A 57,671-nucleotide genomic window follows, 5' to 3' on the forward strand; every position below is an offset into this window, starting at 1 on the left:
CGATCAGCCTCGCCTACAATCCCGGCATCGCCCTGGCCGAGAGCCACCGCCTGGGACTGGTCGCCGAGAACCTGATCAAGGACGTGCCGGAGGTGATCTCCGTCGGGCGCCGCACGGGCCGGGCCGAGCTCGACGAGCACGCGGAGGGCGTGCACTCGTCCGAGATCGACGTCGATCTGAAGCGGTCGGAGCGCTCGAAGGAGGATGTTATGGGCGACATCCGCGCCCGTCTGGCCGTCCTGCCGGCGACGCTCAACGTGGGGCAGCCGATCTCGCACCGCCTCGACCACATGCTCTCGGGCGTGCGGGCCGAGATCGCGCTCAAGATCTACGGCGAGGACATCGACACCCTGCGCACCCTGGCGGAAGGTCTGCGCGAGCGGCTCTCGGGCGTGGAAGGCCTCGTCGACCTCCAGGTCGAGAAGCAGGTGCGCATCCCGCAACTGCGCATCGACGTCGACTACGAAAGGGCGGCTCTTTACGGCCTCACGCCGGCGACGGTCACCCAGGCCCTGGAAACGATGTCGAATGGCAGTACCGTCTCCCAGATTGTGGAGGGCAGTCGCCGCTACGACGTGGTGATCCGCCTGTCGGACCAGGACCGCTCGACCACGGGCTTGGGCGATCTTCTGATCGCCACGCCGACCGGGCCTGTCCCGCTGCGCATGATCGCGACCGTCGAGGAGACGGACGGGCCGAACCAGGTCCTGCGCGAGAACGGCCAGCGACGCATCGCGGTGCTCGGCAACACGGACGGCAAGCGCGACATGGCGGCGATTATCGCCGACATCCGCCGCATCACCGGGGAGACGCCATGGCCGCAGGGCTACGTCACCCGCCTGGAGGGCACCTTCCAGGCGCAGGAGGAGGCGACGCTCCGGATCGGGGCGCTCTCTCTCCTGTCGCTCGCGATGGTGTTCGTGGTGCTCTACAGCCGCTACCAGTCGCCGGCCCTGGCGCTGATCATCATGGGCAACATCCCGCTGGCGCTGATTGGCAGCGTGATCGCGCTCAACGTCGCCGGCCAGCCGCTCTCGGTCGCGTCGATGATCGGCTTCATCACGCTCGCCGGCATCTCGGCCCGCAACGGCATCCTGAAGGTCTCGCACTATATTAACCTCGCGCTCTACGAGGGCGAGCAGTTCGGCAAGGACCTGGTGATCCGCGGCAGCTTGGAGCGGCTGACCCCGGTGCTGATGACGGCGCTGTCGGCCGGCCTCGCCCTTATCCCGCTGCTGTTCGGGGCGGACGAGCCCGGACGCGAGATCCTGCACCCGGTGGCGGTCACGATCTTCGGCGGCCTCGTCAGTGCGACCCTGCTCGACACCTTCCTCACCCCGGTCCTGTTCCTGACCTTCGGCAGGAAACCGCTGGAACGCATCCAGGCGGGCCGGTCCACGGCGTCCGGAACCCTCACCCCGGCGGAAGCCTTCTGATCCCCCACACAAGGAGAAACACCATGAAGCATCTCATCCTCACCCTCGCCATCGTAGCCGCCCCCCTGGGGGCAACGGCCCACGAGGCCGCCAAGGGCCCGAACGGCGGCCCCGTCGCCGACAGCGCCGGCCACCACGTCGAGATGGTCGCCACGGGCACCGAGCTCACCCTTTACCTGACGGAGGGTGCCGACAAGCCGCTGGCCTCCGCGGGCGCCAGGAACGCCCGCGCCATCGTGCAGGACGGTGGCAGGACGGCCACCGTCCCGCTCCAGCCGGCCGAGCCCAACCGGCTCGTCGGTGCCTTGGCCCAGCCTCTCGGGGCAGGCGCCCGCGTTGTCGTGTCGGCAACGATGGCGGACGGCCACACCGTCCAAGCCCGCTTCGCCACCAACTGATCCCACCGGCTTCAACAAGGAGAACCTGCCATGAAGATGTCAATTTTTGCCCTCGCCCTGACCGCCCTTGCCGGCCCGGCGCTGGCCCAGGCACCAGCCATGAGCCCACAGCACCGCTCGGGCGGAGGGGCCGCTTCCCAGGCCCAAGGCCACGCCCAGACGCCGGCCGGCCCGGCGCAGCCGCAGGGCCAGATGCCCATGGGGCAGATGATGCACGGTGGGGGCATGACACAGGGCCAGGGAATGCAGGCAGCCGCATCCCAATCGGATGCGACGAAGGCCTACGCCGCGGCCGTGGACAAGATGCATGCCCCGATGGCGCAAGCCATCCAGAGCCCCGACCCGGACACCGCCTTTGTGAAGGGCATGATCCCGCATCACCAGAGCGCCATCGACATGGCCAAGGTCGTCCTGCAGTACGGCAAGGACGAGCAGGCGAAGAAGTGGGCGAACGACGTGATCCGCGAGCAGGAGCGCGAGATCGCGGAGATGCGGGCCTGGCTCAAGGCCAAGGGGGTCGAGTGAGGCCACAGCCCGGTGAGCCCCGCCGAACCGCCCCTTGAATGCGTCCCCTGGGCGATCTGAGACAGCCTGCATCCGGTATCTGGACCCGCGCGTTTGCCAGGACGCCCCAGCATCGGATGCAGGCGCTCCCCCGGTCTGGTGCCTCGTGTTCCCGGACGTTTCCCAATAAGAGATCAGCCTGATGAACCGTTTTCTCCCCACCCGTCGCACGATCCTTACGGGCTTGGCGGTGTTTGCTGTCGCCCATCCCCGCGGCGCACGGGCGCAGGCCCTGCCGAAGGTCACCGTGACCAAGGATCCGTCATGCGGGTGCTGCACCGCCTGGGCCGAGCACATCCGGGCAGCCGGCTTCCCTGTCGAGATCAAGGAGACGCCGGAGGTGAACCGCCTGAAGGTCAGGCTCGGCGTTCTCCAGGCGCTCGCCTCCTGCCACACCGCCGAGGTGGGAGGATATGTGATCGAGGGCCACGTCCCGGCGGACGCCATCAAGCGCCTCCTTGCCGAGAAGCCTCAGGCACGGGGGCTGGCGGTGCCTGGCATGCCCGTCGGGTCGCCCGGCATGGAGGTGGAGGGCGCCGCGCCGGACACCTACGACGTCGTCCTGTTCGGTCCGCGCGGCCACACAACCTTTGCACGCTATCATGGCCTGCGGGCGCTTTGACGCCACGCCCTGGGCGCCTCAGGCCTTCGGCCCCGCGTCTTGGCGGAGCCAGGCCGCGAGGCAGGCGTTCCGCGGCGGCTCGGTCATCGGCTGGAGCGCTGAAACCATCTTCCTGTATCTAGGAATGAAGAGGTCCCGAGTGTTTTACGTTTCTTTGTGGCGCGCCTTCCTGGCCGTGCTCGTTGTCACCGGTGCCGGGGCGGCGCTGACCTTCTCTTCGAGCCGCAATGTGGCGGCCCCCTACATCTTCGAACTCGTGGAGCGCGAAGTGAAGCAGGGTTTCGGTACGACCGTCCTGGTCCGGCTGGTTGATGAGCGGACCGGAAAAACAGTGCCGGACGCGACCTTGTTCATCAGTCGCCTCGACATGTCGCCGCACGGCATGGGCGCAATGGAGGCCCCGCTTGAGCCGTTGCCCGACACGCTGCCCGGCTACTACCGCTTCGAGACCGATCTTTCGATGGGCGGCGGATGGGCGCTCACGCTGGCCGCCAAGCTGCCGGGGGTCCCGGACCCGGTCCAGCGCAGGCTCGTTCTGCAGGCGATCCGGTGACACGCCAATGAACTCGACTTGCTGACAGTTTGGCGCATTGGGAAGGAGCATCGTCCGTTGCCAGCGACGCCGCTTCGCGCAGGTAGCCGGTTCAAGTAACGCGCTCCCGGATCTCATTCCACGGAGTCCCTCGCTGATCCGGACATGGTGTCAGGCGCTGACCTGCGTGCGGCGCCACGCTGCGGCCTCTCACACGCCGCGGTACTTCATGGCCCGCGGGTCGGCTGCAGCTCATAATTCGCGCATCTGAGAGCGCTTGCCCGCTGGCAGCCTCTGCCGACCGTCTGATGACAGCGCCTGCAGCCTCCATTCGACCCGCCTGCATTTCTGCCGTTCCGATGATGCCGCGCGGCAGGGATCCGAATGGCGACAACGAGGGTCCCGGCAACGGGCGCAGTTCCATTCAGCCCTTGGGTCTCCCGCTCTCGGGCACTCTGGAGGAAAAGCCACTCACTTGGCGTCCGCGCAACAGAGCGAAGATCAATTCACCTGTCGCGGACAGCAAGTCATGTCTTCGTCTTGATCCGGATCAAGGCAGCGCCTCCGTGGTCTGCTATGCTTATGAGCGTTGCAAGACAACCTGCCTCTGCCGCACGTCATCGTTGCTGATGCAGGGCAGACGCGACTGGCCCGGTGCTGTGGCCGAGTGGAGGTGAAGATGATTTGGAGATCGAAACTCAAGTTCGCGCTTTCGCTCGGGGCAGGTCTTGTCATCTTCCCCGGTCTTGGCGTGGCCGCGATGACCGGCGTCGAGTGGCTCAGCCGCATGGAGCAAGTCGAACTCAGCCGAGGAACCATGGCCGATCATGTCCATGCCCAAGGAACGGTCCGGGCGCTGGACCGTGCTTCCGGCACGGTCACCATCCTGCACCCGGAGATCGGTAGCGCCGACAAAAGCATCTGGATGCCATCCATGGTGATGGTGTTCCATGTCAGCCGGTCGGAGGTGCTGCGTGGCGTCAAGGCGGGAGATGCCGTGCGGTTCGAAGCCGCGCGCCGCAGGGGGGCCGTGATGGTGACCCGCATTACCAAGATTGGCGGAAGCACCCCATAACGTGCTCAGCCACTCCCCATCTCGTGAAGGTGGGATGAGCGTTATCACGCCCGGGCGTCTGAACAGATTACGGTCGTTCGCATTGGATTTGCACGTGCTCAGACGGAGAGACGCGCCTGCGCAAGACACTGCTTCTGATCATTCACCCTGATCTTTGCAGGCGCCAACCGCGCCACCGCAAGGCCGGCTTTTGTTGGCGCACCGGCCAGAGCGTGACTCAAGGGGCGGTCAGCCTTGTGACACCCATCGCCAGTGACACCCGCATGGCCCGAAGCCCGCCTCCGCTTCGGGACCGCACAAATCCGGGGACCTGGCCCCCGCGTGCCTTGCCGGCAACGTTGCTCCGGTTTCAGCCGCCGTGACGTTCGGCCATGATGCCGTTGGCCTGCTGAACCTCTCGGATGTAGCGAACGATGGCCTGAAGCTCTGGGTCGCCGACCTGGGGCTGCGCAGGCATGTTGCCAAAGCGCCAGTGGTGCTGCCGAACCCCTGACTTCGCCGCCACATGGAAGGCCGCATCCGCATGATGGCCTGGGTGATAGATGACATGAACGAGAGGCGGACCCCGATCCGTGCCGGCCCCGGTCTGCCCATGGCAGCCGGCGCAGTTGGCCTCGTACGCCACCTTGCCAGCGACCGCGGCCGGTGAGAGGGTCGCCGGCTCCACGATCCGGATCGGCTCCTGAGGCTCCGGTGCCAGAAGGCTCCATGCAACGGCAAGGCTGCCCAGCAGCGCGCCCCCCACGGCCAGCCAGGACCAACGCTTCACGCTCCGTCTCCTCTCGTCCAACAGGTCGTCGCTGCTGCTCGCAGCGGTGGTTCCCCAACCCTCCAACAAACGCGGTGCATGACAGGTCCACGCCACCTCCCAGCCGAGCAGGTCGTTGGATGACGCCCGCTCCGACCGTTCAACACATCCGCCTCAATGGTGCTTGTACCAGCCTGCACCTTTGATGTCGTTCCACGCATTCGTCTGATGGCATTGATAGCACTGGAGCACCCCGGCATGCTCCTGCCCGGCGATCCTTTGCGACACCATGCTGAAGTGTTCCATGTAGTGGCTCGGCGGCGCCTGGTGACACTGCGCACACTCCTTCGAGGTCGGTGACGGGTGCAGGAACGATGCGATCCGCCATGTCGATGTTGCGTGGCAATCAGCGCACCCGCTGCCAAGGAGCTTCTGATGAGGATCCTGGTTGCTGTGGCAGCTGGTGCAGTTGAGGGCTTCCTTCTCGGCCGGTGCCGAGACCAGGATGCCGAGGTAGCTGGCGAGATCGTCGATCATTTGGCGGGACAGAGTGGGATGGCCCTGCACGGCTCCTGTCGTGTGCCAGCCGATCCGCAACAGGGCACTGTGGTCCATCCGGGTCGGGCGCGAGCCGCCCTGGTGTTCGACGTGGCAGCCGCGGCAATCCTGAACATTGGCATGGAACGCTGTCGGCTGCTTGGCCAGGTCCGCTGCGGCGGATGAATGGCAGGTGATGCAGGTGGCCGCCGCGACACCTTTGGTGGGGGTGTGGCATGTCTCGCACTGATCGTTGAGGAATGCGTGCTTGCCTGACAGAGGACCAGGCTGGAAGAAGCTCCGCCAGCCCGGAACAGCGGCCGACCCTGCATAGTACAGTGCCGCGATGGCAGCGAGGCCGATCAGCACCGATGCCGTGATGAGAACCGTATAGAACACGCCGAGCTTCTTCACGACAGCCACCGCAATCCGTAGTAGATCTGGCCCGCGACATGGAGCGCCAGCAGCAGGTACATCACAATCGCACTGACGACATGGACCACGATCCATCGCATGAAGATCGCCTTGAGTGCATCACGGGAGCCGATGGCATGTTCGAGATCCGCAATGCCGTCGACGAGTTGGATGATCGGCACTCCCGGGAGAGCCTCCGCGCCCGAGCGCGGAGCCCCTTCTGACGTGGCCTGCTGGCCTGCGAGGGCCCCGACCGTTTGGTCGAAGGCCGAACGGAGTGTGGCCAGCCGGGATTGCTGCTCCCGCAGCTCGGCCGACACGGTCGGCAGATAGTAGCGGCCGACAAAGCCCGTGACCACAACGACCAGCATCGCAACCACGAGCGCAATGCCGAGCGGGCTCTGGTACTTGTGCCCGGTGTGCAGGTTCCCAAGCAGCGCACCCAGCACCCCTGCATAGACGTGGAAGGTCAACAGCGAGCGCACCGACACCACCGTCGTGATGAGGGGCTTGAGAGAGGTGCTGTACTTGGCAAGGGGATAGAGCAGCAGCAGCACCATCAGGATGGCGGCTGCGATGCCAAGGATGCTGCCGGTGAGACTGCCCGGAAACCGGGGCGACGTGTGAAGGACGAATGCCGGCGTCAGGAACAGGAGCAATGTGAGGCCGGCCCCGACGGTGAGCCGTTCGGTCTCGTTCATGTCAGGCGTCCACCACCAGGTTGCCGATGGATTTGGCCTGACACGCCAGAATGATGTTCTGCGCCTTGTCCTCGGAGGTGAGCGCCTCCTCGACGTCCATGGTCACCTGCCCCTCCAGGAGCTTGGTCTTGCAGATCCCGCAGGTTCCGACCCGGCAGGAGTAATCGATGGGCACGCCGGCGCTCTCTGCGACCTCCAGCACGCTCTGGTCCGGCGGCAGCGGCACGACTTTGCTCGACCGGGCGAAGCGGACCGACGCGGTGGCCGGGCCAATCGCTGCGGTCGTCGCCACTGCGGAAGGGCCCGCTCCCCCGTCTGTTTGTGGCTCGATGGGCTTGGTCACCGTAACCCCGGGCGGGGGCACGGCGCCTTTGGCGGGACCGAAAGCCTCGGTCTTGATCTGGTCCCCGGGCACCCCGAGTTCCGCCAGAAGCTTCTTCATGGCTTCCATCATGCCAGGCGGGCCGCACAGATGAACCCGCCGCTTGGCGATCTCGGGCACCGCTTGCGCCAGCAGCTCCCTGGTGATCGGCCCCTCCGGCCCCATCCAGGAGGTCCCGGCGGCGCGCGCCATCGTGGCGATCACGTGCAGATTGGCGTGCCGCCGCTGAAGGTGCTCAAGCTCGTCCCGGTAGATGAAGTCGACCGTGGAGCGCGCGCCATACACCAGGAAGATCTCACCCGGCCAGGCGATGTCATTGAGGTAGCGGATCGCCGCCATGAGCGGCGTGATGCCCACCCCTCCGCCGATCAGCACGACGCTCTCGGCTTCCGTCCCGCTGAAGGTGAACACGCCTGATGGCCCCATCACCTCGACCAGGTCACCCACGGCGACGTTGTCGTGCAGGTGCCGCGAGAGGAGACCTTGCTCCTCGCGCTTGATGGTGGTTTCGACATAGGCCGTCTGGGCGGCCGAGGACGCGATGGTGTAGGAGCGCCTCACGAGCTTGCCGTCGATCTGCGCCGAGTAGGTGAGGAAATGGCCCGGGGCGAAGGTGAAGGGAAGGGGCCCGCCCTGAGGGTTCCTGAGCCGGAACGTCTTGACGTTCGGGGTCTCGTCGAAGATGGCCGCCACCCGCAGCTGCCCCTTCCAGGGGCCGGTGCGTGCCGGCGGGCCCATGGGCGCCGGTGCCGCTGTGATCAAAGGACCGGAGGGCGTGGCCCCCGGCGGTGTGGTTCCTGCGGCTGGCGCTGCTTCGTAAGGTGACGGCTGCGGCGCGGTGATGGCCACAGGCGCCGCTTGGAGGAGCGGGGCCGGGATGGCACTCGACAGGCGGTCGACGAGGGTGTTCGCCCGGCGCATGCGCGTGAAATAGATCGCCGGCATGGCGACGGCGAAGGCCGATCCCAGCGCCATGCTCACCACGTGGAACCAGGACAGGCCGAAGGGTCCCTCGGAACCATGGATAGGAGTTGCGGTGGGGAGGTTGAGCTGCCCTTTGAACCAGTCCTGGGCAACCTGGGGCGGGGTCGTCCCCTCCGCCAGCGCCCGGAGCGCCGCCGTCCCGCTGCTCACCAGATCAAGGCCGTCCCGCAGGCGCCGGGCGGCTTGCTCCGCACCGGCTGCGTCGCCCGAGGCATTGGCATGGCGTAGGGCGTTCTGGGCGATGGCGATCTCGTCCGTGCCTGTGCTGATCCGGGCATGCGCCTGCGCCTCGACGCCTTGCCGCTGCCCCGGGGCCAGGGTGGGCAGATCCATGAGGGCGGGGTAGAACTCCTTCCGCGGTTGCCCGCCCATCATCTCGCCCATGCCACTCATCATGCCGCCCATGCCACCGCCTTGGGACGGCATTCCAGGCATGGGGGAGGGGCTGCCTGGAGCAACCGGGGGTGGATGGCCCGGCGGGGCAGCGGGGCTTGGCGGGGCGGCCGGGCTTGGCGGAGCGGCCGGGCTTGGCGGAGCGGCCATGCCAGGGACCGCGGCGTCAGGGTGGTGGCCGGCATGACCGTCCGCCGACTGGCCGAACGCCTGAAGGGCGGACAGGCCCACGACGGCGACGGCCGCTATGACCGGGATGGGAAGTGCAGCGAGAGGACGCTTGGGCATGTGGGGAGTGGAGGAACTCAGTGCCATGAAGTCACTGCCCGCTCATCTTGCTGGTCTCCAGCTTTCGTGGGCTCGTCCCCGCTGTAAGCGGGGCCAACGCGGAACCGGCCCTGGCGGGCAACCGGGTCGGGCGCAGGACCGGCAGCGCCGCCGGGGCGCAGTCGGGTCGCCGCAGCCGCTGCAGTCCCCCGATCCAAGTCGGGGAACCAAGGCCTGGACCCACGGACCGCTCAGAAGGTGGCCAGAAACGGCACGACCAGCTCTTCCGCCACGTGCTTCTGGTGCTCGTCAAGTGCGGCATGGAGCTGGGCAAAGGAGCTCCGCGCCGCCTTGATCGCCTCCAGCCGGGCGCCCAAATGGCGCTCGTACTGCTCCAGCCGCGCAGTCGCGCTCGCATCGGCGGCCGGGGCCGCCAGCAGCTGCCGGGCCTCGATCAGGTGCTGCCGGCTGGAGCGCAGGGCCTCGGCGAACTGGTTCCAGGCCGGGGTCTGCGCATCGGTGATCGTCAGCTCCGCCTTCAGAAAGGCAATCCGCCCCTCGATGCGATCCGTCATGTCGGCGCCGCCTGCGGTCATGCCTGGCATCGTGCCGCCCGTGGGCGCCTGCGGCATGCGCATCGCGTCATTGTTCATCGTGCCCATCCCGCCCTGCTGGTTGGGCTGCATGCGGGGCATGTTGTCCATCATCATGCCGCCCTGACCCATGGGGGCCATGCCGGTCTGGCCTTGCTGCATGCGCATCATGTTGTCATCCATCATGCCTGCGCTGCCACCTTGCCCCGATCCGCCCTGGGGCATGCCGCCCATCTGACCCTGCGGCATGGATCGCATGTTGTCGTTCATCATGCCGGAACCGCCCATCTGGCCAGCCTGCCCTGACGGCATCGCGCCGGACCCGGCCTGCCCGCTGGGTGCCATGGTGGCCTGCCCTGATCCGCCCTGTGGCATGCCGCCCATGCCGCAGCACATGCCCATGCTCCCAGAGCTTTGGCCGGCCGGCATGCCGCCTGCCGCCGGGGCCTGCTGCATGCTGCCCATGTTGTCCATGGCCACGACGATGCGGTCCTGGGGGGCTGCGCCCGCCTCGGCTGCACGCGCAGCCTGCTGGACGGTCACCAAGCCCAGCACCGACACGGCGGCCATGAGGACGAAGGAAGTGCGCATGATCGGTTCTCCTGTGGAAATGGCCGCGTCGTGGCGTCGAAGGCTTTTTGTCATGGCCGCACCATCGCAGCTGAGCCGTACGGCGTCATTGATCGTGATCAATTGCCGGGTCCCGCGGCGTCCGGCTCCTGCGAAAGGTGCATGCCGCACCGGGAAGGCGGTGCCCGCCGGCTGGCGGCCGGGACCGCTTGATCCGGATCAATGCATTCATGATAGCTTCGGATCATGCATGGGGATCTGGCCATTTTCGGCCATTCCGCTGTCCCGGGCCGTCGCCATGAGCCTCCAACTGAACTCCACCGCCCTGGCCGAACCGGTCGGGTGCCTGTGCCGGGATCCCAAGGCTTGGCGCCTGGAGGATCTCCCCTGCACCTTGGAGACCGAGGAGCAAACCAGATCGTTCCTCGGCAGGCAGGCGGGCCGACGTGCGGTCGGACCAAATGAGGTCATCTTCCAGGGCGGTCCGACCGAGAGCCGCTGCTTCCGGGTCCTCGAAGGCGTGGTGCGGCTTGTCACGTTCTTCCCCGACGGGACCCGCCAGATTGTGCGGTTCGCTTTTCCAGGAGCCTATTTTGGCCTCACCCATGCCGAACGGGTCCTGACGGCCGAGGCGGTTACGCCTGTGGTCCTGCTCGAATTCGATGCCGGCAAGCTGCAGGGTCTGGGTGAATGCAATCCGCTCCTCGGGCGCCAGTTGGCGAATGTCCTGCGGGCCGGCGCGAGCGAGGCGCTTGACCACGTCGGCCTTCTGGGGCGCAAGGACGCCCGGAGGCGCCTGGCCTTGTTCCTGCGGTTCCTGCACCAGAACCTCGGGCTGGGCGACATCGTGACTGTGCCCATGTCCCGGTCCGACATCGCCGACTTCGTGAGCCTCAAGATCGAGACCGTGAGCCGGGCGTTCGGGTACCTGCGTCGGCGCCACCTGATCGAGGATGTCGGCCGGGGTGTGCTGCGCCTGGACCTCGCCGGGCTTGACCGGCTGATCGAGGGCGAGGGCTGATCAGGTCGGCGATCCCCCAGCGCCGGGGCGCCAAGCCAGCCCGCTTCCGAGCGGTCGCACAGCGCACGGGTGGAGGGAATTCGGGTTTCGGTCCGTCCACCCGTTCCTGGCGTGATCCTGTTCAAGACGCTTGCGGTGGCCACCGGGAGCCTTATGCTGCCGATTGCCGGCAGTTGATGGTCGGCCATAGGAGCAAATCACTGGACCCTGTGTGGACCCACTTACGCCGTCTTGTCGCAAGCCTCATGCTTGCGGCCGTGACCGCGTTCGTGCTGCACGGCGTGGTCATGGCAGGCCTGAACGCCCCTGGCGCCGTCTCCGTTGAGAGCTGGGAGGCCGCCGCCCACATCAATGGGTCGTCCCAGCCGGATGACGGAGACGGCCACGGCGCGCCCGGCGTCAGAGCGTCGGACATTTGCGCCTGCGCGCTCGGTGAGGCCGGTCATGACGGGGCCGGCCCTAACCATGCCCCTCATTGCGGCACCGTCTGCGGCATGGCCCTGCCGTCCTTTGGTCCTGGCGTCGCGACGCTTCTGGCCACGGCCACCAGGCTGGCGATGGTGAGCCAACAGGGCTCCGGCGCCGATCCGGACGGCCTGAAGCGCCCACCCCGAACCCTCGGCATCGTCTGATCGAGCGACCGGTTCGGGCCGTGTTGCTCCCGACGACGTGCTCGTGATTCGGGTTCACGCCCAACCCCTGCCCATTCCGTCAGCGCGCTGTCCGGCCCCGGGGCCGTTCCGGCTCGCCTGAGCCGGGCTGACCCGCTGTCGCCGCCCGTCCTCGACGGCACCTGTGCCGGTGAATGCAGGAGCGCGGGCCCCTGTGGGCCCAGTCACGAGCATTGTCCCTCGCCCATGGATCCGTGCCTGTTCTCCGGAGCACCGCATTGCCGGACAAGACCGATGACCGCCGCACAGACAAGCCGGCAGCCTCCCGCGCTCGCGCCAAGACAGGGGCTGGCGTTGATGGACGTGACAAGTCCCGGTTGGCCAGGCCCCCTGGGCGACCCCGCATGCACGACAAGCCAAGGCGTCCAACCGCGGCCCAGGCCTACATCTACTTCGAGTGCCGCTTTGCGCGCGGACTGTTCTGTGCGATTCCGAAGAGCGGCGCGATCCCGGACTTCCTCATTGGTGCAGGCTGGAAGTTCCGCGGCACGCCGGGCAAGCACGGGGACTGCCCGGGCGGCTTCAACGCGACAGCCGCGCGGTTCGCCGTCCAGCGCGAGGGCTGCTACTTCTTCGTGGCTTCCGCGGAAGAGGCCTGACGCCAGTGCCGTCGGCACGGCAGGAGTGGTGATCCACACCGTCTTGTAAAACCCGACGGACCATCACAGATGCACTGCACGGAAGGCCGCGTGCGGTGTGGTGTCGGTGCTCCCGACCGCCCTTGGACGGTGCGGCACCTGCTCCCCGCGAAGGATGAGGGTGCCTTGGCGTTGCCGTCTTGCCCGTGCATGGCCTGCCGTGGTCAGCATGACCATCTCGTACAACCCCGCCGGAGGATGCCGTGGGTCGTCTGCCACACATTGCCGCCTGCCTTGCCGCCGTGGTGGTGGCCGCCGCACAGCCTGCCTTCGCTTCGCTCCACCGCAGCGACGCGCGGGCCGAGGACGACCGCATCTCGAAGATCATTCTCTCGCTGCCCAAACCGCCCGTGGTGGAGACCCTGGTGGGCCTGCCGCCCGCCCACCCGAGAGGGCGTGGCCATTATCTGCCGCTGGTCGCCCGGGAGGCCGAGCGCCGCGGGTTGCCCATGGCCGTCGCGGATGCCGTCGTGATGGTCGAGAGCGCCTACGATCCATCCGTCACCGGCACGGTCGGCGAGTTGGGGCTGATGCAGGTCCGCCCCGGGACGGCGGCGATGCTCGGTTTCGTCGGCTCCAGGGAAGCCCTCGCCGACCCGGCGACCAACATCCGCTACGGCGTCGAGTACCTGGCACAGGCCTGGCGGCTTGCCGGCGGTGACCTGTGCCGCACGCTGATGAAGTATCGGGCGGGCCATGGCGAGGACCGGATGACCCCGCGCTCGGTCGAATACTGCCGGAGGGCGCGGCTCCACCTCGCCGCCATCGGGTCGCCGCTGGCCCAGGACGGGACCGCGGTGGCCACAGGGCCTTCGGCGCCGGTGCAGATCGCATCGGCCCGGCCGGACCAACTGACGCGCATTCCGCAGGTGACCGCGGAGGATCGGCGCCGGGCGGCGCTCCAGCGTGAGCTCGCCCGACGTTTCGTCCTCGCGGTCACCAGGGTAGGCTCGCAGGCGAGGGGCGAGCTGCTCCGGCCGGAGCCGTCCACAGGGAGACGCTGATCCGGGGTGAAGGGACAACCGCGTCCTGGCGAAAGGATGATGGCCCCGGCGTAACAGGGCTGTTCATTGCTACCGGCTGGCGCCTGCCCCGGGTTGCGTGAACGGTCACCCGGCGAACCGGGAGGAGCACCGGAGGCTCGGATTTCGGGCGGCGCGCACGTGGATACCACCGACGTGCACTACGCCCTCTCGTTCGACGACGTCAGCGGGCGCCTGGAGGTCACCGCCGCGACATTGCGCGCGGGGCACGGCTGACGGAGTCGTCGGAATGAAGTCTGCCGCGACCTGTTAACTCTCGTTTAACTTTTGCCTTGAGCGCTTCCGGCCCACCGTGTCAGGTTTGATGAACAAAACCTTAACGGCGTGGCGGGGGCAATGCGGCAACCTCTCTTCGGGCTTCTGAACGTTCGGCCTTTGTCCCGGAGCACGTTCCGTTTCGCCGCCGTCTCCCTCGCCCTGACCCTCACCGCAGCAGCGCAGGCGCAAACCCAGACCGGGACCATCCTGCCGGGCGTCTCCCAGCCCGTTGCCAGGGTCGGCGCCGCCAAGCCGATCATGGGCTGGATCCGCTTCTGCCAGGAGAACCCGGCGGAGTGCACGGTCGACCTGTCCGAGCCCGCCACCATCGAGCTCACGGCGAAGGACTGGCAGACCCTCAACCGGGTCAACCAGCAGGTGAATGCCGCGATCAAGGCCAATACCGACAAGGATCACTGGGGCGTCGAGGACATCTGGGACTTCGCCGAGGACGGCTACGGCGACTGCGAGGACTACCAGCTCCTCAAGCGCAGGCACCTGGTCGAGGCGGGCTTCCCGCGCCGGGCCCTGCGGATGAGCGTGGTCATCGACGAGGAAGGCGCGGGCCACGCCGTGATGATGGTGCGCACGAGCCGCGGCGATCTCATCCTCGACAACAAGCGCAACGCCATCCTGCCGTGGCACAAGACGGGCGACGTCTACATCAAGCGCGAGGGCGACGAGGGTTCGGCCTGGGCCTCGCTCGGCAGTCGGACCTCGCCTACCATGACGGCGAACCAATAGCCCCAGTCGTGAGCTGGGTGAGTTCCCGTATCCTGCCCGCAGCAGGAGGCGGATCGGACATGCCTGGCAAATTGCGGCCTCCAAGGGTTCCCTTCGCCCTCCACGCTTCCTCTTCCTTGCAACGCTTCTCGCCTAAGAGGCGGTCGGCTGAATTCCGGGATGTTCCAGTGGGACATATCCGATCACCCGACGTTACCTATCTGTCCCCTCTGGCGTTCCGAAGCAGCGTATCGAGCAGTTCACCGGTCTTTGACGAGAAAGCGGGGGCAAAGCATGCCCCAGACCTCCCAACGCCTGCCTAGCGTCCTCGACCTTGCGCGGTGGCTGGCTGGACCAGCCCGCACCGCACTCGCACCAGCTGAGATCGTCACAGAATACTGCGAACGGCTGCTGGCCGCAGGCGTGCCACTCTGGCGCGTTCGGGTCGGGCAGCGCCTCGCCAATCCTCTTATTGGCGTCTGGGGTGTCAAATGGATGCGCGGAGCCGGGGCCGAAGCGTACACCGTGCCCCACAGGATCCTGGCGACACGCTCATACACCGGCAGCCCCTTCGAGCATGTCAATAAGACACGGGCCAGCTTCCGCCGCTCCCTTCGGCACCTGGATCCGGCACTCGACCATCACGTGCTCTTGGAAGTGGCTTCTGAGGGCGGCACAGACTACCTAGCTATCCCTATCATGTACGGTGATGGTTCGGTTCAGGGCGCCTCCTTCACGACCGACGGCCTACGGGATTTCAGCCCGGAGGAGGTGGGCCTCATCGAGGAGCTCGGACCGTTCCTGGCCGCGGCCCTGGAACCGGCCGCGATGCGGCGCTCCAGTGAGAGCCTTCTGCAAACCTATCTTGGCCAGGGGCCTGCCAAACGTGTTGCGGCGGGGGCCATTCGACGAGGCGACTGCTTCGAGATTGAAGCGGCCGTGCTGCTGACGGATCTGCGCGGTTACACGGCTCTGTCGCAGCAATTGCCACCCGATGAAGTGCTGGAGCACCTCGACCGCTATCTGGAAGTGGTTGTCGGAGCCGTGCGTGCCGAGGGTGGTGACGTGCTGAAGTTCATCGGTGATGGCATCCTGTCGATCTTCTCTGTTGAAGAGAGTGGACCAGCAGAGGCCACCCGGCAGGCTTGCCGGGCCTTGGACGCCGCCTTGGCGAGAGCCCATGAGGAGGGTGATCTGCAGTTTGTCGCATGCCTGCACATCGGCCCTGTCACCTACGGCAATATCGGCAGCCCCGACCGCCTCGACTTCACCGTGGTTGGGCCGACGGTCAATCTGGTCAGTCGGCTCGAAGCGTTTGCCAAGAGTACAGGCAACGTGGCGGTGTGCTCGCGGGAGGTCGCCGCACTCCTTCCATCAGGGGCGACGCAGGCTCTGGGCACGTTTGCTCTGAAGAGTCTTCCAGACGAGCAGATGATTTTCTCGTTGCACGGATCCGGCGAACACCCCTAGCTCCTTCACCTATTCCGGTCCTTGTTTGCGAAATGCGGGGTTCGAAAAGGATTATTGCGCCCGGATCGGGGTAACCCAGCAAATCCCCTGCCTTTCCGGAACGCCCGGGCTCCACCTTGTTGCGCGGCTCAGTTCAGCCGCCGAACAGTCCCCGAAAGCGCTCAAGCACCGAGCGACCGTCACCTCCTGCCGCCTGGGTCGTAGGCTGAGGCGCTGACGCCGCTGCCGGAGCGGGCTGCCGGATGGGTTCGCCAGCGGCCACCTGGCCTGCCTGTGGCCTCTGCGAGGTGTAGGCGAGCGTCGATGACGGTCCCTGCCTCGGCTTCCCGTTCGCGGCAAGGATGACCTCCTGCGGCCCCGCGGCCAAGGCTTCGGGCCGGCTCACGTCGCCAAGCCGGTTACGGGCGCTGGCATCGACGGCAAGCGAGCCGTCCTCCCCGGCCAGCGCCTGTCGGAAGCTCGGGTGCTGCCCGCCGTCGCCGTATACAAGTTTGATCGGCTGCACGCCTCTGGCCGCCAGTGTGGCGACCTGCTGGTCATCCTTCTGCCGCTTCTGCGCGACGGACGCCATGACCGAGGCGTCCCCGCTGAACGCATACTGCCCGCTGGCCACGGACACCTGTGGCTCCTGCTTCGCAAGCTCGAAGTAGTCAGAGCCTTCCTTCAGGTTCCGCCAGAAGGCGATGTTCGGGTCGAGGCGGTGCTTGGCCAGGTTCTCGGCCGTCATCCGGAACGGATACGACTGGAACTGGAAGCCGCGCTGGCCGCTGGCAAAGGACTCGCGGGCCAGGGCATATACCTCGGAGATCGCATCGTCGGTCATGGCAAAGCAGCCGCTCGACGAGCACGAGCCGTGCACCATGAGGTGCGCGCCCGTCCGGCCATGGGCGCGGTCGTACGCATTCGGATACCCGAGGTCGAACGACAGGTGGAAGCTGGAATTCGGGTTCATCTGCGAGGGCGTGACCGTGTAGAAGCCCTCCGGCGCCTGGCGGTCACCTTCCCGAGTCTTGGGCCCGAGCTGGCCCGACCAGCGGCACATCGGGTAGGTCTTGAGCAGCGCGTACCTGCCGTCGGGGCCTCGCTTCCAGACCTCGATCTCGGACTCCTTTTTGTAGGCCCGCATGAGGATCGGGTCGTTTGGCGACATGCCCTTGCTAGCCATCATTGCCATGGTGGCCGACGGGATCGGCACCAGATGGCGTGTGGACCGGGTGTCACCCTGGCAGGCGGCGAGCGCGAGCACGAGGCCCGCAGCCAATGCGATACGCTTCATCGTGGGGATCCCCGCTTCCGATCCGCCCAGGCGTAAGTGCCAGGCGTTTCCCCGATTTCCCTTGGTTGCCGGCTTCAGGTCCGCTTGCCGCAGGCCCGGCCGATCCGAAGTAGGAGTTGCCGCCAAGTCCGGCAGGATTGAGGCATGCGGCCGCCGTATACTCAGGATCCACAATGGCAGGTGGGCCGGATCGTGCCGCCGGTGCCAAGGCGGTTCGGCCGGCACCCGGCACGGCCGGCATGCGTCGCCTGCGGGTTGTCCCCAGAAAGCCGGGGTCGTGTTCACATTTCGTTCTTACGCGCCTGCAGTCGCCGTCGTATGATCCTGCACCCAGGAGGCAAGTGCATGACAGCAGACGAGTACCTTCACGGCATCCTGAAACGCGAGGCCGTGGACACGGGCCCGTTCGCGCCTGTTCGCGGATGCCAGACGCTGCTGCTGCCGCACCTGCGGGAGTGGGCGGGCGGCCAGCTCGTGAGCGTCAGCCCCAGCGGCTCCTTCGCGAAAGGGACCGCCAATGCGAGCGGAACCGACATCGACCTGTTCATCTCCCTCAAGGAAGACACCCGCAACCCCCTGGGCGAGATCTACGACAGTCTGTTCGAGAAGCTGCGCGCGAAGCAGCTCTCTCCCCGCAGGCAGAATGTGTCCATCGGCGTGAGGATCAGGGGGTTCGATGTGGATCTGGTCCCGGCCAGGCGCCAAGGTCCCGTCGGGGAGGACCACAGCCTGTACCGCAACCGGGCGGATACCTGGACGAAGACCAACGTGGCGAGGCACATCGCCTTGGTGGCCAGCTCGGGGCGGCGCAACGAGATCCGCGTCCTGAAGCTGTGGCGGAACCAGAAGAACCTCGACTTCCCTTCCTTCTATCTGGAGCTCACGGCCATCGAGGCGCTGAAGGGGGGTGCCACGGGCAGCCTGTCAACCAACATCCTCCAGGTGTTCGAGTACCTGCGCGACCGCTTCGAGACGGCGCGCGTCATTGACCCGGCCAACACAAACAACGTGCTCTCGGACGAGCTGACCCAAGCCGCCAAAGCAGCCATCAGGCAGGCCGCCACCGATGCGATCCGCGCCGCCTATTGGGAGGAGATCGTGCAATGACGTGGTCGCTTGAGGTTCTGCTGTCCGAGCTGCACGACGACATTCAGCAGCGCCTGGCCCGCGCCCGGGCATCGTTCGCGCACCCAGGCACCAAGGGCGACGCGAGCGAGAGCGTCTGGCTTGAGATGCTCCAAACCTATCTCCCGCAACGCTACCGCGCCGACACGGCGTTCGTCGTCGACAGCGAGGGCGCCTTCAGCGACCAGATCGACGTGGTCGTCTACGACCGCCAATACTCGCCGTTCATCTTCAACTTCCAGGGCCAGAAGGTTGTCCCGGCCGAGAGCGTCTACGCCGTCTTCGAGGCCAAGCAGTCGATCAATGCGCGGATGGTCGGTTACGCGCGGGACAAGGCGGCCAGCGTGCGCTGGTTGCACCGGACCAGCCTGCCCATCCCCCATGCGGGCGGCGTCTACCCGCCGAAGCCGCTGACTCCCATCATGGCAGGGCTTCTGACGCTGGAAAGCGACTGGAGCCCGGCGTTCGGCCAGCCCCTGGCGGATGCGCTCAATAATGGCGACGCCGCCGGCCGCCTCGATCTGGGCTGCGTTGCCGCCCATGGGCATTTCACCTTCGATGCGGCATCGGGGTACGGCCTGACGACCGAGGGCCGGCCCGCGACGGCCTTCCTGTTCGAGCTGATCGCGCGGCTTCAGAGCAGCGCCACCGTGCCGATGATCGACATCCGCGCCTATGCCCGCTGGCTCACGGGCCCGCCCGGCGGTTCATCCGCCACCACGTGACCAACAAGAGGCGGTGAGCCGCGGCTACATGTAGAAGCGGTAGCGCGGGTCGGGCAGAACGCCTTCGGGAACGTGTCGCAGGATCTCCCCGACCTGCCGCGCCGCCCGCATGGTGATCGGCAGGGCGCCGTCGAACTGGCTGTTATTCCAGTTCATCTTGGTGAGCGCGAGCGTCTCCTTGAGCAGGGTGTCCCACCCGGCGCCGTCGCGGCGCTGCCCCTTCAGCAGCAGCGGGTTGGGCACGTACATCCCCGGGTAGGTTCGGAAGAAGTCGACGCTGCCGCGGGTGTACAGGATCGAGGTGTCGTCATCCAGCCGCAGAGCCGTGCCCCGCAGCGGCGGGTAGTCGCCGTTCCGGAACAGGCGCACCGGCGACCTGCGCGGGAGCCAGAGGAAGTCGGCGAAATCGATCCCGACCTCCTCCAGGGCCTTTCCAAGGCCCTCAAGTTCCTCACGATGGTATTTCGAGCTCTTGTGGACCACAAGCCGGGCGGGATAGTTGCCGTGCTCCTTTTTATAGGCGGCCAGGGAGTTCCTGGTCAGCGCATAGGCGTCCTCGCCGGACAGGTACGGGTGGCGGTCGACCTTGTCTTCGAGCGCCTTGCCGCCCCTCAGGATGAGGCCTTCACCCCGCTCGTCGAACAGCTGCGCGGAACTCGTGCGCAGGGACGACCGCTTCAGGTCCTCGAAGAAGCTGATTCCGAGGAAGGTCGTCGCGTAGTCACGCTGGTCGCGGATCATCCGCCAGGGCGTCCCGCCGGCCTTGTAGTAGAGGGCGCCGAACAGGTTCCAGGCGCGCGTGGCCTCATCCTGGACCCGGCGTTGGGACAACTCGGCGAGCTTGCGCCTGACATGCGCGTTGTTGTCGTAGGTGGTCGGCCAGACGATCTGGATCGGCACCCGGAACGGCAGGGTCGCCGCCTTCAGCGCACCGCGGAAATCCGCGTACAGCGTGTCCTCGTCATCGGGCTTGGCCTCGCCGTCGGGCTTGGGAGCATCGTCGCCGGCCGTCTCCCCGTCGCCGACCCGCAGGTTCTTCACGCGTTCGATGATCTCGACCGGAAGCGCGCAGATGATGACGTGCGGCGGCCGGTCGCGCTCGGCCAAAGCCTGGACCTCGCCGGCGAAGAGCTCGACGGCCAACCTCAGCGCGACCTCGTCGCGGGGCTCCCCCGTGATCCTTGCGACCTGGCCCTGCGGGATGGTGCGCTCGTCCTGTCCGTCGACCTCGAAGTAGCACCGGAACGGTCCGCCGATGCCGCTGCCGGGGAACTCCGGGAACAGGTTGGGTTGGTTGCTGCGCTTGGCGGGAATGCCACCCTCGCAGTGCTGGAGCCACGCCCGCAGGCCGTCAACCGTCCGGGCCGATCCGACGATGCCGAGGCGCACGGTCCGGGTCCGCTCCGTGGAGAAGTCGACGGGGCCATGGTCCATCAGGCCGAAGCGCACGTCCTGGTGCCGGCCTCCGCCGCCGAACTCCAGCAGCGGCTCGGCGATGTGCACCAGGCTAAAGAAGGAGCTCACGCTGGCCCTCCTCGCGTGTCTTGCGCTCCTCGGGATCCTCGCGCTCCGTCCACAGGCCGTCCGGCACCCCGAAGGAATGCCTCAGGCTGGGAACGGCGTCCAGGGTCAGGTAGGGATAATCGTCCCGGAAAAGGTCCCCGCCGTCGGTTAACACCGCCCGCCACATGCCGATGTGCCCACGCACGTTCGCATTCGTCTCGAACCTCTTGATGGTGGCGAGCCGCTCGGAGGCGTACGCGTACTCCTCGACACCGTCGCGCGTGAAGTGATAGGTCGGCTCGATGGCCAGGTACCACTCGTCCTGGATCTCCAGGAAACGCGGGACGAAGGCGGCGTGCCGGTAGTAGGACGGCCCGCTTCCGCTTTGCGCCTTGCCGTGCGCCGAGACGACCTTGCGCTTCGCCTGGCGGGCGAAGGACTGATACCGGATGGTCCGTTCGATGCCGTTCCTGCGGTCGGGCTTGAAGAAGTGGTACTTCCCGGCACGGCTGTAACGGAGGCGGTCGCGGATCCGCTCGGTGAGGCACCGCTGGAGCAGGTAGACGAATTGGCGCTTGGTGACGTCGCCGTCCGCCTCGAACCAATCCCGCGTGTCGATCTGATCGATGCTGCCGAGGTCGCAGGCATCCTCGAACAGCGGATCATCGAGGTCGCGGAAGGTGATGAGGCGGCCGCCATGCACGATCCAGTCCATGGGCGGGTACTCGTGCCGGCGCAGGAGCGCCTGGCGGACCTCCTTGGCGTCCAGGTCGGTGACGGCCAGGTTGACGCGGAAGGGATGGTCGACCCTGAGCAGGTTGGTCTCCAGCTCCTCCTCGGTGCGCAGCGAGGGGGTCACGATGCCCGGACGGGCGAAGCCGGCGACGAGTTCGGCGAAGCTGGCCACGGTGTCGTCCCGCAGTTCGTCGTCCTTGCGGTGGAAGACGACTTTGCGCGACCGCTTGCGCTCCGGGTCGGCGAAATAGCCCTGGATCGACTTCCACCAGACCAGTTCGCTGTCGAGATGCACCACCACCAGGATCACGGGGGTGTTCGCGTTGAACCAGTACTCGATGTCGCGCTCGGTGGCCCGGTAGGCGAAGATTTCGCCGTTGTCCTCGGGCAGCGTCCGCATGGTCTTGAGCTGGGCGGCGATGTACTGGGCGCGGACCTCGCCGGTGTGCGGATCGCGCAGCTCGATGAACCCGTCCACGCCGGTGTCGAGGGCGCCGGAGGGGGTGTGGAAGCTCAGCCCCGCCGCCAGGATCCGGTTGGAGAAGATGTGGACGCCGCGTTCGCCGGTGATCTGGTTGAGGTGGAGCTTCTTCAAGGATCGGCCTGGGCTGAAGGATGGCTGGGTGGGTTGCCGGGGCTGACCGCCACCAGCGCCGCACCCCCGAGCCTTAGCGGATTTCCGCTCGCTTTGCAGCCTCCGGGGCGGCCCAATCCATGGCGCCGTTTGCCGCGAGGCCGCCGGCCGGCCAGGAACGGCGCCTCTCGAAAGCTCGCCCAGCCTTCAGTGCTCGGTGTCGCGCGGCGGGTTGGGATCGCGACCAGGGGCAATGGTGTCCTTGCTGCGGATCCTGCCATCCCGCCCCTTGGTGGTCAGGTCGCCGCCACCCTGATTCGTCAGGTTCGTCCTTGCGGCCTGGACCGCGTCCCGCTGCGTCCCGTGCACGCTGGAGGCCCGTGAGGCGCCGTTGCGCTCGTTGGCCCAGCGGCCATCCGCCCGTTGGTAGACCATTCGATCCCGTCCCTTGCTCACGGCGCTCTCCTCAGTGCTATTGCCACGCTTAAAGTCAGACTTGCCGGCCCTGCTTTCAAGGTGGGCGGATGGCCGCTCAGCGATGTGGCTCGGATGTGGTCCCAACGAGGCCACAACTGCCGCACAGCGATGCAGATAGGTTCACGGAGTCCGTGTGCGGCCGCAAACGAGGCGTCCAGGTGTGGCTCGTCAGGCGGCTGCGCCCGTGGATGAGACCTTTGCCTCCGCCGGTCACGGAAGGATCGGCCGCCTACCCTCGGGAGAACCTCTGTCCCTCCTGGATGAGCCACGCCAGGGCTCCCGGACGCGCATCCAGAGACACTCCCTGATCCTCGGCCAGTGCCGCGATCTCCGCCCAGTCTTCCCGGCCGAGGGCCCGGCGCCCCTCGATGCCGGCCCGCAATGCGTTCATGCTGGTGGCCAGGTCATGGTGCTGGACGAAGGCTTCACGGGCCGCGATCCAAGGTTCGTTCGTCTGAGCACGGGCCGCAGCCTCGCCCAGGACGATCTCCAGCTTCTCGTTGGGTCGGACCTCGCCAAGGCATGCCCTCAAGTCCTCCAGGCCAAGATGGAACGGGATCAGATCCGGACGGCTGCGCTGCAATTCCGATGCGACATCCCCGCAATCCGAGCAGACCTTGGCCACCGCGTACTCCCGGATGACGAGTTCAGGCGGGTGCCAAGGGTACAGCACCTGCCGGAATTCGAGATTTCGCGGGTCATGTTCCAGAGGAAAGACCTGATGGTCGCGGATCTGGGCGAACCACCTGCCCTGACCCGACAGCCGCAGGATCTCGCGCTTGCCGCGGCCGCAGCAGGGGCAGGTCCAATCGGCCGGGGCCCGCTTCCAGCCGAGTTGCGCCCTCTGGTCGAAGGCGGCGAACTCCTCGTCGGTCGGCCCACGCCCGCCTCTGGCCGGTCGTGTTCGCGCGGACCGGCCGGCGCCGTCCCGCATCGTCGAGCGATCCGCGAGATCGAAGGAAAGCCGGCCATGCCAGCGGGTGAAGGCTTGCGCGGACGGATCGGCAATTCCCATCCGGGCCAGGATCCTGTCAGCGGCCTGTTGCGGCGATGATCCTTCCGCGGCTCGATTGCGCTCGACGCCGTGCCGCCCGTCCGCCAGCCGCTCAACCATGAGGTCCATGAACGCGATCCGGTCCGCGAAGTCCTCGCGGGCGCCGCGCCAGATCGCGCGGGCGCAGTCGACATCGATCTCGTGGTGCCGATTGGGGTGCGGCATGATGAATTGCGAGATCTCGCCAGGCGTGAAGGTGAAGTCCGGATGCACCTCCGCCTTCAGGGCGTCCTTCGCCTTCCCGTCGGCCCGGTTGCAGGCGTCGCAGATCAGGGCATCCCGGAAGCGCCAGAGCAAGGCCTTGATAGGCCCGTCGGCGAGCCGGCAGACCTCGGGAACACCTTGGGTCCAAGGCATCCCGAAGCGGTCGTTGAGCCGGCGACCGAACAGATCGGTGATGTGGTCGTGGTGCCACTCCAGATGGGCCACGAGGACGCCATTGTCCGCCTTGCGGACGATCTCGGGCTTGGTTCGGCGGCAACAGACGCACTGCCAGCCTGGCGGCACCTCTGCCCAGTTCCGGTTGAGGTCGAGGCCGGTGGCCCCGAACTGGCTGATCAAAGCCTTGGTCTGCGCGGTCCACCGTCCGTCGTGGTTCGGAAACCACTGTGCGAGCTGCTCATCGGAGAGCCGCGCCACGTCCGGCAGCGCCAGTGAGACCCAGAGCTCTCCAGGAGGAGGCGTGGGCCCGAACAGCGCTTCGTTGGGTGGACCGTCCTCATCATCCAACATTGCGCACGATCCCGGCAGTTGTGGTCATTCCATCCTCTCAGACCCTTATGACTTCGCATGCAAGGGCCATTGTACGCCATGAAGCTCATGCTCGTGGCTGTCAGGCTCCCGGTGCAACTGTCCACCCCAAAACGTGGCAGCTGCGCCGGCGTCGTGTCGGGGGGAAGTGAAACAGGCCGAACAGACGCATGTTCCAAGCTCTCGAGCCCGCTGGCGGCGACGTCGGAGCCGATTGGGCAGGTCGGCTCCAAGCTGGACACGCGACGGCCGGTGTCGATAGGAACAGCGTCGTTTCTTCCTGGTTTGGCGGACACCGTCGGCAACCCCAGGCGTGTCACGAGGAATTCATGAAGGTCTTCCTGCTCGGAGCGGGCGCATCCAAGAGCTACGGCGGCTCCCCGACCGGCCAGCGCATGCCGATTGCGCATGACTTCTTCCAAACCTTCGACCGCCTCGACATCAGCGCCAACCCCTGGGTTCTGCAGGAGGGGCTGCTCGGCTACCTTCTGGAAAAAGGGGTTCCCGATCCGGGCGAGCACCTGCGCTCTGGGCTCGACATCGAGGCCCTGCACTCGGAGATTGAAGCCGCCCGGGACGAAGCCATGCGGACCGGCGATCCGATGGCTTGGTACTATTCCTACCGGGCCTACAACGAGCTCGTGTTCCTCTTCGCCTCGGTGATCAACGAGATCCAGAACGGTCCCGTCTCCGAGCCGCACCGCGGCATCGCACGGCTCCTGGGTCCGGACGACGCGGTGCTGACGTTCAACTGGGACACCTTGATGGACCGTGCCCTGGCCACGGAAACCTCGTGGCGCGTCGATTGGGGCTATGGTGTCACGCCGCATGGGATCTTCGGCGATGGCTGGCGGCTGGCTGGGGACAGACCATCCGGCAGCCAGTCCCCAAGTCTGATCAAGCTGCATGGGTCGACGAACTGGCTGACGGCCTACCCGACGCCCGACGAGTCCGGCCGGATCGTGCTCACCCACGAACTCGATCCGGGAACGCTGCATGTGTTCGAAACCGCGACCGAACCCTATGCGTGCTACGCCGGTCGCCACATGCCCGGCTATGAGCCGTTCGCGTATGGCTACTATCCCCCGAACCTTCTGGACGTGCCTGGACGGGCCGCAGGGGAGGGCCGTGTGTTCGTCCGCACCCGGATGCAGGTGCCGTGGAAGCCGGAAGGCACGGCGCCGCGGGATGGCCTCGTCTCGATGCCACTGATCATCCCGCCGGTGCGGCACAAGACCTATGGCATGTTCGGCGGCCTCTTCGCTGACCTATGGCGGGAGGCGGAGGACCGTCTCGCCGCGGCCGACACCATCGTCGTGATCGGCTACTCGTTTCCACGCACCGACCTGCAGAGCAACGACCTGTTCCTGCGGGCGCTGATGCGCCGCTCCTCTATGCCGCGCGTCATCATCCTGGACCCGGCGCCCGAGCGCGTGGCCGAGAAGTTCCGTCTAGATTTCGGGATTTCCGGCGACCGGCTGACGGTCATCAGGGATTACTTCTCCGAGCGCTTCGACCTGGCCGCGCTTCTTCGCCCGTGACGGGGCCTCACTGTTGCCGTAGACAGGCCTCAGGAGACCCCGGCAAACGACAGACCGCTCCGGAGCCGCCTCCGCGCGGCGGCTCGGACCTCCGCTCCGGGACGTCGCGCAGGGTGAGCCGTGTCAAAGGGGCATGAGCGGTTCGCCGCTGGACGGGGCCGCATGTTGCCGGTCGGACCCGCGCAGTCCCGAGCCGGCTGTCGTCGTCACCGCGCCTGCGGCCCTGGTGGGACCGGCTCGGCATCGGCCCGAGGCGCCTGGGCCTCGTCGCGACGCAGCCGCCGGGGCGGCGGTGGCTCCAAGGCCACGCAGTCGGCGACGAGGCCGGCGAACGGCTTGATGTCGCCCCGGCCGCTCGCGGCCTCCAGCGCGCTCAGGTAATCCTCGCGCCGGTCCACGGGGATGATGGTCCAGGGATAGCCCCCGGATGCGAGCATGAGGTTCAAGAGGAAGCGCCCGCACCGGCCGTTCCCGTCGGGAAAGGGATGGATGAACGTGAACACGTAGTGCCCCAGCAGGGCGCGTACGCGGGGGTCGTCCTCGCCCTCCAGGCACTCGAAGAACGCGTCCATCGCGTCCGGCACCGACGTCCAGGCCACCGGCACGTGCCCCGAGTCGCGCAGGAACACGAGGTGGGAGCGGTAGCCGGCGAGGTTCTCGGGCTTGAGAAGGCCAGCGGCCACGGACGGCTGGAACAGGGCGCGGTACCAGTTCTGGTGCTCATCGGCGGCCAGCCGGGCCGCATCCTCCCCGTCGAGGACGCGCGCGACCGCCCCGCGCACCTCCTGGAAAGCCAGCCAGTAGCCCTTCGCGGCCATGGCGTCCTTCTGCTGGCGGTCGCCGTCCACCCGGTCCGGGTCGTAGTCGCCGCGGCGGACCCGCTCGATCAGCTCCTCGGTCACGTGGTAGCCCTCGATGGAGAGGGAGTGGTACGCGTCGGCGACGTAGTTCTCATCCACGGACGACAGGTATCCATCCCGGTCGTTGATGAGGCGCGGCTCGCTCGGGAAGGCCGCGATGACGTCATCGCGCATCTCGGCCCACATCAGCCGGATGCGCGTCATGACAGGGGGCACGGGCCTGCCACTGCCAAGCTGCATAGGGACTGGCCCCTTGAACGGGTTGGCCTCCTCACGGACCAGATGCCCAGCCTGCTTCATCGTCCGCACGATCTCGTCCGCGACGGCGGGGCGCCCGAGGAGCCGATAGGCGCCCGCGATCCGGCCCGCCGCGGCGACGTGGCCGCCGTCCAGAAGGGGCCGCAGCAGCGGCCCCGCGCTCCTGATCGATCCCAGAACCGCGATGATGTCGGACCTGTGGGCCACCCAGGCGTTCGGCGTGGCGGCGCAGAGCGCCTCCGGCGCCGGGTAGATCCTCATGCCATGCGCCTCGTGCGGGTCGACCGACGGAAGCGGCGCCCGATAGGCAAAGATGGAGGTACCGTGCGGGAGGGAAACCGCCGTGTTGCTCGCGGAGGGGGACTGGACCACGACCTGCCGTGGCACGTTGAGGTTCCCGGCCAGCAGCGCCAACGACGTTTCGGCGCCCAGGATCCATCCGGCCTTGAACCGGTCGTCAAGATAGGCGCGGCAAAACTCCCAGAAGGACGCATACCAGGACGTGCTCTCCCCGGGTCTCTCGTCCGGGCGGGTCAACATCACCCAGCCCTTCATGACCTCGCGCAGGAAGCCATGCTGGATCAACCGTTCCCGGTCGGTGCGCCCGAATTCGTCGGTGCCGAAGACGCGCCTATCGCCTTGGCTGCGATCCCGGAGGACCTGAAGCGATGCGGCAAGCTTTTCGTTGAGGGAAGGCATGGGATCTCTGCTGGTATTCTATTGGTTGTTGCTGCGTATTTTCTATCACTTTTTGTTGCGTAATTTCAATTGATTCATGTCGTGAAGTTTCAATCACTTTCTGCGGAGCGAAAAACATTGGTTCTGGTATGGCACTCCCCAGACGTATTGTCAGCTGCGGACGCGGCAGCCGGTGGAATAGGCGTTGTTCCTTGCCAGCCGCAGGGGGACGATGAGGGTTCATCCCAGGAGGCCCTCCGGTGACGTCGTCAGAGCGCAAACGTCAGGATCGCGAACGCAAGCGGCAAGAGCGTCAGGCCCTAAAGGCCGCAGGGGCGCCGACGCCCGGCGTGCTCGACCGAGCCCTCTGCGACGCCCTGAGGGACGTCGTTTGCATCGCCTTGGGGCACCCAGACCTCCGGCCGCGGAACGTCCTCACGGCGGCAGTCAGCATCCGCGAGGTCTTGAAATTCGCCCGTAGGGAGCTGTCTGAGCGCGGTCTCGACAAGAGGGCCTGCGATGCCGCTCTGGTGGCCCGCCTTGCGCCCCTGAACGGCGCTCCCAGCCGCTCTGAGGCCAAGCCCGTCTCTAAGGCTATCGTGGAGCCCGAGGCCTATCTAGAGCCTGATCCAGAGCACCTGACACCGGGTATGCAGGCCCTCCTCGACGATCTGGAATGGGCGCTTCAGCCCATGGAGCCTGAGGACGTCTGATCCCCGATCTCCGATCTGCGAGGCGGGATAGTTGCCCCGGACGTGTCGGCGCAGAAAGCCCAGGGATAAGTTACCCCTGGCCCAAGTAATTGATTGCAGCTGTGAATCTCCTGTGGCAGCCTCCTGCCAAGTCAGTCGAGGAGGACCTCATGCAAGGTGCAGCCCCAGTCGCGTTCGCAGTTGCTGGCGCCATTCACACGGCTATCGAGACGACCCGGGCAGAGCGCCAGGCGCAGCGCGAAGCGGTCCTCCAGGGCCTCTCCGAGCAGAAAGCGGCGCAGGCTGTGGTCCGCCTCGGCCGTGAGTTGGCCTTGTCTCACCGCCGCGAGGGCGACTTGCGCGAAGAGCTCTCCGCCATGCGTCTTCGCGCCCTCCGTGCTGAGGGGCAGCTCGCCCGCCTTGTTCGCCAGTACTGAGGCCAGGGATCCCCCAAATGAAACGGCCCGCCAGTGAGCGGGCCGATTGTCGTTTCAGAGGAGGTCAGGTGAAGCCGGAGGCGCCAGGATAGATCGGCTCGACGAGCTCCATCGCCTCGACCTCAGCCTCGGCGACGTTGTGGTGGAGCATCGCGATAGCCCGTTCGAACTTCGCCCCAAAGGCCGGCACGCCGGGGAGGACCCTGGTGGTGTTGAGGTGGGCTTCGATCTGATCGGGAGCGAACCGGGACAGAGCCGACTTCTCGGCAGGCGTCAGAGCGAGTACCCATGCAGCGACTTCATCCGGTACATCAACGAGATGCTCCTCGTAACCGCGTACAGTCATCGCCAAGGCGTAGCCTAAGGGAAAGCGGTGGGTGCAGTTTGCATGTGCGCGCTTGCGCTCCTTGGCCTTGTCGTGGGCCTCCGTGAAAGCCTCGGCAATGGCTTCAGCCTGCGAGACGGGGATCTCCTCCTCAGTAACCTGTGGGGGCTGCGGAACCACCAAAGATCGGACCAGCTTCCAAGCTCCATCGACGAGCTGCCACGTCATAGTGGCCAAGGCGGTGAGGATGGCAGTAATGAACTTTGCGATGTTGCGCATTGGGTGTCTCCTTTCACAGGACCAGGGTGCGCAATGGGCTAGCAAGCGACAACCTGCCAGTTACTAGGGCCTCAGTCATTCGGACATCGTAGCGAGCACGGTGGATCTAACTTTCCGTCACATGACCTCGTCGAGGCCTAAGCCGAGGTTGGCGCAACCTTGGGCCTATTGATTGCCTCGGATCATCCGTCTCAGAAGGGTGCATAGGGGTCTAGACAACTGGGCCGTGCAGCCACCCAGGCTCTTGCTGTAGATTACTGCGGGAGGGGAAGCATCCCGCCTAGAGTGCTCACGTCAGGCTCGCGAAAGCCTCAGCATCACGGGCATCAATGTTTGTCTCTTCGAGCGCTCGCTGGATTTCTTTTTGGCGTGCAGCAATCTCGCGGCGACGTACCTCATCCGGTACGCCTTCGGAAAGAGCTGCTCTCTCGGTTGCGTGGAGTCTCGTCACGCCATAGAGCCAGCAGGAAGCATACCGGGTTTCGACGGCCGCACTGTACCCGCGCCCCTTCCGAGCAATAAGCACTCGGTAGATCACTCGGGTGTCATCAGCGACCCCGACCAGGTACTCGGCATCAAGGATGAGGCACTCCTCCACGACACCATACTGCGCGATGCGCTTGACCTGGCTAAGCCAATGTCGCTTTACGCGAATTGTGTGAACATCGAGGTTCGCCGCCCGGCCTTTGTGTGCCCCCTTGTAGACGCCATAGACCCGCTCGCATTGGAGGTCGTAACGAGGTGTCTCGCCTTCGACTGTGTAGTCGATGTCCCAATCCGTGCCACCAGGAGCGCCGTGGTTCATTACCCACCTTGCAGCTCGGCGGAGCGTCTCAAATACATGGTTGTCACGACGCTGCTGGATCCCAACTCGCAAGCGCTCTGCCAAAGCGGCTCTTCCTTTTGCCTGATCTGCGTACGCATGCCAGGGCCTAGTTCCGGTTCGGCGGGGCATCTTGCGGACCGTTCGGACCCGCTGTGCCAGTTCGAGAGCTTGGTTTAGCTGTCTGGTAGCCACAAAGCCTGCCCGCTTCTTTTGCGGCATCTTACGGATCGCCTGCTTGGCCGTGGTAGGCGAGAGCCTTCCGGGAGTGTCGGCTAGGCAGACCGCGACTGCGCGCATCGCCGGAGTGGCAGCGGCAAGGGCGCTGGTCAATTCGGACCGAGCTGCGATCTGGTTTGTGGTAGTCGTCTTAGTCACTGGATACCTCCCGTGGGTGTCATGGGGAGATTTTGGTCATATCGGAAAGGCTAGGAAACGAGGGAGTTGCTGCTCGGTTAACCGATCCGGCGACTTGTTAACTTCTGCGAGAAGCTATCTTCAGCGATAGTTAGCAGGGCCTAAATCAGTGGCGCGAACTGCACCTGGATACACTCCGGGGGAGCGGCGCCCTGCGTCAAGATCGCAAGTTCTTAAGACGGCTCGCCTTCGCGCTTGTCTGCCCGCTGGCGTAGAAACAGCCTAGTTCCATTGTTTAACGAAAGCTCGATATCGACCTGTTCGGCCGCGAACATGTTTGGTGTACAAACTTGTTTGCGTTCGACTCTTCCTTCAGGCGACAGACGGTGATGGGCAGTCTTGCTCTCATCTGCATTCTTCACAACATCTCGCCGGGTATCCGCCTGGACGCTTAGAGTTTCACCATGGAGCCTTTCAATTATTGCAGCGAGCGACTCTCGTTCTTCGTCAGTGAGGATGGAGAAAACCCGTTCAAGTGTGGTCAGCACGGAACTAACCCTGCCATGAACCTCCTCTTCGACCTGAGGAGCAAGTGACAGCAGGACTGACCCGTGACTGCCTCGTTCCTCACTAAGGTAACTCTTTGCGAGAAGCGATTGCACGTGCGCGTGCAGAGTGCCCTTTGACGCGCCGAGTTGATCTGAGATTTCAGTCAAATTCTTCGAGCCTTCGTTGGCAATGACCCACAGGATTGCTCCAGCCCACTTCGAGAGGTCACCGCCGAACGCAAGCCTCTCAGCCTCCCTGAGGTCATGCATGAAGGTTGAGATCGAACTTTCTAGTGATGTGGCATGCCGCAGCATCTCTGTATCCGCGATTGAGGATTGCTGTAGCCACGATACAGCAACAAAGTTGAGAATTGGTTTGGCGCCAAACACGTTCGGTCTCGAACATGTTCAGACCTAAACCCGTGACGAGGGAGCGGAGTGCTCACCTTCGACCACAGACCTGCTCATTGGGATCAGTGAAGATCCAACCGAAATCTCTGACTAGGGACGGAGATCTCCCTTCCCTTGATGAGAGAGGGGGTGGCAACGGTAAGGTGAATGAGCCTTCAGGCTTTATGGACGAACCGCAAAATCATTTGTCCATGTCTGGTGAGAGTTGCTGCAACTTCACCGTCATGGTGGCCGATGGGGAGATTTCGCGCGGCTGCCGCCCGGACTGCCTCATGCAGCCATGCTCAGAGCCTGCCGCCCATAATAGGCCTCACGGTGGCGGCCGGTTCGGTGCTCGTCGGCCTGACAGACTGGGCCGTAAAAAAGCGGGTTTGTGGCCTCCGATACAAGCGGTCCAACACGAAGTTGGCGTCGGCCAAGGCCTTCAGGGCTATCCCCTTCCAAACATAGACGGACTTTTATCTGGGTCGCGCGATGTAAGGCTTAGTCTGTGCCCATGATGGATAGATGATGAATTTTTGATGAGATCATGATGATAGAAAGCTCAGAGTATCATCATAATAGTGGACATGAAAAAACTTGAGTTTACAGATTGATACGAATCGTTTGATTTGTATAATCATGTGGCGAATCGAATTTTTCGAGTATTCGCTGTTCAACTGTCGATGAACAAGGACCATGTACGGTAACTTCTGTGCTGTATCAGTGGAGAAGCCTGTAAGGAACCCGACTATGCCGAGTGAGTGCGTCAACGAAATCGTGGGGCAGGGCGTGGAGGCCGCCGTCGCTGCGGTTGAACATGCTTTCAAGGAGGCTCGCGATCATCTGGCTTGGCGGTCCCGAGAGGATATCTCCTCCGGAGAGGCAGGCGCGCTTAACAGCGTCCGGCGCGTCCTCGAACAGCAGCAGACCGAGACGTCTCACGCGATCAATGCTTATGCCTTGCGCCTCGCGCTCATCGCTGAAGCCGTTCACTACGCCCGCCTGAGTGCAGAGGCGGTCATGAACGGGGAGCCGACGCCACCGCTGCCAGTCGATGCTCCGGAGCCGCCAGACCCGTTCTCACTGGTGCCAGACCCCGAGGGGAGCGCCAGGCTCCTCGAAGAGTATTGCGAGCCCTCACTGCCTGAACCTGCTCTAGCTTCCAGACCAATCCCGCGCCGTCTGCCGCCTCCGCCACCACGCCCAGCTTCAAGGAGCCCTGCCAATGGAAACACGCTGCCCGGACACGCTGGACCTGGAAGAACTGCTGTCGCGCTTGCCGCCGCTCCCGCCGGCGTCGCCGCAGCAGTTGTTGCTCCCGTTCCCCTGTCAGCTTGCCCGCCGCAGCAGCCTACCCAACAGGATGCCACGCGTCCGCCGGTGCCGGGCCAGGGGGGTGAGGCAGAGTGGAGGTCTCGCTCACCTGAAGAGGCCCCTTCGCGCGGCTGCGGCTCCCGCGCCAGCTCCCCAGGGGCCAACGCGGCGAGGCAACGGCCATATGGGCCGCCCCGGCGCACCAGGCATTGGATCGAGGAGCTGGCGCCCTGATCCTCCCGCGTCGCCAGCTCCGCCCCCAGCTCAGGAGGGCAGGCCTCCGCCAGCGGATCCCGTGGACAAAGACATACCGTGGTGAGGGAGAAGGCGCCCGCCACGTTCGCGCGATGAAGCGGCATCTGAACGCACAAGCGCAAGCCGAGGGAGGAAAGGCATGAGCATGGTAGGCGGGCGCAAACGCTTGCACGAGCAGCGCGACTACAGACACCTCTCCCAGAAGCCCGGGCCTGAGGTCCTGGAGAACGCCATCCAGGCGTGCTCCTTCCGTGGCGGCCCGCGCTGGGAGCACTACGTCAACCGCGATCTCATCTCGTTGTTCGGGGAACTCCAGACCGTCGGCATCACTGACGTGGTCGAGCGCTATCTCGATATGCTCGCGGCGACGCGCAACCACAAGCGTGAGCAGCCGACGGCGTTCAGCTTCGAGCGTGCCGGCAACCTCGTCGGCTGGGGCCTGCGCCTCGGCCTGCTGGAGGAGGTCCTCGACAAGTCCGGCGGGCGCGCCTGGCGCTTGGTCGACCGCGAGCTGCGATGGGACGTACACAATGGCAGGGCCCGCCAGATCCGCGGCCTTCCCGACGGTGAGCAGGCGTCCATGGACCGCAGGCTGGCGACCGGCCGCAAGCGCGCGGAGACCGCCGCCCGCAAGTACGCGGCGAAGATCGCGCCGGAGCTCAAGTCGGACATTGACGAGATCCTCCGCTACGACCCGGAGGCCGCGCTCGACGACAGGTTCGCGGAGTTCCTGAAGCCCTGGTTCACGCCGCCGCTAGCCGTCCACGCGGCATACGGCGCGCTGCTCGAACTTCATCACGCCTGGCCGAAGGAGAAGCAACAGTTCTGGAAACGGGCAATCGCCCGCGAAGTCACACCGGCGTACTTCCGGGGCGAGCATCGCCGCAGGGCCCAGCGCGCGGAGGCCGAGGCCATGTCGGAAGACGACGCGGCGGCGTTGGGCGACCTCATCTAACGGAAGGACCGATCAAGCAGAAAGAACAGCCACGCAGAGCCGCGGCGAACTCGCGGTCACAGGGCTCGTTTGCCTGTGACTTCGTAATGCAGTCCCGTTGATCCCGAACTGAGAAATCCGTCATCTAACAAGCGGAGGAACTTCCATTTGTGCTGCGGGTCATAGACGATCTTCCGTGCGCTCCCCGTGCCCGTGACAGAGACGGGGAGGTTTCGTGCCGTGATGACGGCTTCGAGTGTCGCGAGCGTCAACGTCGGGAGATAGCTTCGGCCTGCGATACTTCGAAGCTTCATGAGTATCAGGGCGTTGCCTTTGCAGTCCTGTTCGAACTGGGCGACGTTTTCGATAGGGATGGCCGCTTTGATCGTGTCTAGCGTGGTCTGCGCATGCTGCAGGACTTCGCTGAAGTACTGGAACAGGACATGGTAATTGTCCTTCTTGAAGATCACCATGTGCCCGTCGATCCACGCGGCATCGATCTGATTGTCGAAAATGAAAACCGGTTCTGTGATCTGATTGAAGGTGTTGTCCTGGAACCACGCGATCAATCCTTTCGACCGCCCCAGCTCCTTCGTCTTTGAATACTTGCGGAAGAGGTAGATGTCCGATCCGGCCGTGCGCTGGATGGCGATGACATGGAATTTCAGATTACTGATCGTCTTCGGCGCTCCGTCGAAGACCGGAAGCTGCGGAAGGTCATTCAAGGCTTGGACGACCACGTGCGGTGTCGATCCAGGATCGGGGACGTGGACCTCGACCTCATGGCTCACCTGGGGATCTCCGGGATTATAGGACTCCAAGGTGACGTCCCCTTTTCCCAGGTCGGCGTCCAGCTTACGCAGGGTATCGACCGCCAGAGTCCGGAAGCCCTCGGCCAGCTCGTCTGTCATCTGCAGCCGGTGCAGGCTCGGCGGGCGATCCTTTCCTGTCTTTGATGCGAGGCAGACTGTGACAGAAGAATTGGTGGCATCAATGGTACGGCATGCAGTGAGGGCGATCCTAAGCGCCTGGTATGTCAACTCTTCTTCTCCACAAAGATGCTTTCGGCGACGTCGATGGCAGTGACATCGTCACCCCTCCGTAGCCTGCGCTTCGACATCAGGAAGTATGAATTCCCGTTTTGATCCTCGATCTCGTAAAGGTTGTAACCCAATATGGAAAGAACGGGATTTATGTGGATCATGCCCGTATTCACATAAACCACGCACAGAACACCTAGGAAGATGGCCAGCGAGGCCACCTGCTCGACATCACTGAAGGCCGTGGCAGCAAACGGGATAACATAGCTAGCGATGTAACTCATTGTGTCGCTGTCTTTGCGCCGGATGATCCCGATTTGCATCCCGATGCCTTGCAGCTGCTGGACAAGGCGCATGTACAGAAGGGTTCCAAGGAGGCTTGCGACGGCCAGTACGATAAAAAACGCCCCGAGGTAAGGGCGCTCCCGCAGTGTCATGATTGCAAAGATCACCCACAGAGGGATGTAGGAGCTCAGGAAAAGGATGATACGGGTGAGCGCGTTGGCCATGTGCAAACCTTGGCATGCCAGAGAGGCGGGAGGCCATATGTAGCCTGGGATTTGTTCTCTATTTGTTCTAATTTATGCCATAGTCAATTGCAAGGCGGAGGGCTTTCTTACCATCGACGGGTGCCACCTCGGTAAAGCCGCCCGTTCCTCGGGTAATCTTTAGAATAGCGTCTCCAAACGCTTACGGGCGTCTCAGATCACATATCCAGAGGCGGGATGTCTCAGGATGCTTACGCTGCAAAATGATTACGGGCGTTGCAATTCCATTATCGCAGCGCCCGCAGTTGAAGATTCGATTACGCGGCCTCGTCCTCGTCGTCCCGGCCCTCCGGATAGGCCGGCGGCAGGGGTGCCATGCGGGCCATGATCTCGGCCAGGGACACAGGCCGGAAGTCCCAGGCGTCGACGCCTACGTCCAGGGATTGCGAGCAGCCGGGTAAGGACCCGTGCGAGTGGCCGTAGAGATGCAGGGATCCCCGGCGCATCCTGGGCCACACCCGCATGCCATAATGAAACATTACTACATGCTTGCCGTCGACGGTGTCTTCGAGGAAATCGTGCTTCGAGAGCCAGTCGAGCTGGGAGCCGATCTTCTCGTGGTTTCCCTTGATCAGGTGCTTGCGGCCGTTGAGCTTGCGGAACACCGACCTGGCGTATTCCGGGCTTGTCTTGTGGGCGAAGTCGCCCAGGTGGAAGATCTCGTCCTCGGGCGCGACGACCGCGTTCCAGCGCTCGACCAGGGCGGCGTCATGCTCCTGGACCGTCCTGAAGTGATCGCCCCGGCGGCAGTGCATGTTCGGGCCGAGGATCCCGGCATGGCCGAAATGCGAATCTGCCGTAAACCACGTGGCCATGGGGCCCCCCTTTCTGAGCGGAATCCCCATCATGCCACGGGCGAATCGCAGCTGCAATCAGAGGCTTAGGTTATCCCTGGCCTACGCGGCCGCTCGCCCGGCTTCCCGGGCCCGCCTCTTCTCCGCCCGGGCCCGCTTGATGCGTGCCGCGACCTCTTCTCCGTCCCGGACCATCACGGCCTCGGTCTTGGCGTGCCTCTCGACCAGGGCCCACCACTCGGTGATGATCGGCTGCTTCACGTCGAGCATATCGTCATCCGAGTAATGGCGCTCGGTCACGATGTGCATCCGGCCTTCAGAGTGATCCAAGATCAATGAAAGATCGATGGGCCTGATCTTGAGGATCTTGCGCCCGTGCGTCCTCAGCGCCCGGCGCACGTCGTGCGGGGAGGCCTTCACGCCGGGCAGCACGCCCCACAGGTGGGTGAGGGCGCTCTCGGACAGATGGTCCGATGGCATCCCCTCCCTCCGGGGGCGCAGGGCCGGGAACAGCCACTCGCTCTCGCCGGCCCGCTCCATCTGCCCCATGACCGCCTCCCAGACCGCCGGGGGCAGGGGGATGGCGTGCGGGATGTCGCCTTCCTCGTCCTCTCTCGCTGCGCCCTTGCGATGCAGCGGCGGCACGCGCCACACGCCCCAGCCGGGCTGCTCGTCCCAGTGTTCGAACTCGCGCTGCCTGGCAGACACGACGGCGTGGTTGCGCTGCCCGGTCGCCAGGAGGAGCGTCGAGGCCGCGGCGTAGACGGGATCCAGGGCGCCGCTCCGGGCGATGGCCAGGATCAGGCCGATCTCCTCCATGGGCGGGAAGTACTTCACCTGGCGCGGGGCCTCGCCGTCCCGGCGCCGACGGCGCTCCGGCTTGTGCAGGTCGTCCAGGGCGTCCTTCGCGACCATCGACTTATCGCGGATCGCCGGCCGCGCCAGCCAGGCCCAGAACGTCCGGACCTTGCGGAAGATGGCCTCGGCCTGGGACTGCTTGCCGTCCAGCGCGAGCTTATTGAGGACCTCCTGGATCCGGTCGACCCTGATCGAGCGGACCTGCTCGCGCATGAGCGGGCGCAGGGCGGGGCAGGTCAACGTCTTGCGGTAGTCGGCTAGGGTCGCCGGACGGGAGGTCGCCTCCACGTGCCGCAGGTACGCGCGCACCGCCGCCTCGTACGACCAGGCGAAGGCCTCCCGCGTTGTCATCGGCTTCTGTGCCGGGACCACGAACGTGCCGCCGGGGGAGGCCTTCACGAGCGGGACGATCTTGCCGAGCCTCTCCAGCTCGATCTCCAGCCAGTCGGCCTTCGGCACGCCGCGGCCCGCCCGGAAATCCGTGGTGGCCTTCTCGGCCAGGTCACGGGCCTCGGCGATGGACAGGAGGGTCCCGTCCTGCTGGTCCGGGTCGCAGTCGCCGAGCACCAGGCGGAAGGTCCTGCCGTCCCGCTCCGCCTTCCAGGTCCACTGGATTGATCGGCGCTTGACGCGCAGCACGAGGCCGCGGGCGCGGCTGTCGGTGATGTCGAGGACCTTGCCGGCGGCCTGGTCCTTGCGGGCCTTCTGCAGGGTGGTGAGCTTGATGTCGACGGGCATGGATGGACCGGAAAACTGGGGCGGATTGGGGCGGGGAGCCCATAATCACCAGAACCCGAATCACCGTCCAGCTTTGTGAAGATCGACGGTCAAAATCCTTGTAGGATAAGGGAAGTAAACCTCGGTTCAGTACCGGTCCGGTTCGTTGGAAAATAAGGGTTTCGGGCCAATGCAGCTGACTCTTAATCAGCGGGTCGTAGGTTCGAGCCCTACATCACCCACCATTTTCTTCGACAACTTAGCCGCTGCAGGTGCTGATCCTGCTTCCCGGGCGGGCCGGATCGAAGCGCAGGAAACAGGCGCGGCCGGCGGTTGATCTTCCCAAATTCCGAATCGTGGGTCGGCGGGCGAGGTTCGCCAGCCTGACCGTTGCGCGCATCCGGATCAGGCGATGGAGCAAGCCCCGATGGGGGCGATCCGGATCAGGTGTAGTAAACCGCAATTCTCCGCCCATCGATATCGCGGATGTCCACGTCCATATCGTAGACTTCACGGATTGCCTCGCGTGTCATGATCTCATCCGGAGAACCATGTCGGATGAGGACACCGTCGCGCATGGCAACGATGTAGTCAGAGTAGCAGGAGGCGAAGTTGATATCGTGGAGGACGAGCACGATCGTCTTCTCGAGATTGTCGGCGGCCTGCCGCAGCAGCTTCATCATGCCGACGGCGTGCCTCATGTCGAGGTTGTTCAGCGGCTCGTCGAAGAGGACATAGTCCGTATCCTGGCAGAGCACCATGGCCACGTAGGCGCGCTGCCGCTGCCCGCCTGACAATTCGTCGAGAAAACGGTCGGCGAGCGCCTCGAGACCAAGGAATCCGATTGCCTTGTCCGCCTGACTGCGGTCCTCCGCCGTGAGACGGCCCTTCGAATACGGATACCGGCCGAATTCGACCAGATCCCTGACGGTCAGCCGCGAACCGATCCGGTAGTCCTGCCTGAGGATGGACAGACGCTTCGCCAGGACGTCAGACGGCGTCTTGGTGACGTCGAGCCCGTCGACCGTCACCGTTCCGGCCGTCATGGGCGTAAGGCGGCTGATCATCGACAGGAGCGTGGATTTGCCGGCGCCGTTGGACCCGATGATGGACGTGATGCCACGACGCGGGATCTGCAGCGACACATCGCGCACGACGATGGTATCGGCATAGGCCTTGCGAATGTTGGAAATTTCGATCAACGGGCAGTTCCTCTGATCAGCAGGGCGAGGAAGACGATCCCGCCCACGAACTCGATGACGATGCTCAGAGCCGTATCGAAAGCGAAAACCCGTTCGAGGATGAGCTGGCCCCCGACGAGACAGGCAATGGCCAACAGCACTGCGACGGGCAGCACGAAGCGGTGCTTGTGCGTTCCGGCCAGCTGATAAGCGAGGTTTGCGACAAGCAGCCCGAAGAAGGTCACCGGCCCCACCAGGGCGGTGGACACCGAGACGAGAACCGACACCAGTATGAGGACGGTGGTGACCGCCCGGTTGTGGTTGACGCCGAGATTGATGGATGTCTCCCGGCCGAGGGCCAGCACGTCGTAAACACCCATGAGCCGCCACCCGATGATCGACACGATCAGGATCACGCCTGTGGCGACGGCAAGGAGATCGCTCTCGACGCTGTTGAAGCTCGCAAACAGGCGATCCTGCAGCAGGACGAATTCGTTCGGATCGATGATCCGCTGCATGAAGCTCGAAAGGCTGCGAAACAGCACGCCGAAGACGATGCCCACCAGAACGAGCAGATGGAGACTGCGGCTCCCGCCGGAGAACAGCCAGCGATAGAGCGCGCTGGAGAATGCCATCATTGCGGCCACTTCGAAGGCAAACAGGAGGCGCGGATCCAGCATTGTCAAGCGGGCGGATCCGATGGTGAAGATCAGCCCCGTCTGGATGAGGATGTAGAGCGCGTCGAAACCCATGATCGAGGGCGTCAGGATCCGGTTGTGGCTCACCGTCTGAAACAGGACGGTCGAGACCGCGATGGCATGGGCCACCAGGACCATGGATAGAACTTTCGTACCGCGGAAGGGCAGAATGAAGTCCCAGCGCCCCCTGGCGTTCAGCGTCATGAAAAGCACGATGACACCCGCTGCGACGGCAGCCAGGATCAGGAGAACACGGATCGGCGCTCTGTTCTCACGCAAGACGTTCGCGCCCCTTGAGCAGGAGGAGCAGGAACAGGGCGCTACCGACAATTCCCATGATTGTCCCGATGGGAATTTCGTAGGGGTAGTACACCACGCGCCCGACGATGTCGCACACCAGGACGAGACCGGCTCCCAGCATGGCGATCCATGGCAGGGAGCGGCGCATGTTGTCACCCATCAGAAGGCTGACCACGTTCGGGACGACCAGACCGAGAAACGGCAGCATGCCGACGGTGACCACGATGGTGGCCGTCACCATCGCAACGATGACGAGGCCGAATGATACGACGCTCCGGTAGCGCAGACCGAGATTGGTGGCGAAGTCGCGCCCCATGCCGGCGAGGGTGAGCCTGTCGGCGGCGAGATAGGCCAGAAGGGTGAGGGCAAAGGCGATCCAAAGCAGCTCGTAACGGCCGCGCAGAACGCCTGAGAAGTCTCCGGTCGTCCAGGCGTTCAGGGATTGCAGCAGATCGAACCGGTAGGCGATGAAATTGGCAATTGCGCCGATGATGCCACCCAGCATGATGCCGACCAGCGGCACGGTCAGCACGGAGCGGAGAGGCACGAGCCTCAGGATGCGCAGGAACAAGGCGGTTCCTGCCAGAGCGAAGCCCGCGGCGACCAGCATCTTGACGATGACCGAAGCTTCTGGAGCAAACAGCGTGACGATGAGGAGACCGAGACTCGCGGACTCGACGGTTCCTGCGGTGGAGGGCTCCACGAACCGGTTGCGGGTCAGCATCTGCATGATTGTCCCGGCAACCGCCATGGCTGTTCCGGCCAGGATGAGGGCGAGCGTGCGGGGGATCCGGGAGATCAGGAGGATTTGAGCGGCATACTGCCCCTCCTGGGGCGAAAGGAGCGCAGCCAGCGACAGATCGCCGGCGCCGATCAGGAGGCTGATCAACGCCAGAACGGTAATTGTGATTGCTGCGAGAAGAAGGTGTTTCACGGGCATTCGGGAGCGCCGGCGGGGCGCGTCCAATCGGGATTAAACGGCAAAACGGATCACCCGCAGGTGATCCGCGATTCGCAATGCCCTGACGGGCAAGCCTGTTCAAGCTTATTTCTTGGCGAGCGCTTTTGCGATCTGGTCCACGCTGGCCTGCATGGCCGTCAGTCCACCGCCGATGAGGTACCAGTTGACAGGGTCGAGGTAGACGACCTGATTGTTCTTCCAGGCCGTGGTTTGTGCGACGAGTTCGTTGTCCAGCACCTTCCTGGCGGCGCCGTCGCCCTGGCCCGTAGCCGCGTCCCGATCGATCACGAAGAGCCAGTCGGGGTTCGTCTTGAGAATGAACTCCGCATTTACGGCTTGGCCGTGGCTCGTGGTGGCAAGTCCCTCGACGGCTGGGACGATCCCGAAGTCGCTATGCAGCAGCCCGAACCGTGAGCCCGGCCCATAGGCGCTCATCTTGCCGCCGGTCGTGAGAACGAGAAGACCCTTGCCGGCTTTTGACGCCTCCTGCCGGAGGGCGGCCACAGACTCTTCGAACCTCGCGAATTGTGCATTCGCCTCAGCCTGCTTGTCGAAGATCCTGCCGAGCAGCTGAACGTTGCGCTTGACGCTTCCAACATAGTCCTTGGGGTCGACCGTCATATCGATCGTCAGGGCAATCTTCGCCAGATCCTCGTATTTCGCGCTGGAACGGCCTCCGACGATAATCAGGTCCGGCTCGGCGGCATTGACGGCTTCGTAGTCCGGCTCGAACAGGGTTCCAACCTTCTCGTACTTGTCCGACCCGTACTTCGCGAGGTACTCCGGAAAGCGTGCCGTGGGCACACCGGCAACCTCGACGCCGAGCGCATTCAGCGTGTCGAGGGACGCGAGATCGAATGCGAGAACCTTCTTGGGCTTCAGCGGGACCGTCGCCTCGCCTTTTGCGTGCTGGACCTTGAGATCCTGCGCGTGAACGCTCGCGGGCAGGGCGCCGAACGCGAGCACGCCGGCAAGAATGGCGGCAAGGGAGTGGGGAAGGCGGGCAGCGAAATTCATCATGATGGTGCTCTCCAGGAATGTGTTCAGTCGCCGGCGTGAGAGGGGTCAGTCGTCGACATGGTCATGGCCGCCGATGCGCCCAGGGCGCCAGTAGCCTTCTGATGAGATCTGGTCGCGGGTGAGCCCCCGCGCGATGAGGGTATGCCGCTGGCGTCGGACATTGCTCGTCTCGCCGATGATGTAGGCGTGACCTTTGCCCGGGGGCAGAGGGAAGCTCTGTACCACCTCGTTCATGAGCTCGCTTGGGCCGGCGGGTGCGCCATTGCGATGCACCCAGGTGACGGTCGCATCGGCTTGCGTTTTCAAGGCAACCTCGCCGTTCCTGTCGCCAACTTCGATGTAGACGAATGCCTTGGCGCCCTCCGGCATGGTCTCAAGAATGTGGGCGATGGCCGGGATGCAGGTTTCGTCTCCGGTCAGGAGGTGCCAATCCGCGTCCGGGCGCAGCGTGGTGCCGCCGCGTGGACCTTTCACCTCGATCGTATCGCCGGGCTTCGCCTGTTTCGCCCAGGTGGGAGCCGGCGTGTCGCCGTGGAGCACGAAATCGACGCTGATCGTCCCTGCCGAACGGTCCATGTTGCGGATCGTGTAGTCCCTGCGTCCCGTTCCTCCCTCCGGCAGGGGGACCATCATGACGATGGCCTGTCCCGGCTCGTAGGCGAATTCATCGATATCCTCCGCCGTCAGAACGACGCGGCGCATGTTGGGCGGCACGTCGAAACCGGCGACAACCTGGAATGTCCAGCTCCGCAGCTGGGGGCGCCGGCGCGGCGGCTCGTGAAGATCTGGCTTGCTGTCGTATGTCATGCTTATCCTTGCCTGCTGCGACCGGCATTCGGAACCGGGAGGTGAGGGGGAGGCGGATCAAAAATTCGCCGACATGCTCACCCAAAGGCGACGTCCCTCGACGACCGTGTTGTAATCGGTGGGTTCGATCTCTTTGTCGAAGACGTTGTAGACGGCGGCATTCAGGGTCAGCCGTTCCGTAAAGTCGTAGGACAGGCCGACATCCATCGTGGCGTACGCGTCGTACTTGCGGCCGGAGACGCCGTTGATGACCACCGGCGTGCCGTTGGTCCCGATCCGAGCGCCACCCACGATCTCGGAGCCGTGATAATTCACCGCGGCCCACGTCGCCAGGCCGGAGACGGGGGTGATCCAATCCAGGCGCGCATTGGCCATGTGCTTGGGAGTGCGGGCGAGTGGGAAGCCGGCGTAGTCGCCGGTCTTCTGCTCGGAATCCGTAAACGTGTAGCTGCCGCGGAACGAGATCGTATCGGTCGCGCGCCATGTGGCAGCCAGTTCGACGCCCTGGATGACCGCATCGTCGATGTTGTAGCTGTACCAGAGCCGGTAGTTCGGGTCCTCCGACCAGCGTACCGGGTTTCCGGCATCGTCCAGCACCAGCGCATTGCTGATCTTGTTCTTGAAGTCCGTATAGAAATACGTCGCACTGGCCGTGAACCCGTCGAGGTTGTCCCACACGGCGCCGATTTCGTAGCTCGTGCTCGTTTCCGCCCGTAGGTTCTCGTTGGCAATGATGACGCCGCAGGTTCCGTTGGGACCGTACGAGCAGCCGCCGCCGCCGGTCGTGTAGGCATAACCTGGCGCAATCTGGCGGATTTCAGGGGCGCGAAAGCCCGTGGATACACCGCCCTTCACGGTCAAGTTCTCGGTTGCGTGCCAAACGCCGTAGCTGCGCGGGCTGTAGTGAGAACCATAGATCTCGTGGTGATCCATGCGCAGGCCGTTCGTGATCGTGAATGTGTCGGTGAGGCGCCATTCATCCTCTGCGAAGAGGGCCCACTGGTTGATCTCGAACTTCTCGTCAATGCCGGTTCGGCGACCGGGATTCTGGTCCGTGAGCATAGCATTGAACCACTGACCTCCGGTCACCAGGGTATGCGTCCCAAACAGGCTGTAGGGAGTCGTGAATTTGCCGTCGACGACCGTATTCCTAATCTCGGGCGAACGCCGGTTCTTCTCGAAGAGAAAGGTTCGTGGACTCTCCGCATAGGCTCGCCGCTCAGCCCATTCCTGCATGATGGAGAAGTTCGAGGTCGTGGGTCCCCACCGGCCCTCATGGGTCAGCGACCAGTACTTCCGGTCGTTGTCATTGTAGGTGTCGTTGCCGGTTGGCTCGAGCGTGCGCCATTTCGAGGCGGACCGGCGGATGCGGGTGAAGCCGCTTTCCAGCATCAGGTCATGGTTCTCGTTGGGCGTGAACGTCAGGCGCCCTGCGATGTTGCCCTCGCGTGCCCCGGTGATGCCGCTCAGGATGTCGTCCTCGCCGCGGCCATAGCCACGGCCCCAGAGCTGGAGTCCCAGCATCCGGTGGATCAGCGGACCGCTCGTGTAGAAGGAGCCTTGAGCTGAATTCCCAAAATAATCGTGCTGCTGGAGCGTGCCGTCCGTGGTGACCGTCCCGCGCCAAGTGTCGGATACCTTGCGCGTGATGATATTGATCACGCCTCCCATGGCATCGGAGCCGTAGAGGGACGACATCGGACCGCGCACAACTTCGATACGCTCGATGGCGGCGACGGGAGGGATGAAGCTCTGCTCGAAACCCGAGCTGCCGTTTGTGCGAGCGTCGCGGGTGTTCTGACGCTTTCCGTCGACAAGGATCAGGGTGTAGGTTCCGGGGAGGCCGCGAATGAAGATGTCTTTCTCGTTGGCGACCCCCGTCACGGCGACGCCCTGGACCTCCCTCAAGGCGTCCGTCAGGTCGCGGAAGGAGCCCTTCTCGAGCTCTTCGCGGGTGATGACCGAAATGCTCGCCGGGGCATCCTTGACGCTCTGCTCGAAACCTGCGGCGGTGACGACGATTTGATCCAGCGCTATCACATCTCCGTCAGTGGCGACCGGGCTGCCATCCACCGTTTGGGCAATCGCGCCCGAGCTGACGAGCAGCGCCGCCGACAGGCTGGTGCAAGCGAGGAACCCGAGCATCCGGCTCGTTTTCGCTCTCCGTGTACGTCCAATGCCCATATCCCGCCGAACAGAAACGCAAAGTCTCGCCATTTGCCCCAAACCCATCAGAAGTCCAAGTGATGGCAGCTACTAGTTACTGCTGAAGAACAGGGTCAACGGATATGTTTGAGAGTCATTCTGAGTTCAGGAAAACGCAATTTATAATAGCTCTAAAATACTTGCCGCGGCTTGAAAGACTTCTCGGAATGGGGAATAGGCGGTGTACACCGATATTGGCAAAGGACTGCCCGGTCGTCGCGAACCGGCTTTTGAAACGTAGCAATTTTGACTTCGCCGCCACATGAACCTGGTTTGAAACTCGGGCGCCTCCGGCTCCTCCTGGCGCTGGATGCGCTGCTCATGGAAGGAAGCGTCAGCCGTGCCGCCGAGCGGCTCGAGATGAGCGTTCCGGCGATGAGCAGGCTCCTCGGGCAGATCCGGGAGATCTATGACGATCCGATCTTCACGCGCTCGGCCCGGCGCCTGATCCCGACACCTTTTGCGGAATCCATGCGCCAAAGACTGCGTGCCCTGGCGGCAGAGGCGGAGGCGCTCGCGCGGCCGCAAAGGAGGGCGTCCGACGGCATCACGCTCGATCCCACGGCTTGGTCGGGAACGCCCGTCATCGAAGCCGCCCCATTGGCCGCACGACGGAGCATCTTACTCGAGGGCGAACCTTTCCCGGAGGCCTTCGCGCTCAAGCTCGCGACTCTCGGAAAAGCGGAGGATGCCCAGAAACGGCTGGCCACGTACATCGCAACGGTGGGCGCAGGGATCGGGAACAGCCGCCCTCTCACCACGGGCGAGGCGGAGGATGCGTTCTCTACCATTCTCGGAGGTGGAGCGGATCCGATCCAGATCGGGGCACTTCTTTCCGTTATCAATTTCAGAGGAGAGACCGCCGCCGAGCTTGCCGGCTTCGTTCGAGCAGCCCGCACCCACATCAAGGACCCAGATGCGGAGGCGACCCTTCCCATCGATCTCGACTGGCCTGCCTATATCTCTCCGAAATCCCGCAGAATGCCCTGGTTCCTGCAGGCAGCGTTGCTTTTGGCACAGGCGGGCCACAAAATTCTCCTGCACGGGCTGGATGGCGGCAGCGGTACGAGAGGCAAGTTCACGTCCGCTGCGAAAGCGATCGGTATCCCGGTTTGCACGAACATCGCATCTGCGGCCTCTGCCATCTCCGAGCACGGTATAGCGTACCTGCCCGTCGCGGGGATGTCGTCCCAACTCCATCGGCTGCACATGCTGTATGGGCTGTTCGAGACGCGCTCGCCGGTCAATTCCCTGATGCCGCTGCTCAATCCGTTTGACGCGCCTTCGATCATGATGGGCGTGGTGCGCCCGGCCTATCGCGAACTGCACTGCGATGCGGGCAGGCTCCTCGGATGCAGAAACCTGACCGTCTTGGCAGGAAGCCGCGACGCTGCCGAGGCGACGCCATTCCGCTCAAGTACACTTCTTCGCTTGGTCGATGGACGAGCGGAGAACCTCTTCGTGCCCGCTATGCCGGAACCGATGCCATATCCGCTTACGGGGATGACAAGCCTCGATTACTGGCGCGGCGTCTGGACGGGAGCGGTGCCGGATGAGCGCGCCACGGAAATCATCAATGCCACTGCAAGTACCGCGCTCCTTACTCTGAGCGGTGGGAATGAAGATCGCCTCGAGGAGTGCCGAACAACGGCACGAAATCTCTGGAAAGCGCGGAGAACGGACCTCCTGCCGGCGCTGTCCCAACTCGGATGAGGTTGTCTGACGAGAACAGTCATCCTACCGTGTCAACTCCAGGAGGTCCGGTCATGTGCCGACATCTCCGTCCGGCATCACGGCTCGAGCCGCTCCAGGTGCCCGTAAGGAGTTCATCGATGGCAATGACAGAGTCTCAGAACTCGGACAGGGGCCTGACCGCGCCGTCGGTGACACGAAACCGCGATCCGATCCTCGCTGTCCTGCGTCGGATTCTTCCTCGGGCCGGAACCGTTCTGGAGATTGCCAGCGGGACGGGTGAGCATGCCGTCTATTTCGCTGCGGCGCTGCCGCACCTGAAATGGCAGCCAAGCGATTGTGAGGAGCAGGCCCTGAGCAGTATCGCGGCCCATCGGGCCGCTTCCGGGCTGCCCAATCTTCTTGCTCCACTGACGCTCGATGCCTCGTCGCCGGAATGGACCGTGGAGCGGGTGGACGCCCTCGTGGCGATCAATATGGTCCACATCTCGCCCTGGCGGGCGACGCAGGGGCTGATGGCCGGGGCAGGGCGCGTGCTGACCCCAGGCGGTGTGCTGTATCTCTACGGTGCCTACAAGGAGAACGGCGCCCATTCCGCTCCAAGCAACGAAGCTTTCGACAGCGACCTCAAACGCCGAAATCCGGAATGGGGCGTTCGCGACCTCGAAGAGGTGACGGAGCTCGCCCGAGCCCACGGGCTGGTGCTCGCCGAGCGCATTTCTATGCCTGCCAACAATCTTAGCCTCATCTTTCGCCGATAGGAGCCCGCGTCCCGCAACAATCCCGGGCCAGCCCGGTTCCGCACCGTTCAGGCTGGAACCGCTCGTGCCCAGCTTCCGTTGGTAACGGACTTTCACCACGGGAGCGACGTTATGGATCTCTGGCATCTGATCACGAACGACCATGCCAACATTGCAGAATTATGTGGGGAGATCCCCCGTGCCCTGCCGGACGGCGGCGTCAGGAGCCGGGACCGGCTGTTTAGCGAGTTGCATGACGAACTCCGGCGGCACATGGAGGCGGAAGAGGAAAGTCTCTACGATGCGCTCGAGGACCACGACCGTACGGAACACCTCATCGCCGAGCTTGAGCACGAGCACGAGGAAATCGAGAGGCGGCTCGGTGAGCTCGCCCGCGTTCACGACAAGGGCAGCCGTGACTGGACCATGAGATTCCGGGATTTGGCTGCCCTGATCGAGGAGCACTTCCATCGTGAGGAGCATGAACTTTTTCCCGCCGCGCGCGAACTCCTGCATGACGAGCAGGTTCACGATATCCGCCATGAGTTCATAGAGGAGAAGGCCGAAGCGTTGCGCGGTGGGTATTACGGCTGGGCTTCGCCCTCGTCCGGCATTCTCCTGGGAGCGATGGCCGGGGCGGCTGCGGGGGCGCTCGTTTTCGCAGCATGGCGCAGAGGCTCGTTCGGCGCCATCGGCGCACCGGATCTGGCACGGCGGCTTGGAGCCAGGGTCCCGCTGTTGAACAGGTTCTCGAATCTCTTCGGTCAAGGCGACAGACTCACGCGGAGATACGGCCCTGATGTTCTGCAGGATGTTGCCGAGCGAACCCGGACGCCGGTCCATGATGTCTCGTCCCGCCTGAGCATCCCCATCGGGACGACTTTTGCCGTCGTCGCCGGCCTCGAGCGGCAAGGGCTCGTGCGTTCCATCAGGCAGCAGGGACCGGCACGCGAGCGGGTGGTGGCAATCACCACGCGCGGGCGGGAGAAGGCGCAAGGGTGACCGAACCGATCTTCCGGCAAGGGCACCAGGCGCCGCGGCGTGCGATGAGCGTCTTCGCGGCTTCGTCGCCCAGGCACGGCGGAAGAGGGGCGGACGGTTGAAGGATAGGTCTCAGGCAGCCGCGCAGTCTTGCAGATGCAGGTAGGTGGTATCGAACTCACCTGCCTGCATGAGTCCCTCCCAGTTGAGAATGGTCAGGATCCCGCCGTCCCAGGCCACGAGATCCTCTCCCCTGAGCTCCTGCAGGGTGCGGTTGATGTGAACGGTCGAGAGACCGAGGGCATCTCCCATTTCAGCCTGGGAAAGCGGCAGCGGAATGCTGTTGCTTCCTGCCAGACCGATCACCTTCAGCCGCATGAAAAGCTCGCACAGAAGATGCGCCAAACGGGTTCTGGCCGAGCGGCGGCCGATCCCGAGCATCCACTCCCTGAAGATCGCCGCATCGATGAGGGTGTCCCGCCAGAACACCTCTGCCAGGCGGGGATGTTGACGGAACAGCTCACGCAGGTGCTCGTGCTGGATGAAGGCGATCTTGCAGGGCGTCAGGGTCCCCAGCGAATGGTCCATCGTTTTCAGGTGTAGGCTCTGCAGATCGGGAATGTCGCCTGGCGTATGAAACGCAAAGATCTGTCGCTTGCCCTTCTCGGTAAGCTTGTACCGGCAGGCGAAGCCCTCCAGGATCAGGCAGCACTGAATGGGCCGATCGCCCTCCCTCACGACGTCTTGGTCGGCTCTGAATTCCTGCACACGCAAGGGTAGTCCCAAAAGCGCCTGCCTCTCTTCAGGTGAGAGATCCGTAATGCTCTCCAACTTGAGCACAAGCGGGAAGGGAGGGGGAGACTGGAGTGACGCCATCGAGTTGGTTTCCGTGATGGGCTCCCTTCACACGGAGGTAAATAGCTGTCTTTATACTGGGTTAATTGGTTCTTTCGGATCGGCCGGATCTCCGTCGCTACCCACTTATGTCCAAGATCTCCAAGGATCGAATAACGTATAACATTAACCCATGTTTATGCGGGCCGGTCAGCTCACGCAGTATCGGTACAGCCTCAGATCTGCGCGTAAACACCGTACAATGGAATACGATGCTTTCCGGCGCGCACCTGTTTCTCTTGCTATCGAGTTCATGGGAGGATCGCAGGCATTTGCCGGCCTGCGGCCGAGACTTGGATCAATCTCAGTCCTTCATCGACGGACCGGCTCCGAGGCGAGCTGACGGATGGGGAGGGACAGGCGGCGGGCGCTGGGCGACCGGTGAGCAGGGGCGCAGACTTGCCGACGCTAAGCCGGGCCGTGCGGGAGCTCGGCTGCTAATCGTCACCCTGTGACCTGCGCCTCGATGGCATGGCTCTTCTGGACGTCGGGCACTGCGGTCGGGCGACGTCTTGCGACATCGAACACGTCGCCGGAGCTCAGCACGTGCAGGCGAACATCGTACATCGACAACGACCGTTCGGGTTCGGCTTCCGCGATGTTGGAATGGGTGACCCCGGCACCGTCGACGACATAGACGCAGCCATTCCCGATGACATCGAAGCGTTCGTCCTCGAACACGAGGGCAGTATCCTCGTCGATGCCGATCCCGAGTTCGCGCGGGTTGTGCGCCACGGCCCCGAACAGGCGCCCGAACCGTCCCCGCTCGGCGAAATGCTGGTCGATGATCATGTTGCGGACCAGGCCGAGGCCCGGTGCCATGTGCAGATCTCCGATCTTGTAGGACTCTCCGCTCGTGCCCTTCACCAGCATGGTTTCGCTCATCACCGATGCGCCCGCCGACGTCCCCGCAAGGAGTCCTCCGCGCTCGTGGATTTCGCGCACCCGCTGCTCGATGGGTGTATCGCCGATCTGGCTGGAGATCCGCAGCTGGTCGCCGCCTGAGAAGAACACGCCGGCAGTTCCTTCGAAGAGGCTCAGCTTGTCCGGATCGAGGGTTTCGGCGCGATCCTTCACATAAAGCTCCACCAGGTCGGTCACGCCGAGGTCGGCGAACGCCTTCTGATAAGCGTCGAAATAGCCTTCGGGCTCGTGCGATGCGACGGTGGCGATGACGAGCCGGCCACCGTTCAGATGCTTGGCAACCTCGCGCAGGATGGTGCGCTCCCCCACCTTGTCCTCTCCGCCGCCGATGATGATCAGAGGGCCCTTGGAATTCGTGCTCGTGCGGTTCTTCATGGTCCCGATTGGTCTCCTCGACCAGCTGCCTTTCGTCGGCGACTGCATTGGAAAGGCGGGTCGGCTGTGCGGCTGCCTGCCCGTCCGGACGGACGAGGAAGGCGGCCGCACCCGCCCGTCGTCAGGCGCTCCTCTTCCACGATGCCGATTGCTCATCCGCCCTGTCGATTTCGACCTCGAAACGGGACGTCGGCGGAATCCGGAAGTCGAGCACCTGCTGCCACATGGCTTCGACATCGGTCGGCGTGAGCACCACGAGATCGCCCGGCTGTGCCATCCTGAGACACAGTTCGGCCGCCTCGTCTTCCTCCAGGATGCGGCTGATCCGCTGCTCCGGAAAACCTGCCGACAATGCACCTTCCGCCAGCAGAGCAACGATCTCGCCGGGCCTGCGCCCGCGGCGAGCCGGATCCTCGCGGAAGATGATCTCGTCGAAGTACCGCGTAGCCAGAGCTCCCATCTCGCGCATGTCGTCGTCACGCCGGTCGCCGGGAATGTTGATCATGCCGATCACGCGCCTGTGGCGCGGGCGCATCTTCAAGATGAGGTCGCCCAATGCCTGCAGGCCGGCCGGATTATGAGCATAATCGAGGATGACGCGGAAGCCGTGACCATCGAAGACGTTGAGGCGACCGGGGCTGTGCTCGAACGAGGTCGTGTAGGTCGACAGGGCCATGCGAATGATGTTGACCGGGACGCCTTGGGCATAAGCCATGGCCACGGCCCCCAAGGCGTTCTGCACGTTGAACTCCGCGAGCCCGTCGAGAGTCGCCGGGATCTCGGAGGCCCGCATCAGCTGGATGCTGTCGCCGTCCTCGTGAATCACGATTTCACCGCCGTTCCCACGCCCGGGCTCACGTACGACCGCGAAGCCGCCGTCTTCGATATGCTCGCGCAGAAAATCCGGCATGTCGGCCCCGCCACGCAGGGAAAAATACCCGATCCGGCCACCGGCCCGCCGGCGCATGCCGACCGTCATCGGATCGTCGGCATTGAGTATGCTGGTGCCGTTCCGGTGCACCGCCTCGACAACGACCGACTTGACCCAGGCAAGGTCCTCGATCGTGTCGATGCCCTTGAGGCCAAGATGATCCGGCTGAATGTTCGTCACCAAGCCGACGTCGCACTCGGTAAAGCCGAGGCCCTCGCGCAGGATGCCGCCGCGCGCGGTCTCCAGCACCGCCACGTCCACGGTCGGATCCTTGAGGATGACGCGGGCGCTCCAGGGGCCCGAAGCATCCGCCTCCACGATCCTGTCGCCGTTCACGTAAATGCCCGTCGTCGAGGTGAGGCCGACGTTCAATCCGTTGGCGCGCAGGATATGGCCGACCATGCGTGCCGTGGTGGACTTGCCGTTGGTGCCCGTGATTGCAAGGACCGGGATGCGGGTCGGAGCTCCCCGGGGGAACAACATGTCGACGACGGGCCGCGCCACGTTGCGCGGCCGTCCTTCTGAGGGCTGCAGATGCATTCGGAACCCGGGGGCCGCATTGACCTCGATAATTCCGCCGCCTGTCTCGCGCACCGAACGGGTGATATCCGGCGCGATGAAGTCGATCCCGGCGACGTCGAGGCCTATGGCACGGGCGGCCCGCCGGGCGATCAGCGCATTGTCAGGGTGAATGTCATCGGTACGGTCGACGGCCGTGCCGCCGGTGGAGAGGTTCGCCGTGTCGCACAGGTAAACGACTTGGCCGAGCTCGGGCACGCTCCCTGGTGTCAGGCCCGCCTTCGCCAGCACTCCGCAGGCATGGTCGCCGACCGTGATCCGAGTCATGACGTTCTCGTGGCCCTCGCCGCGGCGGGGGTCCTGGTTCACTTCCTCCACGAGAGCGGCAATGCTGCGCCTGCCGTCGCCCACCACATGGGCCGGGACGCGCTCCGCGACGGCGACGACTTCGCCGTTCACGACGAGAATCCGATGATCCCGGCCTGTGAAGCAGCTTTCGACGATCACGCGCCTGCTGTGCCGCGCCGCTTCCTCGAACGCCTGCGTGACGGCCTCGGGCGTCGTGAGATCGATGCTGACACCTCTCCCGTGATTGCCGTCGAGGGGTTTGACGACAACCGGATAGCCGATCCGTTCAGCGGCACGAACCGCATCGACGGCACTCCGCACGACATCGCCTCTCGGAACGGGAAGGCCCGCATCCGAGAGAATTGCTTTGGTAAGATTCTTGTCGCTGGCCGCATCGGTGGAGATGGAGGGAGTCAGGCTCGTGATGCTGGCACGAATGCGTTTCTGGTGCCGGCCCGTACCGAGCTGGACGAGGCTCTGGTCGTCGAGGCGTATGACGGGAATCCCCCGGCGCTCAGCCTCCAGCACGAGCGACTGCGTCGTCGGACCGAGTGCCTTGCGGCGGTGGACATACTTGAGTGCCTTGAGGGCGGATTGCAGATCGAAGCCGCCCTGCAGTGCAGGCTCATCCTCGTCCCTGTAAATCCGATCAAGCCCCCGCACGCCCTGAAGCTCTGGCGGCAACAGCGAGTCCACGAGCTGGAGAGCGAGCCGGCCCGCAAGCAAACCTGTGTCCTCCTCCTGGTAGGAATACATGACATTGTAGACGCCGGGCTCCCCCCGGACGGACCGAGTCTTGCCGCGGGTTACGCGGATGCCGGTCAGGGATTGGAGTTCGATGGCGACATGCTCGGCGACGTGGCCCAACCAGGTGCCTTCCTCCAGACGTCGTACGAAGCCTCCGGGCTCGTGGAAGGAGCAGCCGTGCTGGTGCAGCCCGGGCAGGAAAGCCAGGAGCCGCTCCGTGAAGCCGGGGAGGAGATTGGAAGGCCATTGCTCCAACGCGCCGAGATCCAGTTTGAACCGGATCATCGGGGTCAGGCTGTAGAGATGGGCGCCGCGATAGACACCCCGTTCAACCACATTCATCGGACTCGTCGACGCCTCGCCTGGCGATCTGTAGGTGTCATCCTTTTGCTTGTGCCCCTGCTGCAGGACCACGGCTTCTCCAGAGCCTGCCAGCGACTGAAGATCATCGCCCATGTATCTGAACTCCTGGCCGAACCTTAAGAAGGCGGCGGCGCGAAACGTAGACCGCCGTCTTTTTAAACTTGATGTTGAATGATTAAGAGCGGTTAGAGAGAGCCTCGGGGCTGCTTAATTCATGAGCAGCTCTTGTTGTTCCATGGACCAATTCAGAATACGGGTGCCTGTCGGCCAAGATTAACACAGGTTATTGTTGGTCCGATATTGATCTGAATTAGACCAAGTCTGCGCCAATTGCGGATGCTATGGAGGAAGATTATGCCCAGCCTGTCCCCTGAACCGGCCGATCCTGCCGGGCGATAACGGCGCGATCTTGGCCTCGAGCTGTTCACAAGCGCATTCATCGTCGGCGGAGGTCCCGACTGCGTGTCAATCTGCCTCGGACGAATTCAGCGACAGATCCGATGGAAGATCGCGCCGTAGACAGGACCGGGTGAATGAAAGCCCATGCAGGCGAGGAAATGCTATCGGCTCTCACCGGTTGCGTTTGGTGCGCTGCTTGAGCATCAACGTTAGCGACGACACTGCAGAATTCCGTTGAGGATAGCCGGCAAATCCGGCTCCCCTAGATGTCCTTTCCTCACCCGAGCTTCCGGGAGCCCAAGTCTTGAGTTTGCTGACGCGTCTATACCTGCTGGTGGTCCTCGCCGCGGCGCCCGCTTTCGGCCTGGTGCTCTACAATGACTGGCAACTGCGCCAAGCGGCCGAGGCGCAAGTCGAGGCCAACGCCCTGCGCTACTCCCGGCTCGTCTCGGGCGAACTCGACCGCATCTTCGCCGCCGTCCGGAGCACCCTTGGGGCCGCCGCAAAGGCTCCCGCCGTGCAGAGTCTGCGGGGCGAGGAGTGTACCCAGTACCTCTCGAATCTGGCGGCGAGTCACCCCAATCTCTCCCGGCTGGGAGTGATCCGGGTCGATGGGCAGGGCGCCTGCGGGCTCAACATCCGTGTCGATCCGGCTGCCACTCCAAGCCTGCGTGCCGCTCTCGGAACCTCGGACAGCTACCTTGGAGAATACACCGTCGGCCGCGGGAGTTCGGTGCCGATCCTCCCATTCGCCGAGCGTATCGAGGACGCCAACGGGAAACCGGTCGGGGTCGTTGCCTCCGGTCTGCGGCTCGACTGGCTGGGCGCCTACTTCGTCGAGAAGGCAAAGGAGTTTCCACCGGCAACGTCGATCACGATCGTCGACCGCAATGGCACCATTCTGGTCCGTCTGCCCAACCGGGATCGTGAGGGCACCTCTCTGTCTCGCTATCCTGAACTGCGGGCCGAACGCGGTGGGACCCTGCGGTCGCAGGCCGCCCACACGGCAGATGGAGTCGCGCGGATCCTGGGCTTCACGGCCATTCCGGAGGCCCCGGAGGGCGTGGGCGTGGCCGTCGGGCTCTCGCAGGATGTCGCCCTGGAGCCGATCCGTCAGACCACCCGCCGAAATCTCGTGTTGATCGCTCTCACGGCTATCGTCGCCATGAGCGCCGCCTGGCTCGGCGGACGGAGATTCCTTCAAAACCCGATCCGCAGCCTCGTAGATGCCGCAGAGCGGCTTCGGGCCGGCGACCTCACGTCCCGGACACCGCTCGAAGGCAAGGGCTCTGAGCTGGCCAGACTCGGGTCCGCCTTCAATGCCATGGCATCCGAACTGGCTGCACGCGATGAGGAGCGCAACAAGGCGGCCCAGGCCTTACGGGATAGCGAGGAGCGCCTGCTGATCGCTCAGGATGCAGCCCGTATCGGTGTCTGGGAATGGGACCTCGCCGCAAACCAGATCAGCTGGTCGCGGCAGATGTATGAGCTGTTTGGCCTGGATCCCGAGAGCGCCGCGTCCGACCCGTATGGGGCTTGGCTGCGGATCCTCCACCCGGAGGATCGCGAGGAAACCGATCGTACGACAAAGGGCCACAGCGCACGTCCGGGGCCGTTCACCAACGAGTTCCGGATCGTCGCTCCAAACGGCGCAGTTCGTTGGATCCTGGTCCGGGGCCGGACCATACCGGGCGAGAATGGAACTCCCCGCCGCATGGTCGGGGCCAATCTCGATATCACGGAGATCAAGGAGCAGGAGATTCGCGAGACGTTTCTCCTGACCCTTGCCGACCGCATTCGCGACGTCGGCAGGCCGGGCGAGCTCCTGCGGACGGTCGCCGAACTTCTCGGCCTTCACCTGAAGGTGTCCTGCGTCGGATACAGCGAGATCAACGAAGGGGAGGTGTGGGCGACCGTCCTTACAGCTTGGCGCCCCGAGGGTGTCCAGGAGAGCCGTCAGCGGTATCGCACCGATGCATTCGGAGATGCCTTCGTCGAACTCAAGATGGGGCGGACCTTTGTCGTCGACGACGCTCGCACCGATCACCGGACGAAGTCCGCGGTGCAGGTCTATGAGAGCATCGGGGCGATCGGCTCGATCACTGTTCCCCTCGTGCGCGATGGGCGGCTCAGGGGTTTCCTGTTCGTGCACCAGGCTACGCCCCGGCGCTGGACACCCAGCGAGCGCGAATTGTGCGAGGAGGTTGCCGAGAGAACCTGGAGCGCGCTGGAGCGCGTGCGGGCCGACGCCCGGCGGCGGTTGCTGATCAACGAGCTGAACCACCGGGTCAAGAACACTTTGGCGACCGTTCAGTCGATAGCGGCGCAGGCATTCCGAGCAAACGATTGGCGGCCGGAGGTGCGTGAGGCCTTCGAAGCGCGCCTGATCGCTCTGTCCAAGGCGCACGATGTTCTCACGCGTGAGAGTTGGGACGGGGCAGACCTCCGCGAGATCGTCGCTCAAGCCACCGCGCCATTCAGCTCGATCGGCCATGCCCGGTTCACGGTCGAGGGTCCGCCTGTCCGCCTCTCTCCGTCCGTAGCGCTCTCGCTGGCAATGACCTTGCACGAGCTGTTGACGAACGCGGTCAAGTATGGGGCGCTCTCGGTTGCCGAGGGGCGGGTTGCGATCGTCTGGTCTGTGGACGAGACGCCAGAGAGCGTCCGCTTGAAGCTGACGTGGCAGGAGAGTGGCGGTCCTGCGGTTTCCGAGCCTCAGCAGAAAGGGTTCGGCTCGCGTCTCATCGAACGGAGCCTGACACGCGAGCACGGCGGGGAGGTAAGGATTACGTATCCGGCACCGGGGCTTGCCTGCGAGATCGTCATCACGCTCCCGTCCGAGGGGACTGCTCCGGGGACTGCTCCAGGTCACGGAGCGGGGTCGGACACCGGAGATGTTCGGCGCATTGCCGGCTGAGCCGCCACAGCCAGCGAGCTCCGTCACGGCTCCGGTTCCCATGGGCCCTGTACAGGATCACCCTCGGGTGTCGCGCTCGACGGCCGTGAGGACGTGACGGGCGACCAGTTCGGAGGACTGGGGATTCTGTCCCGTGATCAGATTGCGGTCCTGAACCGCGAAGGGCTGCCAATCCGGCCCCCGCTCGAAACGGCAGCCAAGCTCCTTGAGCCGGTCCTCCAGCAGAAAGGGCACCACCGTCGTCAGGCCGACGGCCTCCTCCTCGGTGTTCGTGAAGGCGCTCACACGAAGGCCTTCGACGATGGGGCGGCCATCCTGCCGCTTGGCCTGCACGAGCCCCGCCGGTCCGTGGCAGACCGCGGCAACGACCTTGCCCTGGTCGAACATGGTCCCGATGAGGCGGGCGAGCGTCTCGTCATTGGCGGCATCCCACATCGGTCCGTGCCCGCCCGGCAGGAAGACTGCGTCGAAGGAGGCTGCATCAACGCTGCCGAGGGCAGGGGAATTGCGGGCCAGTTGCATGACCTGCTCGTCCGCGAGGAAGCGGTGCACGGAGGCCGGTACCTCCTGCTGTTCCTCCGGTTTCTCGCCTGGCCCTTCGCCGGCCTCCGCAGGCAGACTGCGCGGGTCCCACGGGATCGCTCCGCCCTTGATGGAGACGAGAGTGATTTCCGCGCCTCCGTCGAGCAGGGTGTAATAGGGGGTGGCAAGTTCCTCCAGCCAGACACCGGTTCGGTGGCCGGCGGATCCCAACCGGTC

At 64.6% G+C, this 57,671-nt stretch carries 51 protein-coding genes (2 of these 51 cut by a window edge); 22 read left to right on the forward strand and 29 right to left on the reverse strand.

Going from position 1 to position 57,671, the window contains the following annotated elements; all coding sequences use genetic code 11:
- From ACFOYU_RS10265 to ACFOYU_RS10290, 6 genes are all read left to right on the forward strand, one after another.
- Positions 1-1,436, forward strand: partial view of an efflux RND transporter permease subunit gene (locus ACFOYU_RS10265; RefSeq protein ID WP_377033435.1) — the end only. It extends 1,690 nt beyond the left edge of the window; only the last 1,436 of its 3,126 coding nucleotides appear in the window; its start codon lies beyond the left edge, outside the window; the stop codon is at positions 1,434-1,436.
- A 23-nt stretch (positions 1,437-1,459) separates the two neighbouring features.
- Positions 1,460-1,834, forward strand: a complete 375-nt coding sequence (locus ACFOYU_RS10270; protein ID WP_377033436.1) for a hypothetical protein — start codon at positions 1,460-1,462, stop codon at positions 1,832-1,834.
- Between the two features lie 30 nt (positions 1,835-1,864).
- Positions 1,865-2,359 (forward strand): DUF305 domain-containing protein, encoded by a 495-nt coding sequence (locus ACFOYU_RS10275; protein WP_377033437.1) that lies wholly within the window; start codon positions 1,865-1,867, stop codon positions 2,357-2,359.
- A 181-nt stretch (positions 2,360-2,540) separates the two neighbouring features.
- Entirely contained in the window at positions 2,541-3,020 is a 480-nt protein-coding gene (locus tag ACFOYU_RS10280) for a DUF411 domain-containing protein (RefSeq protein WP_377033438.1), read from the forward strand.
- A 139-nt stretch (positions 3,021-3,159) separates the two neighbouring features.
- Positions 3,160-3,573, forward strand: coding sequence for a FixH family protein (locus tag ACFOYU_RS10285; protein WP_377033439.1), 414 nt, complete (start codon positions 3,160-3,162; stop codon positions 3,571-3,573).
- 658 nt (positions 3,574-4,231) lie between these two features.
- Positions 4,232-4,627 carry a copper-binding protein gene (locus ACFOYU_RS10290; protein ID WP_377033490.1) on the forward strand — a complete coding sequence of 132 codons (396 nt, stop codon included), beginning with the start codon at positions 4,232-4,234 and terminating at the stop codon, positions 4,625-4,627.
- Between the two features lie 349 nt (positions 4,628-4,976).
- On the opposite strand, the gene ACFOYU_RS10295 is transcribed toward ACFOYU_RS10290, so the two are convergent.
- The 5 genes from ACFOYU_RS10295 to ACFOYU_RS10315 all read right to left on the reverse strand — a co-directional run bounded on the left by ACFOYU_RS10295 (position 4,977) and on the right by ACFOYU_RS10315 (position 10,237).
- Positions 4,977-5,396 (reverse strand): c-type cytochrome, encoded by a 420-nt coding sequence (locus ACFOYU_RS10295; protein ID WP_377033440.1) that lies wholly within the window; start codon positions 5,394-5,396, stop codon positions 4,977-4,979.
- A gap of 153 nt (positions 5,397-5,549) precedes the next feature.
- Positions 5,550-6,326, reverse strand: coding sequence for a class III cytochrome C family protein (locus tag ACFOYU_RS10300; protein WP_377033441.1), 777 nt, complete (start codon positions 6,324-6,326; stop codon positions 5,550-5,552).
- Positions 6,323-7,027 carry an iron reductase gene (locus ACFOYU_RS10305; protein WP_377033442.1) on the reverse strand — a complete coding sequence of 235 codons (705 nt, stop codon included), beginning with the start codon at positions 7,025-7,027 and terminating at the stop codon, positions 6,323-6,325. The genes ACFOYU_RS10300 and ACFOYU_RS10305 overlap by 4 nt, the downstream gene beginning before the upstream one ends.
- 1 nt (position 7,028) lies before the next feature.
- Complete coding sequence (locus ACFOYU_RS10310) at positions 7,029-9,101, reverse strand: 2Fe-2S iron-sulfur cluster-binding protein (RefSeq protein WP_377033443.1); 2,073 nt, start codon at positions 9,099-9,101, stop codon at positions 7,029-7,031.
- Between the two features lie 203 nt (positions 9,102-9,304).
- A complete protein-coding gene (locus tag ACFOYU_RS10315; RefSeq protein WP_377033444.1) occupies positions 9,305-10,237 on the reverse strand; it encodes a Spy/CpxP family protein refolding chaperone in 933 nt (310 codons plus the stop codon).
- A gap of 229 nt (positions 10,238-10,466) precedes the next feature.
- Here ACFOYU_RS10315 and ACFOYU_RS10320 point away from each other — a divergent pair, with 229 nt between their 5' ends.
- From ACFOYU_RS10320 to ACFOYU_RS10345, 6 genes are all read left to right on the forward strand, one after another.
- On the forward strand, positions 10,467-11,237 hold the full coding sequence (locus ACFOYU_RS10320; RefSeq protein WP_377033445.1) for a Crp/Fnr family transcriptional regulator: 771 nt from the start codon (positions 10,467-10,469) through the stop codon (positions 11,235-11,237).
- Between the two features lie 245 nt (positions 11,238-11,482).
- A complete protein-coding gene (locus ACFOYU_RS10325) occupies positions 11,483-11,869 on the forward strand; it encodes a hypothetical protein (RefSeq protein ID WP_377033446.1) in 387 nt (128 codons plus the stop codon).
- Between the two features lie 383 nt (positions 11,870-12,252).
- Complete coding sequence (locus tag ACFOYU_RS10330) at positions 12,253-12,507, forward strand: hypothetical protein (RefSeq protein ID WP_377033447.1); 255 nt, start codon at positions 12,253-12,255, stop codon at positions 12,505-12,507.
- 242 nt (positions 12,508-12,749) lie between these two features.
- A complete protein-coding gene (locus ACFOYU_RS10335; protein WP_377033448.1) occupies positions 12,750-13,550 on the forward strand; it encodes a lytic transglycosylase domain-containing protein in 801 nt (266 codons plus the stop codon).
- A gap of 375 nt (positions 13,551-13,925) precedes the next feature.
- The gene (locus ACFOYU_RS10340; protein ID WP_377033449.1) at positions 13,926-14,591 is read left to right on the forward strand and encodes a transglutaminase-like cysteine peptidase; all 666 of its coding nucleotides are present in this window, start codon (positions 13,926-13,928) and stop codon (positions 14,589-14,591) included.
- Between the two features lie 273 nt (positions 14,592-14,864).
- Complete coding sequence (locus ACFOYU_RS10345; RefSeq protein WP_377033450.1) at positions 14,865-16,040, forward strand: adenylate/guanylate cyclase domain-containing protein; 1,176 nt, start codon at positions 14,865-14,867, stop codon at positions 16,038-16,040.
- A gap of 133 nt (positions 16,041-16,173) precedes the next feature.
- On the opposite strand, the gene ACFOYU_RS10350 is transcribed toward ACFOYU_RS10345, so the two are convergent.
- Positions 16,174-17,316, reverse strand: a complete 1,143-nt coding sequence (locus tag ACFOYU_RS10350; RefSeq protein WP_377033451.1) for a L,D-transpeptidase family protein — start codon at positions 17,314-17,316, stop codon at positions 16,174-16,176.
- A gap of 345 nt (positions 17,317-17,661) precedes the next feature.
- Here ACFOYU_RS10350 and ACFOYU_RS10355 point away from each other — a divergent pair, with 345 nt between their 5' ends.
- Both ACFOYU_RS10355 and ACFOYU_RS10360 read left to right on the forward strand, forming a co-directional pair.
- Positions 17,662-18,423: a nucleotidyltransferase domain-containing protein gene (locus ACFOYU_RS10355; RefSeq protein WP_377033452.1), complete on the forward strand. Its 762-nt coding sequence runs from the start codon at positions 17,662-17,664 to the stop codon at positions 18,421-18,423.
- A complete protein-coding gene (locus ACFOYU_RS10360) occupies positions 18,420-19,166 on the forward strand; it encodes a DUF6602 domain-containing protein (protein WP_377033453.1) in 747 nt (248 codons plus the stop codon). Before ACFOYU_RS10355 ends, ACFOYU_RS10360 begins: the two co-directional genes overlap by 4 nt.
- A gap of 24 nt (positions 19,167-19,190) precedes the next feature.
- Here the strand turns inward: ACFOYU_RS10360 and ACFOYU_RS10365 are convergent, their stop codons facing one another.
- The 4 genes from ACFOYU_RS10365 to ACFOYU_RS10380 form a co-directional block, all read right to left on the reverse strand.
- Positions 19,191-20,690, reverse strand: coding sequence for a hypothetical protein (locus ACFOYU_RS10365; protein ID WP_377033454.1), 1,500 nt, complete (start codon positions 20,688-20,690; stop codon positions 19,191-19,193).
- A complete protein-coding gene (locus tag ACFOYU_RS10370; RefSeq protein ID WP_377033455.1) occupies positions 20,674-21,999 on the reverse strand; it encodes a DUF4365 domain-containing protein in 1,326 nt (441 codons plus the stop codon). Before ACFOYU_RS10370 ends, ACFOYU_RS10365 begins: the two co-directional genes overlap by 17 nt.
- Before the next feature lie 186 nt (positions 22,000-22,185).
- The gene (locus ACFOYU_RS10375; protein WP_377033456.1) at positions 22,186-22,434 is read right to left on the reverse strand and encodes a DUF2188 domain-containing protein; all 249 of its coding nucleotides are present in this window, start codon (positions 22,432-22,434) and stop codon (positions 22,186-22,188) included.
- A 250-nt stretch (positions 22,435-22,684) separates the two neighbouring features.
- Positions 22,685-24,241 carry a hypothetical protein gene (locus ACFOYU_RS10380; RefSeq protein WP_377033457.1) on the reverse strand — a complete coding sequence of 519 codons (1,557 nt, stop codon included), beginning with the start codon at positions 24,239-24,241 and terminating at the stop codon, positions 22,685-22,687.
- Positions 24,242-24,588: 347 nt separating this feature from the next.
- Here ACFOYU_RS10380 and ACFOYU_RS10385 point away from each other — a divergent pair, with 347 nt between their 5' ends.
- On the forward strand, positions 24,589-25,800 hold the full coding sequence (locus tag ACFOYU_RS10385; RefSeq protein ID WP_377033458.1) for a hypothetical protein: 1,212 nt from the start codon (positions 24,589-24,591) through the stop codon (positions 25,798-25,800).
- Between the two features lie 206 nt (positions 25,801-26,006).
- On the opposite strand, the gene ACFOYU_RS10390 is transcribed toward ACFOYU_RS10385, so the two are convergent.
- Positions 26,007-27,617: a Fic family protein gene (locus ACFOYU_RS10390; RefSeq protein WP_377033459.1), complete on the reverse strand. Its 1,611-nt coding sequence runs from the start codon at positions 27,615-27,617 to the stop codon at positions 26,007-26,009.
- A gap of 239 nt (positions 27,618-27,856) precedes the next feature.
- On the opposite strand from ACFOYU_RS10390, the gene ACFOYU_RS10395 reads away from it, so the two are divergent.
- Together ACFOYU_RS10395 and ACFOYU_RS10400 are read left to right on the forward strand one after the other, a co-directional pair.
- Positions 27,857-28,309 carry a hypothetical protein gene (locus ACFOYU_RS10395; protein WP_377033460.1) on the forward strand — a complete coding sequence of 151 codons (453 nt, stop codon included), beginning with the start codon at positions 27,857-27,859 and terminating at the stop codon, positions 28,307-28,309.
- Positions 28,310-28,458: 149 nt separating this feature from the next.
- Positions 28,459-28,725, forward strand: coding sequence for a hypothetical protein (locus tag ACFOYU_RS10400; RefSeq protein ID WP_377033461.1), 267 nt, complete (start codon positions 28,459-28,461; stop codon positions 28,723-28,725).
- A 64-nt stretch (positions 28,726-28,789) separates the two neighbouring features.
- On the opposite strand, the gene ACFOYU_RS10405 is transcribed toward ACFOYU_RS10400, so the two are convergent.
- From ACFOYU_RS10405 to ACFOYU_RS10420, 4 genes are all read right to left on the reverse strand, one after another.
- Positions 28,790-29,329 (reverse strand): hypothetical protein, encoded by a 540-nt coding sequence (locus ACFOYU_RS10405; RefSeq protein WP_377033462.1) that lies wholly within the window; start codon positions 29,327-29,329, stop codon positions 28,790-28,792.
- A 289-nt stretch (positions 29,330-29,618) separates the two neighbouring features.
- Positions 29,619-30,134, reverse strand: a complete 516-nt coding sequence (locus tag ACFOYU_RS10410; protein ID WP_377033463.1) for a hypothetical protein — start codon at positions 30,132-30,134, stop codon at positions 29,619-29,621.
- Positions 30,135-30,742: 608 nt separating this feature from the next.
- Positions 30,743-31,447, reverse strand: a complete 705-nt coding sequence (locus tag ACFOYU_RS10415; RefSeq protein ID WP_377033464.1) for a MarR family winged helix-turn-helix transcriptional regulator — start codon at positions 31,445-31,447, stop codon at positions 30,743-30,745.
- Positions 31,448-32,170: 723 nt separating this feature from the next.
- Positions 32,171-32,443, reverse strand: a complete 273-nt coding sequence (locus ACFOYU_RS10420; RefSeq protein WP_377033465.1) for a hypothetical protein — start codon at positions 32,441-32,443, stop codon at positions 32,171-32,173.
- 715 nt (positions 32,444-33,158) lie between these two features.
- Here ACFOYU_RS10420 and ACFOYU_RS10425 point away from each other — a divergent pair.
- The gene (locus tag ACFOYU_RS10425) at positions 33,159-33,974 is read left to right on the forward strand and encodes a hypothetical protein (RefSeq protein WP_377033466.1); all 816 of its coding nucleotides are present in this window, start codon (positions 33,159-33,161) and stop codon (positions 33,972-33,974) included.
- Positions 33,975-34,030: 56 nt separating this feature from the next.
- Here ACFOYU_RS10425 and ACFOYU_RS10430 read toward each other — a convergent pair whose 3' ends face one another.
- The 10 genes from ACFOYU_RS10430 to ACFOYU_RS10475 all read right to left on the reverse strand — a co-directional run bounded on the left by ACFOYU_RS10430 (position 34,031) and on the right by ACFOYU_RS10475 (position 45,022).
- On the reverse strand, positions 34,031-34,993 hold the full coding sequence (locus ACFOYU_RS10430; RefSeq protein ID WP_377033467.1) for a Kiwa anti-phage protein KwaB-like domain-containing protein: 963 nt from the start codon (positions 34,991-34,993) through the stop codon (positions 34,031-34,033).
- Positions 34,990-35,502, reverse strand: a complete 513-nt coding sequence (locus ACFOYU_RS10435) for a hypothetical protein (RefSeq protein WP_377033468.1) — start codon at positions 35,500-35,502, stop codon at positions 34,990-34,992. The genes ACFOYU_RS10430 and ACFOYU_RS10435 overlap by 4 nt, the downstream gene beginning before the upstream one ends.
- Before the next feature lie 296 nt (positions 35,503-35,798).
- Positions 35,799-36,356 carry a metallophosphoesterase family protein gene (locus tag ACFOYU_RS10440; RefSeq protein WP_377033469.1) on the reverse strand — a complete coding sequence of 186 codons (558 nt, stop codon included), beginning with the start codon at positions 36,354-36,356 and terminating at the stop codon, positions 35,799-35,801.
- A gap of 81 nt (positions 36,357-36,437) precedes the next feature.
- Positions 36,438-37,931, reverse strand: a complete 1,494-nt coding sequence (locus tag ACFOYU_RS10445) for a hypothetical protein (RefSeq protein WP_377033470.1) — start codon at positions 37,929-37,931, stop codon at positions 36,438-36,440.
- A gap of 422 nt (positions 37,932-38,353) precedes the next feature.
- Positions 38,354-39,112, reverse strand: coding sequence for an ABC transporter ATP-binding protein (locus ACFOYU_RS10450; protein ID WP_226742212.1), 759 nt, complete (start codon positions 39,110-39,112; stop codon positions 38,354-38,356).
- Positions 39,109-40,068, reverse strand: a complete 960-nt coding sequence (locus tag ACFOYU_RS10455) for an iron chelate uptake ABC transporter family permease subunit (RefSeq protein WP_377033471.1) — start codon at positions 40,066-40,068, stop codon at positions 39,109-39,111. Before ACFOYU_RS10455 ends, ACFOYU_RS10450 begins: the two co-directional genes overlap by 4 nt.
- On the reverse strand, positions 40,061-41,023 hold the full coding sequence (locus ACFOYU_RS10460) for an ABC transporter permease (RefSeq protein WP_377033491.1): 963 nt from the start codon (positions 41,021-41,023) through the stop codon (positions 40,061-40,063). The genes ACFOYU_RS10455 and ACFOYU_RS10460 overlap by 8 nt, the downstream gene beginning before the upstream one ends.
- A gap of 111 nt (positions 41,024-41,134) precedes the next feature.
- Positions 41,135-42,067: a siderophore ABC transporter substrate-binding protein gene (locus ACFOYU_RS10465; protein ID WP_377033492.1), complete on the reverse strand. Its 933-nt coding sequence runs from the start codon at positions 42,065-42,067 to the stop codon at positions 41,135-41,137.
- A 48-nt stretch (positions 42,068-42,115) separates the two neighbouring features.
- Positions 42,116-42,877 carry a siderophore-interacting protein gene (locus ACFOYU_RS10470; protein WP_377033472.1) on the reverse strand — a complete coding sequence of 254 codons (762 nt, stop codon included), beginning with the start codon at positions 42,875-42,877 and terminating at the stop codon, positions 42,116-42,118.
- A 57-nt stretch (positions 42,878-42,934) separates the two neighbouring features.
- Positions 42,935-45,022, reverse strand: a complete 2,088-nt coding sequence (locus ACFOYU_RS10475; protein WP_377033473.1) for a TonB-dependent receptor domain-containing protein — start codon at positions 45,020-45,022, stop codon at positions 42,935-42,937.
- A 333-nt stretch (positions 45,023-45,355) separates the two neighbouring features.
- Between ACFOYU_RS10475 and ACFOYU_RS10480 the strand changes: the two genes are divergently transcribed.
- From ACFOYU_RS10480 to ACFOYU_RS10490, 3 genes are all read left to right on the forward strand, one after another.
- The gene (locus ACFOYU_RS10480; RefSeq protein WP_377033474.1) at positions 45,356-46,795 is read left to right on the forward strand and encodes a glycosyl transferase family protein; all 1,440 of its coding nucleotides are present in this window, start codon (positions 45,356-45,358) and stop codon (positions 46,793-46,795) included.
- A gap of 125 nt (positions 46,796-46,920) precedes the next feature.
- Positions 46,921-47,535, forward strand: a complete 615-nt coding sequence (locus ACFOYU_RS10485; RefSeq protein ID WP_377033493.1) for a DUF938 domain-containing protein — start codon at positions 46,921-46,923, stop codon at positions 47,533-47,535.
- 111 nt (positions 47,536-47,646) lie between these two features.
- Positions 47,647-48,516: a hemerythrin domain-containing protein gene (locus ACFOYU_RS10490; protein WP_377033475.1), complete on the forward strand. Its 870-nt coding sequence runs from the start codon at positions 47,647-47,649 to the stop codon at positions 48,514-48,516.
- A 111-nt stretch (positions 48,517-48,627) separates the two neighbouring features.
- On the opposite strand, the gene ACFOYU_RS10495 is transcribed toward ACFOYU_RS10490, so the two are convergent.
- The 3 genes from ACFOYU_RS10495 to cphA all read right to left on the reverse strand — a co-directional run bounded on the left by ACFOYU_RS10495 (position 48,628) and on the right by cphA (position 53,689).
- Positions 48,628-49,263 carry a Crp/Fnr family transcriptional regulator gene (locus ACFOYU_RS10495; protein WP_377033476.1) on the reverse strand — a complete coding sequence of 212 codons (636 nt, stop codon included), beginning with the start codon at positions 49,261-49,263 and terminating at the stop codon, positions 48,628-48,630.
- A gap of 570 nt (positions 49,264-49,833) precedes the next feature.
- Positions 49,834-50,688: a cyanophycinase gene (locus ACFOYU_RS10500; RefSeq protein WP_226742220.1), complete on the reverse strand. Its 855-nt coding sequence runs from the start codon at positions 50,686-50,688 to the stop codon at positions 49,834-49,836.
- Between the two features lie 121 nt (positions 50,689-50,809).
- Positions 50,810-53,689 (reverse strand): cyanophycin synthetase, encoded by a 2,880-nt coding sequence (gene cphA, locus ACFOYU_RS10505; RefSeq protein ID WP_377033477.1) that lies wholly within the window; start codon positions 53,687-53,689, stop codon positions 50,810-50,812.
- Between the two features lie 610 nt (positions 53,690-54,299).
- Here cphA and ACFOYU_RS10510 point away from each other — a divergent pair.
- Positions 54,300-56,912, forward strand: a complete 2,613-nt coding sequence (locus ACFOYU_RS10510; protein ID WP_377033478.1) for an HWE histidine kinase domain-containing protein — start codon at positions 54,300-54,302, stop codon at positions 56,910-56,912.
- 57 nt (positions 56,913-56,969) lie between these two features.
- On the opposite strand, the gene ACFOYU_RS10515 is transcribed toward ACFOYU_RS10510, so the two are convergent.
- Positions 56,970-57,671 carry the 3' portion of a type 1 glutamine amidotransferase domain-containing protein gene (locus tag ACFOYU_RS10515; protein WP_377033479.1) on the reverse strand. It continues 39 nt past the right edge of the window, so the window shows 702 of its 741 coding nt (coding positions 40-741); its start codon lies beyond the right edge, outside the window; it ends in the stop codon at positions 56,970-56,972.

The sequence above is a fragment of the Microvirga sp. GCM10011540 genome (assembly GCF_042650665.1).
Classification (GTDB): domain Bacteria; phylum Pseudomonadota; class Alphaproteobacteria; order Rhizobiales; family Beijerinckiaceae; genus Microvirga; species Microvirga lenta.

Bases quoted from the DNA above. Each gene is read 5' to 3' on its own strand.
- ACFOYU_RS10270 (WP_377033436.1), top strand. From the start codon at position 1,460: ATGAAGCATCTCATCCTCACCCTCGCCATCGTAGCCGCCCCCCTGGGG.
- ACFOYU_RS10275 (WP_377033437.1), top strand. From the start codon at position 1,865: ATGAAGATGTCAATTTTTGCCCTCGCCCTGACCGCCCTTGCCGGCCCG.
- ACFOYU_RS10280 (WP_377033438.1), top strand. From the start codon at position 2,541: ATGAACCGTTTTCTCCCCACCCGTCGCACGATCCTTACGGGCTTGGCG.
- ACFOYU_RS10290 (WP_377033490.1), top strand. From the start codon at position 4,232: ATGATTTGGAGATCGAAACTCAAGTTCGCGCTTTCGCTCGGGGCAGGT.
- ACFOYU_RS10305 (WP_377033442.1), bottom strand. From the start codon at position 7,027: ATGAACGAGACCGAACGGCTCACCGTCGGGGCCGGCCTCACATTGCTC.
- ACFOYU_RS10310 (WP_377033443.1), bottom strand. From the start codon at position 9,101: ATGGCACTGAGTTCCTCCACTCCCCACATGCCCAAGCGTCCTCTCGCT.
- ACFOYU_RS10315 (WP_377033444.1), bottom strand. From the start codon at position 10,237: ATGCGCACTTCCTTCGTCCTCATGGCCGCCGTGTCGGTGCTGGGCTTG.
- ACFOYU_RS10320 (WP_377033445.1), top strand. From the start codon at position 10,467: ATGGGGATCTGGCCATTTTCGGCCATTCCGCTGTCCCGGGCCGTCGCC.
- ACFOYU_RS10325 (WP_377033446.1), top strand. From the start codon at position 11,483: ATGCTTGCGGCCGTGACCGCGTTCGTGCTGCACGGCGTGGTCATGGCA.
- ACFOYU_RS10330 (WP_377033447.1), top strand. From the start codon at position 12,253: ATGCACGACAAGCCAAGGCGTCCAACCGCGGCCCAGGCCTACATCTAC.
- ACFOYU_RS10340 (WP_377033449.1), top strand. From the start codon at position 13,926: ATGCGGCAACCTCTCTTCGGGCTTCTGAACGTTCGGCCTTTGTCCCGG.
- ACFOYU_RS10345 (WP_377033450.1), top strand. From the start codon at position 14,865: ATGCCCCAGACCTCCCAACGCCTGCCTAGCGTCCTCGACCTTGCGCGG.
- ACFOYU_RS10350 (WP_377033451.1), bottom strand. From the start codon at position 17,316: ATGAAGCGTATCGCATTGGCTGCGGGCCTCGTGCTCGCGCTCGCCGCC.
- ACFOYU_RS10355 (WP_377033452.1), top strand. From the start codon at position 17,662: ATGACAGCAGACGAGTACCTTCACGGCATCCTGAAACGCGAGGCCGTG.
- ACFOYU_RS10360 (WP_377033453.1), top strand. From the start codon at position 18,420: ATGACGTGGTCGCTTGAGGTTCTGCTGTCCGAGCTGCACGACGACATT.
- ACFOYU_RS10380 (WP_377033457.1), bottom strand. From the start codon at position 24,241: ATGTTGGATGATGAGGACGGTCCACCCAACGAAGCGCTGTTCGGGCCC.
- ACFOYU_RS10385 (WP_377033458.1), top strand. From the start codon at position 24,589: ATGAAGGTCTTCCTGCTCGGAGCGGGCGCATCCAAGAGCTACGGCGGC.
- ACFOYU_RS10390 (WP_377033459.1), bottom strand. From the start codon at position 27,617: ATGCCTTCCCTCAACGAAAAGCTTGCCGCATCGCTTCAGGTCCTCCGG.
- ACFOYU_RS10400 (WP_377033461.1), top strand. From the start codon at position 28,459: ATGCAAGGTGCAGCCCCAGTCGCGTTCGCAGTTGCTGGCGCCATTCAC.
- ACFOYU_RS10405 (WP_377033462.1), bottom strand. From the start codon at position 29,329: ATGCGCAACATCGCAAAGTTCATTACTGCCATCCTCACCGCCTTGGCC.
- ACFOYU_RS10410 (WP_377033463.1), bottom strand. From the start codon at position 30,134: ATGAACCACGGCGCTCCTGGTGGCACGGATTGGGACATCGACTACACA.
- ACFOYU_RS10425 (WP_377033466.1), top strand. From the start codon at position 33,159: ATGAGCATGGTAGGCGGGCGCAAACGCTTGCACGAGCAGCGCGACTAC.
- ACFOYU_RS10435 (WP_377033468.1), bottom strand. From the start codon at position 35,502: ATGGCCAACGCGCTCACCCGTATCATCCTTTTCCTGAGCTCCTACATC.
- ACFOYU_RS10440 (WP_377033469.1), bottom strand. From the start codon at position 36,356: ATGGCCACGTGGTTTACGGCAGATTCGCATTTCGGCCATGCCGGGATC.
- ACFOYU_RS10445 (WP_377033470.1), bottom strand. From the start codon at position 37,931: ATGCCCGTCGACATCAAGCTCACCACCCTGCAGAAGGCCCGCAAGGAC.
- ACFOYU_RS10465 (WP_377033492.1), bottom strand. From the start codon at position 42,067: ATGAATTTCGCTGCCCGCCTTCCCCACTCCCTTGCCGCCATTCTTGCC.
- ACFOYU_RS10470 (WP_377033472.1), bottom strand. From the start codon at position 42,877: ATGACATACGACAGCAAGCCAGATCTTCACGAGCCGCCGCGCCGGCGC.
- ACFOYU_RS10475 (WP_377033473.1), bottom strand. From the start codon at position 45,022: ATGCTCGGGTTCCTCGCTTGCACCAGCCTGTCGGCGGCGCTGCTCGTC.
- ACFOYU_RS10485 (WP_377033493.1), top strand. From the start codon at position 46,921: ATGACAGAGTCTCAGAACTCGGACAGGGGCCTGACCGCGCCGTCGGTG.
- ACFOYU_RS10490 (WP_377033475.1), top strand. From the start codon at position 47,647: ATGGATCTCTGGCATCTGATCACGAACGACCATGCCAACATTGCAGAA.
- ACFOYU_RS10500 (WP_226742220.1), bottom strand. From the start codon at position 50,688: ATGAAGAACCGCACGAGCACGAATTCCAAGGGCCCTCTGATCATCATC.
- cphA (WP_377033477.1), bottom strand. From the start codon at position 53,689: ATGGGCGATGATCTTCAGTCGCTGGCAGGCTCTGGAGAAGCCGTGGTC.